Source organism: Lysinibacillus sphaericus, assembly GCF_015844675.1.
Lineage (GTDB): Bacteria > Bacillota > Bacilli > Bacillales_A > Planococcaceae > Lysinibacillus > Lysinibacillus sphaericus_E.
On the sequence record NZ_LDGC01000070.1, the window covers coordinates 1 to 55326 of the forward strand.

Annotated in this window: 73 protein-coding genes and 4 pseudogenes (1 of these 77 only partly in view); 54 read left to right on the top strand and 23 right to left on the bottom strand. The window is 35.0% G+C overall.

The features are described 5' to 3' along the window. The 5 genes from ABE34_RS16845 to ABE34_RS25875 form a co-directional block, all read left to right on the top strand. Nucleotides 1-817, top strand: an 817-nt coding sequence (locus tag ABE34_RS16845) for a Mu transposase domain-containing protein (protein WP_197142901.1), incomplete at its 5' end; no start/stop codon positions are given. 8 nt (nt 818-825) lie between these two features. Next, complete coding sequence (gene istB / locus ABE34_RS16850; RefSeq protein ID WP_197142911.1) at nt 826-1578, top strand: IS21-like element helper ATPase IstB; 753 nt, start codon at nt 826-828, stop codon at nt 1576-1578. Between the two features lie 66 nt (nt 1579-1644). Further along, nucleotides 1645-2127 (top strand): pentapeptide repeat-containing protein, encoded by a 483-nt coding sequence (locus ABE34_RS16855; protein ID WP_197143725.1) that lies wholly within the window; start codon nt 1645-1647, stop codon nt 2125-2127. Between the two features lie 229 nt (nt 2128-2356). Then, the gene (locus ABE34_RS25870; RefSeq protein WP_430982170.1) at nt 2357-2686 is read left to right on the top strand and encodes a putative glycolipid-binding domain-containing protein; all 330 of its coding nucleotides are present in this window, start codon (nt 2357-2359) and stop codon (nt 2684-2686) included. After that, a complete protein-coding gene (locus ABE34_RS25875) occupies nt 2619-2801 on the top strand; it encodes a putative glycolipid-binding domain-containing protein (RefSeq protein ID WP_197143630.1) in 183 nt (60 codons plus the stop codon). The genes ABE34_RS25870 and ABE34_RS25875 overlap by 68 nt, the downstream gene beginning before the upstream one ends. A 426-nt stretch (nt 2802-3227) precedes the next feature. Here the strand turns inward: ABE34_RS25875 and ABE34_RS16875 are convergent, their stop codons facing one another. Further along, entirely contained in the window at nt 3228-4439 is a 1212-nt protein-coding gene (locus ABE34_RS16875; protein ID WP_197143631.1) for a helix-turn-helix domain-containing protein, read from the bottom strand. A gap of 189 nt (nt 4440-4628) precedes the next feature. Here ABE34_RS16875 and ABE34_RS16880 point away from each other — a divergent pair, with 189 nt between their 5' ends. Beyond that, nucleotides 4629-5390, top strand: a complete 762-nt coding sequence (locus ABE34_RS16880) for an alpha/beta fold hydrolase (protein WP_197143632.1) — start codon at nt 4629-4631, stop codon at nt 5388-5390. Between the two features lie 429 nt (nt 5391-5819). Here the strand turns inward: ABE34_RS16880 and ABE34_RS16885 are convergent, their stop codons facing one another. Next, nucleotides 5820-6578 carry an SDR family NAD(P)-dependent oxidoreductase gene (locus tag ABE34_RS16885; RefSeq protein ID WP_197143633.1) on the bottom strand — a complete coding sequence of 253 codons (759 nt, stop codon included), beginning with the start codon at nt 6576-6578 and terminating at the stop codon, nt 5820-5822. A 129-nt stretch (nt 6579-6707) separates the two neighbouring features. Between ABE34_RS16885 and ABE34_RS16890 the strand changes: the two genes are divergently transcribed. Continuing rightward, nucleotides 6708-7592, top strand: a complete 885-nt coding sequence (locus ABE34_RS16890; protein WP_197143634.1) for a LysR family transcriptional regulator — start codon at nt 6708-6710, stop codon at nt 7590-7592. 345 nt (nt 7593-7937) lie between these two features. Here the strand turns inward: ABE34_RS16890 and ABE34_RS16895 are convergent, their stop codons facing one another. Beyond that, on the bottom strand, nt 7938-8138 hold the full coding sequence (locus ABE34_RS16895) for a hypothetical protein (RefSeq protein WP_197143635.1): 201 nt from the start codon (nt 8136-8138) through the stop codon (nt 7938-7940). Nucleotides 8139-8326: 188 nt separating this feature from the next. Here ABE34_RS16895 and ABE34_RS16900 point away from each other — a divergent pair, with 188 nt between their 5' ends. Next, complete coding sequence (locus tag ABE34_RS16900) at nt 8327-8569, top strand: hypothetical protein (protein ID WP_197143636.1); 243 nt, start codon at nt 8327-8329, stop codon at nt 8567-8569. 137 nt (nt 8570-8706) lie between these two features. Here the strand turns inward: ABE34_RS16900 and ABE34_RS16905 are convergent, their stop codons facing one another. From ABE34_RS16905 to ABE34_RS16925, 5 genes are all read right to left on the bottom strand, one after another. After that, entirely contained in the window at nt 8707-9150 is a 444-nt protein-coding gene (locus tag ABE34_RS16905; RefSeq protein WP_197143637.1) for a hypothetical protein, read from the bottom strand. Beyond that, complete coding sequence (locus ABE34_RS16910; protein ID WP_197143638.1) at nt 9147-9449, bottom strand: PadR family transcriptional regulator; 303 nt, start codon at nt 9447-9449, stop codon at nt 9147-9149. The genes ABE34_RS16905 and ABE34_RS16910 overlap by 4 nt, the downstream gene beginning before the upstream one ends. A 312-nt stretch (nt 9450-9761) precedes the next feature. Further along, entirely contained in the window at nt 9762-10208 is a 447-nt protein-coding gene (locus ABE34_RS16915; RefSeq protein ID WP_197143639.1) for a GNAT family N-acetyltransferase, read from the bottom strand. Between the two features lie 163 nt (nt 10209-10371). Further along, on the bottom strand, nt 10372-10560 hold the full coding sequence (locus tag ABE34_RS16920; RefSeq protein WP_197143640.1) for a hypothetical protein: 189 nt from the start codon (nt 10558-10560) through the stop codon (nt 10372-10374). 474 nt (nt 10561-11034) lie between these two features. Continuing rightward, the gene (locus ABE34_RS16925; protein WP_197143641.1) at nt 11035-11652 is read right to left on the bottom strand and encodes a hypothetical protein; all 618 of its coding nucleotides are present in this window, start codon (nt 11650-11652) and stop codon (nt 11035-11037) included. Between the two features lie 842 nt (nt 11653-12494). On the opposite strand from ABE34_RS16925, the gene ABE34_RS16930 reads away from it, so the two are divergent. Together ABE34_RS16930 and ABE34_RS16935 are read left to right on the top strand one after the other, a co-directional pair. Further along, nucleotides 12495-13208: a YukJ family protein gene (locus ABE34_RS16930; RefSeq protein WP_197143642.1), complete on the top strand. Its 714-nt coding sequence runs from the start codon at nt 12495-12497 to the stop codon at nt 13206-13208. Nucleotides 13209-13771: 563 nt separating this feature from the next. Further along, nucleotides 13772-14491, top strand: coding sequence for a peptidoglycan recognition protein family protein (locus tag ABE34_RS16935; RefSeq protein ID WP_197143643.1), 720 nt, complete (start codon nt 13772-13774; stop codon nt 14489-14491). 41 nt (nt 14492-14532) lie between these two features. Here ABE34_RS16935 and ABE34_RS16940 read toward each other — a convergent pair whose 3' ends face one another. Continuing rightward, nucleotides 14533-14790, bottom strand: coding sequence for a hypothetical protein (locus ABE34_RS16940; protein WP_197143644.1), 258 nt, complete (start codon nt 14788-14790; stop codon nt 14533-14535). Between the two features lie 366 nt (nt 14791-15156). Here ABE34_RS16940 and ABE34_RS16945 point away from each other — a divergent pair, with 366 nt between their 5' ends. Next, nucleotides 15157-15462, top strand: a complete 306-nt coding sequence (locus tag ABE34_RS16945; protein ID WP_197143645.1) for a hypothetical protein — start codon at nt 15157-15159, stop codon at nt 15460-15462. 92 nt (nt 15463-15554) lie between these two features. Here the strand turns inward: ABE34_RS16945 and ABE34_RS16950 are convergent, their stop codons facing one another. The 3 genes from ABE34_RS16950 to ABE34_RS16960 form a co-directional block, all read right to left on the bottom strand. After that, entirely contained in the window at nt 15555-16544 is a 990-nt protein-coding gene (locus ABE34_RS16950; protein ID WP_197143646.1) for a C45 family autoproteolytic acyltransferase/hydolase, read from the bottom strand. 366 nt (nt 16545-16910) lie between these two features. Further along, on the bottom strand, nt 16911-17921 hold the full coding sequence (locus ABE34_RS16955) for a hypothetical protein (protein WP_197143647.1): 1011 nt from the start codon (nt 17919-17921) through the stop codon (nt 16911-16913). An 815-nt stretch (nt 17922-18736) separates the two neighbouring features. Beyond that, nucleotides 18737-19432, bottom strand: a complete 696-nt coding sequence (locus tag ABE34_RS16960; RefSeq protein WP_197143648.1) for a hypothetical protein — start codon at nt 19430-19432, stop codon at nt 18737-18739. Nucleotides 19433-19815: 383 nt separating this feature from the next. On the opposite strand from ABE34_RS16960, the gene ABE34_RS25880 reads away from it, so the two are divergent. After that, nucleotides 19816-20265, top strand: a complete 450-nt coding sequence (locus ABE34_RS25880) for a hypothetical protein (protein ID WP_241747211.1) — start codon at nt 19816-19818, stop codon at nt 20263-20265. Between the two features lie 482 nt (nt 20266-20747). Here ABE34_RS25880 and ABE34_RS16970 read toward each other — a convergent pair whose 3' ends face one another. Then, nucleotides 20748-21023, bottom strand: a complete 276-nt coding sequence (locus ABE34_RS16970) for a hypothetical protein (RefSeq protein WP_197143649.1) — start codon at nt 21021-21023, stop codon at nt 20748-20750. Nucleotides 21024-21169: 146 nt separating this feature from the next. Between ABE34_RS16970 and ABE34_RS16975 the strand changes: the two genes are divergently transcribed. Both ABE34_RS16975 and ABE34_RS16980 read left to right on the top strand, forming a co-directional pair. Beyond that, nucleotides 21170-21586 (top strand): hypothetical protein, encoded by a 417-nt coding sequence (locus tag ABE34_RS16975; RefSeq protein WP_197229938.1) that lies wholly within the window; start codon nt 21170-21172, stop codon nt 21584-21586. A gap of 122 nt (nt 21587-21708) precedes the next feature. Then, nucleotides 21709-22188, top strand: a complete 480-nt coding sequence (locus ABE34_RS16980; protein WP_197143651.1) for a PH domain-containing protein — start codon at nt 21709-21711, stop codon at nt 22186-22188. A gap of 217 nt (nt 22189-22405) precedes the next feature. Here the strand turns inward: ABE34_RS16980 and ABE34_RS16985 are convergent, their stop codons facing one another. Together ABE34_RS16985 and ABE34_RS16990 are read right to left on the bottom strand one after the other, a co-directional pair. After that, nucleotides 22406-22840: an Ig-like domain-containing protein gene (locus ABE34_RS16985; protein WP_241747210.1), complete on the bottom strand. Its 435-nt coding sequence runs from the start codon at nt 22838-22840 to the stop codon at nt 22406-22408. Between the two features lie 29 nt (nt 22841-22869). Beyond that, the gene (locus ABE34_RS16990; RefSeq protein WP_197143652.1) at nt 22870-23598 is read right to left on the bottom strand and encodes a hypothetical protein; all 729 of its coding nucleotides are present in this window, start codon (nt 23596-23598) and stop codon (nt 22870-22872) included. A 207-nt stretch (nt 23599-23805) separates the two neighbouring features. Between ABE34_RS16990 and ABE34_RS25685 the strand changes: the two genes are divergently transcribed. Further along, nucleotides 23806-24750 (top strand): tetratricopeptide repeat protein, encoded by a 945-nt coding sequence (locus tag ABE34_RS25685; protein ID WP_197143653.1) that lies wholly within the window; start codon nt 23806-23808, stop codon nt 24748-24750. A 267-nt stretch (nt 24751-25017) separates the two neighbouring features. Here the strand turns inward: ABE34_RS25685 and ABE34_RS17000 are convergent. Together ABE34_RS17000 and ABE34_RS17005 are read right to left on the bottom strand one after the other, a co-directional pair. Next, nucleotides 25018-25209: pseudogene (locus ABE34_RS17000) on the bottom strand (tyrosine-type recombinase/integrase); the annotation flags it as partial. A gap of 306 nt (nt 25210-25515) precedes the next feature. Then, complete coding sequence (locus ABE34_RS17005) at nt 25516-25686, bottom strand: hypothetical protein (RefSeq protein ID WP_197143654.1); 171 nt, start codon at nt 25684-25686, stop codon at nt 25516-25518. 265 nt (nt 25687-25951) lie between these two features. Between ABE34_RS17005 and ABE34_RS17010 the strand changes: the two genes are divergently transcribed. The 3 genes from ABE34_RS17010 to ABE34_RS17020 all read left to right on the top strand — a co-directional run bounded on the left by ABE34_RS17010 (nt 25952) and on the right by ABE34_RS17020 (nt 27043). Beyond that, nucleotides 25952-26149, top strand: a complete 198-nt coding sequence (locus tag ABE34_RS17010) for a hypothetical protein (RefSeq protein WP_197143655.1) — start codon at nt 25952-25954, stop codon at nt 26147-26149. A gap of 290 nt (nt 26150-26439) precedes the next feature. Beyond that, nucleotides 26440-26679, top strand: coding sequence for a hypothetical protein (locus ABE34_RS17015; protein ID WP_197143656.1), 240 nt, complete (start codon nt 26440-26442; stop codon nt 26677-26679). A gap of 67 nt (nt 26680-26746) precedes the next feature. Next, nucleotides 26747-27043 carry a hypothetical protein gene (locus ABE34_RS17020; protein ID WP_197143657.1) on the top strand — a complete coding sequence of 99 codons (297 nt, stop codon included), beginning with the start codon at nt 26747-26749 and terminating at the stop codon, nt 27041-27043. A gap of 29 nt (nt 27044-27072) precedes the next feature. Here ABE34_RS17020 and ABE34_RS17025 read toward each other — a convergent pair whose 3' ends face one another. Beyond that, nucleotides 27073-27270, bottom strand: a complete 198-nt coding sequence (locus tag ABE34_RS17025) for a hypothetical protein (protein ID WP_197143658.1) — start codon at nt 27268-27270, stop codon at nt 27073-27075. Between the two features lie 225 nt (nt 27271-27495). Between ABE34_RS17025 and ABE34_RS17030 the strand changes: the two genes are divergently transcribed. The 9 genes from ABE34_RS17030 (at nt 27496) to ABE34_RS17065 (ending at nt 32123) form a co-directional block, all read left to right on the top strand. Beyond that, the gene (locus ABE34_RS17030) at nt 27496-27672 is read left to right on the top strand and encodes a hypothetical protein (protein WP_197143737.1); all 177 of its coding nucleotides are present in this window, start codon (nt 27496-27498) and stop codon (nt 27670-27672) included. Nucleotides 27673-27678: 6 nt separating this feature from the next. Then, a complete protein-coding gene (locus ABE34_RS17035; RefSeq protein WP_197143659.1) occupies nt 27679-28233 on the top strand; it encodes a site-specific integrase in 555 nt (184 codons plus the stop codon). Between the two features lie 158 nt (nt 28234-28391). Continuing rightward, the gene (locus ABE34_RS17040) at nt 28392-28685 is read left to right on the top strand and encodes a hypothetical protein (protein ID WP_197143660.1); all 294 of its coding nucleotides are present in this window, start codon (nt 28392-28394) and stop codon (nt 28683-28685) included. Next, nucleotides 28686-29102: a sigma-70 family RNA polymerase sigma factor gene (locus ABE34_RS17045; protein ID WP_197143661.1), complete on the top strand. Its 417-nt coding sequence runs from the start codon at nt 28686-28688 to the stop codon at nt 29100-29102. 146 nt (nt 29103-29248) lie between these two features. Then, complete coding sequence (locus tag ABE34_RS17050) at nt 29249-30109, top strand: hypothetical protein (protein ID WP_197143662.1); 861 nt, start codon at nt 29249-29251, stop codon at nt 30107-30109. Nucleotides 30110-30388: 279 nt separating this feature from the next. After that, nucleotides 30389-30595 (top strand): hypothetical protein, encoded by a 207-nt coding sequence (locus ABE34_RS24820; protein ID WP_206700836.1) that lies wholly within the window; start codon nt 30389-30391, stop codon nt 30593-30595. A gap of 296 nt (nt 30596-30891) precedes the next feature. Next, complete coding sequence (locus tag ABE34_RS17055; protein WP_197143663.1) at nt 30892-31143, top strand: hypothetical protein; 252 nt, start codon at nt 30892-30894, stop codon at nt 31141-31143. A 19-nt stretch (nt 31144-31162) separates the two neighbouring features. Further along, nucleotides 31163-31483: an HNH endonuclease gene (locus tag ABE34_RS17060; protein WP_241747208.1), complete on the top strand. Its 321-nt coding sequence runs from the start codon at nt 31163-31165 to the stop codon at nt 31481-31483. A gap of 337 nt (nt 31484-31820) precedes the next feature. Beyond that, on the top strand, nt 31821-32123 hold the full coding sequence (locus ABE34_RS17065; protein WP_197143664.1) for a hypothetical protein: 303 nt from the start codon (nt 31821-31823) through the stop codon (nt 32121-32123). 369 nt (nt 32124-32492) lie between these two features. On the opposite strand, the gene ABE34_RS17070 is transcribed toward ABE34_RS17065, so the two are convergent. Then, on the bottom strand, nt 32493-32906 hold the full coding sequence (locus ABE34_RS17070) for a hypothetical protein (protein ID WP_197143665.1): 414 nt from the start codon (nt 32904-32906) through the stop codon (nt 32493-32495). A gap of 115 nt (nt 32907-33021) precedes the next feature. Here ABE34_RS17070 and ABE34_RS17075 point away from each other — a divergent pair, with 115 nt between their 5' ends. From ABE34_RS17075 to ABE34_RS17140, 14 genes and pseudogenes are all read left to right on the top strand, one after another. Further along, complete coding sequence (locus ABE34_RS17075) at nt 33022-33543, top strand: hypothetical protein (protein WP_197143666.1); 522 nt, start codon at nt 33022-33024, stop codon at nt 33541-33543. Between the two features lie 107 nt (nt 33544-33650). Further along, nucleotides 33651-34285, top strand: a pseudogene (locus ABE34_RS25885) (terminase small subunit); the annotation flags it as partial. Continuing rightward, complete coding sequence (locus ABE34_RS17095) at nt 34272-34484, top strand: hypothetical protein (protein WP_197143669.1); 213 nt, start codon at nt 34272-34274, stop codon at nt 34482-34484. The pseudogene ABE34_RS25885 and the gene ABE34_RS17095, both read left to right, overlap by 14 nt. Continuing rightward, nucleotides 34477-35945: pseudogene (locus tag ABE34_RS17100) on the top strand (DEAD/DEAH box helicase family protein). The gene ABE34_RS17095 and the pseudogene ABE34_RS17100 overlap by 8 nt, the downstream one beginning before the upstream one ends. Next, nucleotides 35938-36114 carry a hypothetical protein gene (locus ABE34_RS25200; protein WP_241747207.1) on the top strand — a complete coding sequence of 59 codons (177 nt, stop codon included), beginning with the start codon at nt 35938-35940 and terminating at the stop codon, nt 36112-36114. The pseudogene ABE34_RS17100 and the gene ABE34_RS25200 overlap by 8 nt, the downstream one beginning before the upstream one ends. 50 nt (nt 36115-36164) lie before the next feature. After that, nucleotides 36165-36467 carry a hypothetical protein gene (locus ABE34_RS25205; protein ID WP_241747206.1) on the top strand — a complete coding sequence of 101 codons (303 nt, stop codon included), beginning with the start codon at nt 36165-36167 and terminating at the stop codon, nt 36465-36467. A gap of 75 nt (nt 36468-36542) precedes the next feature. Continuing rightward, entirely contained in the window at nt 36543-37433 is an 891-nt protein-coding gene (locus tag ABE34_RS25210; protein WP_346655578.1) for a phage portal protein, read from the top strand. Continuing rightward, on the top strand, nt 37430-37615 hold the full coding sequence (locus ABE34_RS17110) for a hypothetical protein (protein ID WP_197143670.1): 186 nt from the start codon (nt 37430-37432) through the stop codon (nt 37613-37615). Before ABE34_RS25210 ends, ABE34_RS17110 begins: the two co-directional genes overlap by 4 nt. Nucleotides 37616-37941: 326 nt before the next feature. Next, on the top strand, nt 37942-38373 hold the full coding sequence (locus ABE34_RS17115) for a BrxA/BrxB family bacilliredoxin (protein WP_197143671.1): 432 nt from the start codon (nt 37942-37944) through the stop codon (nt 38371-38373). Then, nucleotides 38361-39164, top strand: a complete 804-nt coding sequence (locus tag ABE34_RS17120) for a class I SAM-dependent methyltransferase (RefSeq protein WP_197143672.1) — start codon at nt 38361-38363, stop codon at nt 39162-39164. Before ABE34_RS17115 ends, ABE34_RS17120 begins: the two co-directional genes overlap by 13 nt. A 189-nt stretch (nt 39165-39353) precedes the next feature. Beyond that, entirely contained in the window at nt 39354-39908 is a 555-nt protein-coding gene (locus ABE34_RS17125) for a hypothetical protein (RefSeq protein ID WP_197143673.1), read from the top strand. A 79-nt stretch (nt 39909-39987) separates the two neighbouring features. Continuing rightward, nucleotides 39988-40749 (top strand): ANT(4')-I family aminoglycoside nucleotidyltransferase, encoded by a 762-nt coding sequence (locus tag ABE34_RS17130; RefSeq protein WP_197143674.1) that lies wholly within the window; start codon nt 39988-39990, stop codon nt 40747-40749. Nucleotides 40750-41617: 868 nt separating this feature from the next. After that, nucleotides 41618-42277 carry an AroM family protein gene (locus tag ABE34_RS17135; RefSeq protein WP_197143675.1) on the top strand — a complete coding sequence of 220 codons (660 nt, stop codon included), beginning with the start codon at nt 41618-41620 and terminating at the stop codon, nt 42275-42277. 426 nt (nt 42278-42703) lie between these two features. After that, the gene (locus ABE34_RS17140; RefSeq protein ID WP_197143676.1) at nt 42704-43303 is read left to right on the top strand and encodes a YpjP family protein; all 600 of its coding nucleotides are present in this window, start codon (nt 42704-42706) and stop codon (nt 43301-43303) included. A gap of 706 nt (nt 43304-44009) precedes the next feature. Here the strand turns inward: ABE34_RS17140 and ABE34_RS17145 are convergent. After that, nucleotides 44010-44276, bottom strand: a complete 267-nt coding sequence (locus ABE34_RS17145) for a translation initiation factor 2 (protein ID WP_206700752.1) — start codon at nt 44274-44276, stop codon at nt 44010-44012. Nucleotides 44277-44377: 101 nt separating this feature from the next. Here ABE34_RS17145 and ABE34_RS17150 point away from each other — a divergent pair, with 101 nt between their 5' ends. The 3 genes from ABE34_RS17150 to ABE34_RS17160 all read left to right on the top strand — a co-directional run bounded on the left by ABE34_RS17150 (nt 44378) and on the right by ABE34_RS17160 (nt 45216). Continuing rightward, nucleotides 44378-44518, top strand: a complete 141-nt coding sequence (locus ABE34_RS17150) for a hypothetical protein (RefSeq protein WP_197143677.1) — start codon at nt 44378-44380, stop codon at nt 44516-44518. Between the two features lie 149 nt (nt 44519-44667). Then, entirely contained in the window at nt 44668-44841 is a 174-nt protein-coding gene (locus ABE34_RS17155; protein WP_197143738.1) for a hypothetical protein, read from the top strand. A 180-nt stretch (nt 44842-45021) separates the two neighbouring features. Beyond that, nucleotides 45022-45216 (top strand): hypothetical protein, encoded by a 195-nt coding sequence (locus tag ABE34_RS17160; protein WP_197143678.1) that lies wholly within the window; start codon nt 45022-45024, stop codon nt 45214-45216. 285 nt (nt 45217-45501) lie between these two features. Here the strand turns inward: ABE34_RS17160 and ABE34_RS17165 are convergent, their stop codons facing one another. Then, on the bottom strand, nt 45502-46155 hold the full coding sequence (locus tag ABE34_RS17165) for a FusB/FusC family EF-G-binding protein (RefSeq protein WP_197143679.1): 654 nt from the start codon (nt 46153-46155) through the stop codon (nt 45502-45504). Nucleotides 46156-46692: 537 nt separating this feature from the next. Here ABE34_RS17165 and ABE34_RS17170 point away from each other — a divergent pair. The 10 genes and pseudogenes from ABE34_RS17170 to thrS all read left to right on the top strand — a co-directional run bounded on the left by ABE34_RS17170 (nt 46693) and on the right by thrS (nt 54541). Beyond that, nucleotides 46693-47325: a class I SAM-dependent methyltransferase gene (locus ABE34_RS17170; protein ID WP_206700751.1), complete on the top strand. Its 633-nt coding sequence runs from the start codon at nt 46693-46695 to the stop codon at nt 47323-47325. A gap of 12 nt (nt 47326-47337) precedes the next feature. Beyond that, a pseudogene (locus ABE34_RS25215) lies at nt 47338-47682 on the top strand (HD domain-containing protein); the annotation flags it as partial. Nucleotides 47683-47954: 272 nt separating this feature from the next. After that, nucleotides 47955-48353, top strand: coding sequence for a MarR family winged helix-turn-helix transcriptional regulator (locus ABE34_RS17180; RefSeq protein ID WP_197143681.1), 399 nt, complete (start codon nt 47955-47957; stop codon nt 48351-48353). Continuing rightward, nucleotides 48353-48700, top strand: a complete 348-nt coding sequence (locus ABE34_RS17185; RefSeq protein ID WP_197143682.1) for a DUF3147 family protein — start codon at nt 48353-48355, stop codon at nt 48698-48700. The genes ABE34_RS17180 and ABE34_RS17185 overlap by 1 nt, the downstream gene beginning before the upstream one ends. Nucleotides 48701-48711: 11 nt before the next feature. Further along, on the top strand, nt 48712-49194 hold the full coding sequence (locus tag ABE34_RS17190) for a GNAT family N-acetyltransferase (RefSeq protein ID WP_197143683.1): 483 nt from the start codon (nt 48712-48714) through the stop codon (nt 49192-49194). A 126-nt stretch (nt 49195-49320) separates the two neighbouring features. Then, the gene (locus ABE34_RS17195) at nt 49321-49791 is read left to right on the top strand and encodes a hypothetical protein (protein ID WP_197143684.1); all 471 of its coding nucleotides are present in this window, start codon (nt 49321-49323) and stop codon (nt 49789-49791) included. Between the two features lie 193 nt (nt 49792-49984). Further along, nucleotides 49985-50494, top strand: coding sequence for a hypothetical protein (locus ABE34_RS17200; RefSeq protein ID WP_197143685.1), 510 nt, complete (start codon nt 49985-49987; stop codon nt 50492-50494). 224 nt (nt 50495-50718) lie between these two features. Beyond that, nucleotides 50719-51507 (top strand): lipid II flippase Amj family protein, encoded by a 789-nt coding sequence (locus tag ABE34_RS17205; RefSeq protein WP_276569513.1) that lies wholly within the window; start codon nt 50719-50721, stop codon nt 51505-51507. Between the two features lie 63 nt (nt 51508-51570). Further along, nucleotides 51571-51816, top strand: coding sequence for a hypothetical protein (locus ABE34_RS25220; protein ID WP_241747205.1), 246 nt, complete (start codon nt 51571-51573; stop codon nt 51814-51816). A gap of 802 nt (nt 51817-52618) precedes the next feature. After that, a complete protein-coding gene (gene thrS / locus ABE34_RS17215; RefSeq protein ID WP_197143687.1) occupies nt 52619-54541 on the top strand; it encodes a threonine--tRNA ligase in 1923 nt (640 codons plus the stop codon). Nucleotides 54542-54719: 178 nt separating this feature from the next. On the opposite strand, the gene ABE34_RS17220 is transcribed toward thrS, so the two are convergent. Both ABE34_RS17220 and ABE34_RS17225 read right to left on the bottom strand, forming a co-directional pair. Beyond that, nucleotides 54720-55184 carry a hypothetical protein gene (locus ABE34_RS17220; protein WP_197143688.1) on the bottom strand — a complete coding sequence of 155 codons (465 nt, stop codon included), beginning with the start codon at nt 55182-55184 and terminating at the stop codon, nt 54720-54722. 135 nt (nt 55185-55319) lie between these two features. Further along, nucleotides 55320-55326, bottom strand: partial view of an aspartyl-phosphate phosphatase Spo0E family protein gene (locus ABE34_RS17225; RefSeq protein WP_197143731.1) — the end only. Its footprint extends 134 nt past the window's final position; only the last 7 of its 141 coding nucleotides appear in the window; its start codon lies beyond the right edge, outside the window; the stop codon is at nt 55320-55322.

The window sequence follows — 55326 nt, forward strand, 5'->3', positions numbered from 1 at the left end:
TTATGAAACAAGTAATGGTGAACAGGTGGAAATTAATGTAGCTGTGTTAGTGCTGAGCCACTCTCGTATGCGATTCTTTTATATGAGTATTTCCAAATCGCAAGCAGTTTTATTTTCTTTCTTAACCGACACGTTTGAAAAAATGGGTGGTGTACCAGAAGAACTCATCACTGACAATATGAAAACTGTGATGGACGAAGCACGAACAGAACATTTTGTAGGAAAAGTAAATACGAAGTTCGCTCAATTTGCGAGAGATTTTGGATTTAAGGTGAGGCCGTGTGTAGCAGGTCGTCCTCGTACAAAAGGAAAAGTGGAAACAACGATGAAATTACTAGATGAAATCCACGCCTATCAAGGGAAGTTTAATATAGTTGAGTTACAAGCCTATATTGAAAAACTATGTAATCGTATTAATCATGAAATTCATCAAGGGACGAATAAAATTCCGATTTTAGAATGGCAAAAAGAAAGGAATCACTTACTCCAGCTACCAACTGAACGAGTAAGAGATTCCTATCGAATCAACCATACGCTTGTGAAAGTCAATGCATCGAGCATGATTTCCTACAAGTCCAATCAATACTCCGTACCACCGGGGTATCAAGGCAAAAAAGTAGGGCTACAAGTGTACGATAATCAATTATGGATTTATTATAACATGGAATTAATCGCACAACACAAAATAAGTGAAGCAAAACTAAATTATCAAGAGGCGCATTATCGTGAATTAATGGCAAAGGCAATGCCTGAATACCCTGATATTAACGATTTAGCGAAACGGAACTTAGCTGCGATTGGAGAAATGTATAAATGAATTCATTAATGAGTACAAATTACCAGCAACTACAGCAAAACTTAGCGTATTTAAAATTAAAGCAAATGGGCATCCATTTGAATGAAGTCATCGACTTTAGTATTAAAAATGAACTTTCTTTTATTGATACACTTATAAAATTGACAAACTATGAAATTGATGTACGTGAGCATAATATGATTCATGCGATGGTGAAAGTCGCTGCATTTCCACATTTAAAGGAAATAAAGGATTTTAATTTTGATTTTCAACCAAGTATTAATCAACAACAAATACTCGATTTTCAAAGTCTTCGTTTTATCGAAGAAAATGAGAATATTGTATTCCTTGGTCCAAGTGGTGTCGGTAAGACCCATTTGGCCACAGCAATCGGTATTACTGCAGCTAAAAAACGAACAAGTACCTATTTTATAAAGTGCCATGATTTAATTCAGAATCTGAAGAAAGCCCGTTTAGAAAACCGCTTAGAGAGCCGTTTAAAACATTATACGAAATATAAACTACTAATCATTGATGAGATTGGTTATTTACCAATTGATCCAGAGGATGCGAAGCTGTTTTTCCAGCTCATTGATGCCCGATATGAGAAACGTAGCACGATTTTCACAACGAATGTGAACTTCAAATCATGGGATGAAATTTTCCCTGAACCGAAGTTAGCGAATGCGATTTTAGATCGTATTTTACATCACGCAAGCGTTGTCTCAATCGTAGGCGATTCATACCGATTAAAGCATCATTTAACCTCGGAAAACGAGTAATTTTGTACATCCTTAAACGAGCGAAAATGTACATATTGGTGTTGACATTTATATGTATCCAAAGTTCTGTTTCAAAAAGTATCTCTGATTCACTCGAATTTCAATAAAATTGATATGACGGATGTAATCTTTGAAAACTGTGACTTATCTAACTCAACATTTAACGAAGGGATTATCCATCGAGTTACGTTTAAAAACTGCAAACTGTTAGGTGTTGATTTCTCAGAGGCCCATTTAGGAAACGTTTCTTTTGAAGGGTGTATCATGAATTTATGTAACTTTGGCCTAGCAAAATTTAAACAAATTTGTTTCAATCAGTCATCATTACGTAGTACAAGCTTTTACGATTGCCAATTTAAAAAAGTGAAATTTGAACACTGTAATATTGATGAGGTTGATTTTAGCGATACGCCGCTAAATAATGTGGATATTAGTACGTGTAAATTTGAACGATTAAATGTAACGATAAAAAATTTAAGTGGCTGTGTGATTTCCACTGAACAAGCAATTGGCTTTGCTGAATTGCTAGGTTTAAAGGTTAAACGATAGTATTGACTAGTTACTCAATTGAATTTACTTATTCTATATCGTAAGATGCAACTATTGAGAAAAAGAGGTATTTGATCAAGGGCAGAATCTGCCTTATGATGAAGCGTTTATTAAAGATAGGGGAGAAAATTTTGAATCAAAAGGTAGTATGGGAGAATGAAGAACAGTTTGGTTGTGAGTATTTAAGCATTATCAAAGAAGAAAAAACTTTTCAGCGAAAGGGACAATTATATATGTAGAAGGGGATGAATCTAATGCTCATATTGTGGAATACAAAGTTGATTTAGACTCCAATTGGTTTACTAAAAAATTGACAATAATAGTTGATGAACACAACAGTTTAAAATTAACGTCTGATGGAAAGGGAAAATGGTTCGAAAATGATGGACAAGTAATTGATAAGCTAAAAGGTGCAATTGATATTGATATATCTGCAACACCATTTTCAAATTCACTTCCTAACAATAGGATGAATTGGGTCCTTAATCGAAATGGTGTACATATCTATTCCATCTCTCGAGGTAAAAAAAGTTCCCCAATCCTATACATATTTAATTAACAATGGTAAATTGAGATATTTTAAATACCGTTCGTATGATTATGAAACAATTATATGTGTAGACGAACAGGGTTTGGTTATAGACTATCCGAATGTATTTAGAATAATAGGATAATCTCAAAAATATTTATTGGATATACAACAACATTGCACACAGTATTTATGAGACTGCATTTACTGTACCTGCAATGCTTGTAGCTATAGTAGCATAGTTATTTTTGAAAAAAAGCTAAAAATAAAAATGTTGTATTTGTGTATGTAAAACATTTAACTTGTGCATTCATTTGCACTATTATTTAGTTTATTAATACTCTTTATCTAACTATTTCTATAGGCAGTATTTATATAACATAATTTGTGATTATTGATTATATTTAAAAAAACGTAAGTAAAAAACCTAATGTGACAAAGATTCTACATTAGGTTACCATTAGAGACCAGGTTTTTACATGTTGTAAATTAACCTGGTCTCTTCTATTTTAAGACTAAATGTTTAATCTGTAGTAATTAAAAAGAAAAAGTGTTTTACCATTTTTGTATTTTACAAAGATGTATTTACTAAATCTATAGTGTTTTTAATAAAATCTTGATAATGCGTTTTGGGTAATGAATCTATGTTGCTAGCAGCCTTTTTCGCATAAATAAGTGCTTCCTCTATTTTTCCAATTTGCATAAGACAAATTGCCCTATATGAATAAGCCGTGTAAAGAATACATAATTCAAGCGGGTAAGTAGTTGAGCCCGGCATCTTGAACTTTTCAAACGCCTCTAAGGCTTCATTGAGTTGTCCTTTTCCTAGTAAAGCCTTACCTTTTTCAAGATAATAAAAATCACTTCCGATATTCCCCTTTAATACTGTTGCAAATTTATCTAAGTAGAAAAGAGCTTGTTCATAATCTTTTGGTATTTGATTATAATAATGAGCTTGAAGCAACAGTGTATAAGCTAAGGACTTATCATTTTCACTGAATACAGCAAATTGTTCTGACTTTTTTATAAAATAAGCATAATCGTTTTCATCATTATGAAGAAGGGCTTGGAATGCTGCAATCCGGAAAATATTATCCATCTTATAATAGACCATTCTTTTCTTAGCCATAACAATTAATTGATTAAGCTTTTCTTTCCCTGATTTATATTCGCCTATCCCAAAAAGTAAGACCATTTCAACGTAATTCGCCTCTAATTTAACTAGCATATCAATAACTTTTGCTTTTTCATCATACTCTTTTCTTACATTTCTTAACATATTCAGGGCATTAAGATACTCGCCCTTTTTTGCATGGTGTTCTACTACATATAATTTGACAGCTAAACAGTGGCTATAAAGAGATAATCGATCATAGATTGATATAGCCCGATCTATCAACATTTCTCCATTTTTTTCATCGGACTTCATAACTGTTCTTCCGGAAATTTCTAATATCCTAGCAGATTCCAATGAAATGGGGAACTGTTGGTCAAAAATGTTTTGCGTCAAATTAATTATCTGTTCATCATTATTTTTTTCATATTCTTCCTCTAATATATTAAATAAGTTTTTTAGCTCATCAGGAGTAGGGCTCCCTAACAGATATTGAAGATCACAGCCCAACTGGTGCGCTATAAATTTTAAACTGTCCATTGAAGGGTTAGCGCGCCCATTTTCAATCATACTTAACATTCCTTTGGACATTTTATTCCCTGTTAGTTCTACAAGTGTCATACCTTTTTCTATTCTTAATTTTTTAATTCGTTGTCCTAACTCATTCATTTTCCAACATCCTTGAAATTCAGTTTATAAGTTCAATTATATTAAACTTCAGCTTGAAAAGGCAATTATTACATGTTACGATAAAGTTCAATTTGATTGAACTTTCTTGAGTTGAAGTTAATGAAATTAGGAAAGATATTTTTTAGAAGAGAGCTCTCCTTTAAAAAAATTGAAAACGAGGGATGAAAAATGAGTGAATGTATTGAAAATGAATCAGGGCAAAAACTTGATATAGGTGGCATCGAATTATACTATGAATTGTTAGGTGAACATCACGATGGTCCTACACTTGTTTTCGAATCAGGGTATGGAGTTACTTTAGAAAACTGGAATCCGATTAGAGATGAAGTATCAAAGTTCTCAAGAATGTTTATTTATGACAGAGCAGGAATCGGAAAAAGTGAAATGGATGACAGACCTCGGAATAGTAGACAAAGTGTCGATAACTTACGTATATTACTAAAAAAAGCAGGTGTAAAGCCACCGTATGTATTAGTAGGCCATTCAATCGGAGGATTAAATGTAAGATTATTTGCAAGTGAATATCCAGAGGAAGTCGCAGGAGTAGTTCTCTTAGATTCATCTCATGAGGATCAAAATAAAATATTGCCTCCCTTATTTACAAAAGAAGTTCAGGAAGCGTATTATAATCAATTTACTATAGAAGGATCTCTTAAAGAGATTGAAGAAAGTTTTGAGCAAGTTCGTACTTCTAAATCTTTTGGAAATATCCCATTGATTGTCGTTACAGGAGGTTTGCAGCCTTTTCATACAAAGGAATCAATGGCTGCTTGGATGAGACTTCAAGGAGAGCTTGCAAACTTGTCAACAATTAAGCAACATATTATCGTTGAAGACGCTGGGCATGCGATACATTTTGATAAACCAGAAGTTGTTATAGGGACAATAAGAGATATTTTAAGTATTGTAGTAAAGAATGATAATAGATAATGCTTTTCATTTTACTACTCTGCATCTGGAATGGCGATATTAGTGTGATAGTTGAATTCGTAATAGACGATGAAAGTAAATATATCAAATAAACAAGAAGTAGTCAGTAGAACTATTTGAAATGGCCTCGAGTTAGAGGCCTTTTATTATGCATTTAAAAGCATCGATCGTAAAGAATCTATATTTTTGACAGAGAAGAAAATGAACCTATATTTGTCATTTAGGTTGAGAAACATTGGCTAAGAGAAATAACTCATCCTTTAGAGAAGATGAAGGAGTAGCTGAAGAAGTTTCGAATAAGCTTTGCAAATACATAAGAAAGAGGGGGAAAGTATGAAGGTTTACAAATAAGACCAAGATATTCAATCTTGGTCTATGTTCATTCTTCTAATATTTTGAAATGAAAATTTTAAAAATTACTTCCGAATATTAGTGAGCAACTTGTCCGCCATCAGCTACATAAACATAGCCGTTACAGAAGCTTGCTGCGTCTGAAGAAAGGAATACAACGACTTCAGCAATTTCTTCTGGTTTAGCAGCGCGGCCCATTGGAACGTTGGACACAACTTCATTCCAAACTTCAGGGTTATCTTTCCACATTTGAGTCATTGGTGTTTCTGTTAAACCTGGCGCCACAGCGTTTACTCGGATACCGTCTTGAGCGTGATCAATGGCAGCTGCTTTAGTTAAACCATTCACTGCGTGTTTTGCTGTTACGTATGGGGCCATATTTGGATCGGCAATAACACCAGCTACTGAAGCTGTGTTTACAATTGTACCTCCGCCATTAGCAATCATGTATTCAAGTTCATGTTTCACGGCAAAGAATACACCTTTAACGTCAACTGCCATCACTTTATCAAAAGTGTCTTCTTCAATATCAACGAATTTTGTTGGTTTATTTAACACACCTGCATTGTTGAATGCGTGATGTAATCCTCCAAATTTTTCTACTGTCTTTTCAACAAGTAATTTTAATTGCTCTGGGCTTGTTACATCAGTTTTAAAGAAAACTGCTTCTCCGCCTGCTTGTTGAACTAGTTCTACAGTTTCTTGTGCACGGTCATCCACATCGCCAATAGCAACTTTCGCGCCACGACGTGCAAAAGCTAGTGCTGTAGCACGACCAATACCAGTAGCTGCTCCAGTAATTAAGACAACTCGACCTTCAAAATCTTTACCATTCATATTATTGCCTCCCATATTTGTCAGTCTTCTTTACATGTGTAGTATAGCTTTCCTTAAAAAACGTATTCAATATTTTTGAATGCATGAGCTTATTCCTTTATAGTAATAAGGATAAGAAGGTGAGTAATAATGCAAATAACGCAATTAGAATATTTTATAGTAGTAGCGCGCTTGGAACATATGTCGCAAGCCGCTTTAGAATTAGAGGTTTCGCAATCTTCATTAAGTAAAACGATAGCTCGTCTAGAGGATGATATAGGAGTACCGCTCTTTGATCGAAAAGGGAAATCTATTCGTTTGAATGAATATGGACGAATATTTTATGAAAAGGTGGAAAAGGCTTTAAATGATTTACAAGAGGCGAAAACAGAAATTCAAGAACTGGCTAATATTAGAGAAGATAGTGTAGCGATTAATGTAATGAATTCAAAACTATTGCCAAAATTATTTTATGATTTTTATAAAAAGCGCCCGAATGTTAAAATCCGACAGTATTTATTACCGGATAAACTAGCTCTTCAAAAATTAATTTGTGGTGAAATTGATTTAATGATTGTCATCAATCCTATAAAAGATGACAGAATACAATGGGTTCCGTTATTTACAGAAGAAGTCTTTTTAGTTGTCCCGAAAAATCATCCGTTAGCAGCTAATGAAAGTATTTCATTGATTGAGACAAAGGATGAAATGTTTATTTTGTCAGAAACAGGTCAAAATTTCCGTGCAACAGAAAATCAATTATTTGAAAGAGCAGGTTTTACGCCGAATATTGCTTTTGAAGGTGAGGATTTATCGATTATTTTACAATTAGTGAACGAAGGAAAGGGCATCTCTTTTATTTTCAAATATTCATTTTTAGATCAGTATTTAGACAATGTAAAGATATTAAAAATTTCAAATCCTGATTGCTTTCAAACCGTAGGGATTGCATGGAATAAAAAGAGAATAAGTTCATTTGTCGTAAACAGTTTTCGTGACTTTGCTATTTCATTTTTGAAGGATAGTACAATATAAGGCGAAAGAAACCTCCATAATGAGTCTTGGAATACTTTTTCGAGTAAAAGCATGAATGTTTACAGAATGAAGGCGTTCATGTTTTTAAATATGAATTACGACTTGATACCCAAGAATCATAAAGTTCTACATTAGCGATCCCTACGAAATATGGTAGATGAAGCGGAGCACATCAAAAGAGGCTGGGACATAACTAATTTGTCCATTATGAAAAAAGGATAATTTTTAAATTAACAAAGAATATAAATAGAAAACCCGAACTATTACGAAATACGGAATGCCCGTTTCGTAATAGTTCGGGTTTTTCATTGGCTAAAATCCTTTTGTCCCAGCCTCTTAACAAAACTATATGGAACTAGTGAACTTATGAGGTTTTTCAGCTTTAATTGAGGCTACTTCGCCGCATTTTTGACACAGAGTAAAAATAAGTGAAGAACCATTAGAAAAAAATTTGTCGACTGGTTTTAAAGCTGCATAGCCATCAAGTTTACCTTCTGAAAATGAATCGTTACCACAAGCTTTACAAATCAATTTGTTGTTGTCCATAGTACCACCTCAGTATGTAATATGTGTAAATTATAACATAAAAAAGGATGGTATTTTATAGACAATCAGCTATGCAAAAATGCGGAACAGAATAACTTCTTAATAAAGCATCTTTGGTGGTAATAGGATTGTGTGAAACTTATTTAAACGCAAGCCGTAATATATTAATAAAGAAAGGAGGGGGTAACTTGAAAAAATACCTATTATTCACATTGTTTTTCGTGGTAGCATTTTTAGTATTGCAAGTATTGTCAGGGATGCTATTAACAATGTTTTATACGCCCAGCAACCAATGGGTAGAGGCTTCTGCTTTACCATCGCAAGTGATGTTTGGAAATACTAGTTCAATTGCGCCACTTGGTATATCTTTAATCGCGTTGGTCATTGCTTTTGGTAGTGTTAAGCTAATCAAAAATAAGGCTGTTCATTAATTGAAAAAGGACGCGAAAGTGGGGAAAGCTAACTCCAATTATTTATTCGCCATTAGAAAAAAGAAGCGTATTCGGAAAGGTTGAATACGCTTTGTTAATTGACAGTAAGTTTATGCAATAGAGCTTTCTTACGATGTTTAATTAGCTAGCACCAAAAATGTTATTATGCTCAATCCGTATATGCCCATAAATCCAAGACTCATTTTCGATAGTTTAGTGCTAATTGAAAAAGCTTTTTGCAAGCCTTCTTTAAAAAGGTGCACAATGAAAATTGATACTGCTAAGAAAAACGATACGATCGCAATGATCAACGTGATTTGTTCCATTATAATTACCTCCTGTGATGATCTGTATTGTAGAATAATAAACAAATTAATCAAACCGACAAGCAATAAAACATTGCTCATTCGAATACCCAAAATTTCTCGTTCATTTATTTCGATTTTCCACGCATCCACTATACCTCTTAGTAAATCGATCGTCATAAAGAATGTCCAATCTTTTTGTTCTAATAGATCAAGTATTTCATCGCCATATCGTTTTCTCCAACTTTTTGGATACAAATAAATTAACAAGTTCATATAAGGCCAAGCCTTTTTGAGCCAAGTGTAGTTATTGCTTGGATTTCTTTAATTTGGTTGCTTAAATATTCTCTTCCTGCATCTGTTAGCCTGTAAGGTTTTTTGCGATCATCTGATTCAAGCACTTGAATATAACCAGCTTTTTCTAAACGTGCAATTGCTCCATATAAAGTTCCAGCACCTAGCTTAATACTATAATTTGTTTCAATATCCTCCATAATCGCATAGCCATGACAATCTTTTTCTGCAAGGCTAATCAAAATAAACAATGAAGGCTCAGAAAATCTATCCTTTTTCATACAATACCTCCTTTTAATAGTTTGTTACGTTTGGCGATATAACGTATAACGTAATAATAACTTATATTTACAATTAATTCAAATATAAGTTATTAATGGTTTTAAAATGGAAGTGTAGGCGTTGTTTAGTTTGTAATTTCAATAGGGGACTTAAAGTGAATAAACAATCGCAGTTAGTATATTAAATCACCAATAGATACGTTAGATGGATTAATGACTGTATTCATTTTATAGTCACTTTTTCAGTAAGAAACAATTAAACGGCTTGAATCCTTTAAACTTAGGACTCAAGCCGCGAATTAAATTTACTTTTCAAAACACTTTAACTTTCATGAGAGGAAGATGACGGTTAGGAAACACAGTAGATGGGATAGAGCCTATTTTCTTTGCTCCCATTTTTAAATAAAAACCTTCTGCATTAGGTTCACTATCAAGCGTAAACTCGCATATTCCTAACTCTTTTGCTTTATTTAATAAATGGTCCCATATCATTTTCCCGAATCCTTTACCGATATAATCAGGATCTATGAATAATGCATCTAATTTCATTTCATTAATAGTTAAGCTATAAAATGCTATGATCTTGTTGTCACTCTCCATGACGAAAACTGGATTTTCTTCTATGTACTCTTTTGTTACGGTTAAATCCTCTTTACATTGTTGCAGGAAATCTTCTGTATATCCCCAGTAGGCTTTTGATTTATAGGCTAAATTGCTTAATAAATGACAATCTTGAACGTTTGCTTGCCTAATTATCACGATAATCCCTCCGCTAAAATTGTATTTAATACTATTTTGAATATAAATATACATCATATGAGAAAGATAATGTGCAGTAAACTATTTGCATATTGATGGATTCTATTTTTTAAAACTTCCCGATTGTAATTCAATTAAACTGCTGGAAGAAGAAAGAAGGATACTATTTTTCTTTATTTTCTCGAGAAGGTTTTGCAAAAGGCATACGTAAATAAATAAAAGTTAACATCCAAAAAATGCAACCTAATAAAATATGAATTCCACTTTCATGAAGTTTTATTCCGCCATCACTAAGTAATACTCCTGTAAAAAAACCTAAAATAATTGCAGTCAAAACATTGAAGAATTTCAATCGAACCCCACCTTTTGTAAAATTCAGTTTAATTATAACAAATGAAGAGGGAGTTTAAGGGTATTTAATTTTGCGGAGCATGAAAACTTACTACCGCAGTAATGAAAAAAATGGATTTATTAACAATGGCGATACATTGTTAAAAGTTTCGCTATTGATTTATTAACGGATCAGCTTGCTATTTCTTTTCATACTTTTTACTATCCCATGCCCAATTTGCAAAAGCATAGATGATTACAAACAATAAGGAAAAGAAAAAATTTTCAAGTATAGCCCAATTTCCATTTCTGAAATAATCCCAAATCGTAATAAATAAAAACATTATTAAAAAACAAAAGATGTATATGTATTTTCTTGTAAACGGCATTTAATTCACCTCATATGTAAATATTAACATAAAAGAGCACATAGCGTTTTTCCAGAATGGCCACTCATTTAAGAGTGACCTTCTTTGTAATATCCCTAATACACGTGTTAAATTTTGTTCCATATGACCATAAATTGTGCTGCTTCCGATTCGAGCGCAATTAGGTGATCTTCAGTAGAAGGTTCTTCTGAAATTAATCGTCCTTTTTGGACGTTTAAAATTGCAGGTTTTATATCTGGTGAATGCTCAATGGTGAAGTCAGATTGATTTAATAGTGTCAAAGATGAACGGCATTTATTTTTATCTATTCGTTCGTCCTTCCCTTTGAAATATAACTTGATTAAGTGTGGAACACCATCAATCATTAATCCAAGTTCTGGTGATGAGCGAACAGTTAAATATTCGCTATACCAATTTGATTTGCCTGGTTCAAACCATTCGATTTCTTTATTTTTAATAAATTTTAAATGAGCTTTCACTGCTTCTAGGTAATTTTTTTGTTTTGTTTGAGAAGCCTTTTCAGCAAGATCAAGCAAGTAATCGTTACTAAATTTTTTCTCGTGAAATTTTCGGATACCATCCCGTAATGGTTTCCAGTAATCAAAAGCAGGATTGTATTCATCTTGATATTTTATTTGTCTAACCATTGAGGTTTTTCCAGTAACACCTTTGAAAGTAAAGTCCGTAAATTGTGTAAGACCGATAGATACTTTTTTTGAAGACATTCATAACAGCTCCTTTTACAAAATAAACGTCAAACCACTGTATTCACAGCAATTCAAAGCCATTTATCAAAATGATGAAAACCTAAAATATGCATCTGTTTTATTTCTCTGGACAGAAAAAGGGGCGTAACTACAAGCTATATCGCTAAACACCGAACAGTAGCGGCAGTCAAGATGCTATGCAATGGAGATTTTATATGGTGGAATTTATGAAAATAATTGATCATAGAAGATTATAGTAGCGATTGCACGAGTATATGACAGAATTCGTAGTTTAGAAGCATGTTAGTTAGCAAATTGATGACATGGAAGTGGATAGGGTCATTAATGGCCAGTAAAGGGTGATGGAATGAGTGGTATAAGTGATGGATCTAGAGGTTGGCCGAGATAAAATATAGTAAGTGAAATATGGGTTAATCTATATAGCAATAAAAAAGCTGCCTAACAGTTACCTGTTAAACAGCACATGGATATTGTAAATATAAAACAAAAAACAGGAAAAATCAACAAATTTTTCAGCATTTATTTTGCTTCTGTTTATTTGCAAAGCTTGACTGAAAATGAGTAATCTTACCAGTAAAAATGTCAGTCACTGCGTCAACAATGCATAGCAGTCATCGATCTCAAGCGCAATGTAAGCAACGAAGTGGGATGTGAACGTCGAAATTTGGCGTGAATAAATGATTGAAGTTCCATTTTTAGGAATGATAGAATAAGTGATATAGAAAGAATAAAACAAATGAATTTAGTAACGTAACCATAAAATGTCTGAAGCGACTAGGTTCTTCCATATACTAGTGAGCTAAGATTGGAAAAAATCTATTAAATTGGAGGTTAGTTCTATGCCCTTATTCAAGTACGGAGTGTTAAAAGGAAAAGTTGTTGACGTGAGACCTGTGGATTCATTTGACAAAACCCCTCATTACCAAGTGCATGTTCGGGCAACAAAGAAGGACAAAAGCGCGGAGAATTATAGGATTGCGATCAATGTCGCCTCAAAGGTAGAGCCATCAGAAGTCCTGTATTTTGTGAGTGAAGATTTTAACTCGAGTCAAATTACCATTATCCCTAATTTCGAAGAAGGATTTACAGAGGTTACTAGTGAAAATCATGAAATTGCCTTAGATTATATTCGTGGTGGCTTATTTGATCCGTCAAAAATGATTCCTCTCCCTGCAACAGAAAATGGACCAGACAATGACTTAAATGAAAAAGTGAATAAGTATATACAAGAGGCTATGACAAAAAAAGCTACAGTTTACGCTTACGGTGAAAAGTTTAAAAATGAAGATAAGGTAGATAAATATTTTGGCTTTTCTCCAGGCAGAGGTATTCACGATATCCATATGAATCAAGGAAATAGTAGAGATTTTAGGAAAGACGACGGGATATGGCAAGATGGTGGTGTCCTCATTCATTTTGAGGAGGAAAACAGATGGGTTGGTATATTCCTTGCTTTCCAATCTCAGTCTTGGTGTACAGATGACCAAGGACATGCTACGAAGCCAGTTAGTGCATGTAACCATACGAATAGAAAATCAGCGATAGAAATTTGATTGCGAAGAACACTTTAAATAGCCCAGAAACTCAATTTGATTTTGAGCCTGGGCTTTTTATATTTGCACATGTTTATTTTTAATAGTATTTGACAAAGAGCAAATGAAAAGGGGCTATTCCTTTTCTACACGTTACGCCAAATGCTCATACTTTTTATATACTATACGAAAAGAAGTAAACGCAGCATAAGCTAGCGTTATTTTTTATGCCCTCCACAGATAATTGTGGAGGGATTTTATATTGCAAATAATAAAATAAAGTATGGGTTATGTGAGTGATTGAATGGTTACAACGTTTTTTAGAATCATGTAGTTCAAAGTTAATAGATATATTTTAGCGTAAAGTTTTAAGTGTCAGTATAATGGATTAAAAAGACGGAATTTATTTTCAGAATATTTTGTAAATTTTTGTTAGTTGTGCTTGTTTTTACAATTCCTTTAGCACTTCTAGATATTGTTTATTAGATTCTCGATCATTTTAAAATTGACTAATGATGATAAGTGCATAGATCCCTTTATTGATTTTTTCAAAGGCATAATCCAACGAGAGGAGAAATGAGAAAATGACTTATATTATAGAAAAACGCTTAATGTCCGGATTGCCGAACTTAGCTTTAACTGCAGTTAAATATGTTATTGCTCATGAATCTGGCAATTCGAATAATAATGGACCGAATGCTTTGGAAAATGAATTAGCTTTTATGAATCAAAATAAAGCCAATGCCTTTACTTCTCACTGGGTAGGGGGTGGTGGACGGATCGTGCAAGTCGCGCCAGTTAATCGTGTGCAATATGGTTGTGGTCCTAAAGGTAATCCACTTAGCTATGCACAAGTAGAGTTGGCTCGAACAAATGACAAAGAACAATTTAAAAAGGATTATGCTGCTTATATTTGGTTACTAAGAGAACTTGCAAAAGAGGCGGGTTTACCTATTGTACTTGATAGTAGTGGCAATGGTATTAAGTCGCATCGTTGGGTCGCAGATACTTTAGGCGGTACAACTCATAATGATCCATTTCCGTATTTACAAACTATGGGAATCACAGATGAACAATTCAAACTAGATATTAAAAATGGTTTGGATCAACAACAAACAGATAAGGATGATGACATAATGCGATTTACAAACGAAACTACCAAAGCAGCAGTTCGTGATTATATTAAACAATCAGTAGATAAAAAGCTAATTGATAAGTTATGGTTAGATAAATTTGACCAAGGAACTTTGACAGGTGGCGATTTTGAAGGACTAAAAATCATCATTAAACAACGTGGTGGTTAACAGCAAAGCCCAGGTACTCAATGTATTTTGAGCTTGGGCTTTTAAAAAAGGAAATAGACATAATCGTCTATTTCCTGTTCCATAACTTTTAATTTTGCTTTATGTTTAGCTTTTGGAATCGAGTGAAACTGCTCGTATCGACACATTCTACATGAGCAATGGATTTTTCCTTTGCTCAATCTGCCGCGTTCAGGCATGTCTTCACTTTCTCTTAACATAACGTCTTTTAAAATGGTCCATTTCTTTCGAATAATTCGCTCTCTCTGATGGCGAATATAAGCTTTTGAACGATTTTTCATAAATATCAGCTCCCTTGAGAAACCCAAGCTTGCATGGAGGTCAAAGGATGAAACGGCACTCCCTACAAGCTTGGTAGGTAGCTGATATATTGGATTGATTGATTCATAGGTTCATTCCTTTTTAAGAAAAGCCGCAGCGTCTTCACACGCTACAGCTTCGAATTGGTTATGCCCTTTGATGGTGTTCACGACATTATTATATCACACCGCAGGAGGGAAACGTATGTTGAAAGGGCAAAAAAAGGTAACGAAAGAAAACTTATGCTGCGTTTACTTTAAAATTATATACATTGTCCATGGTCAAAAACTTGTTAAAGGTAATTCTCTCTTTTTGTCGAATTGAGTAGATGAAAGGAGATGATTCCTGTGCAAGAAGTAAAAAGTAGTCAAGAAACCATCATTGCAGAAATCAGAGCGTACCAAGAATTTATCGATGAATGGGAACAAGAATTATTGAAGGTACAAGCTGATTTGGATAAATGTAAAGAAAGAGTTTTGCTATTAAATGAATTAAAAGAACGTGTTACACCTGGCTCAAGAACTGAAATCGTAAAGGCAAATATTGATATGGCTGTAGATGAAGTAGTAGAGTTTACTAAAAAAGAGTCTCATTTAAGTGGGAATATTAAAACTTATCAAGAGTTTGTAAATGAATTAAATAAAATGCTCTAATATCAAGCCTTCCACAGATAATTGTGGAGGGCTTTTTTATGTAAGGAGTTTACAATATGGAAGGCATGAATTCATTGTAGTGATGGTCTTAATTAGACATCTTTTAAAACAGCATCTATTAATCGTCGATCTGATTTATATTTTGCTCTGTTTGGTTGACCTTCTGCTCTAAGTATATCTAAAGTATTTAAGTTAGCTATAACAGAGAAAAGAGTACCAAATTGTTGTTCTTTTAGATTTAAACAAACATGACCCTTGGTTTCCGACATAATTGATTGGGCAATGGTAAGATCCATACTATTTACGTTCTGTTTAAGACGGGTATCTAATGTTTCAAAACGCTCTTTTGATTTGCTCCAATTCCAACTTTCGGTTAATGATGTACTTTCGTGATGATTTGTACAATGAATGTAATTATTAGTAGGAAGGCGTACTTGATAACTATTAGGAGTAATCTCTACAACAGCCATATTCCCTTGAGGATCTGCTAACAAATAGTTATTTGCCACCGAACTCGGGAATCTTTTCAACACTTCTAATCCTTCATCTACCGTACAACAATTTTCTAAAATATATTTAACAGCAAAATAAAAATTCAGTCCTGGTTTAATTCCGTCATGAGGAACGGATGAAATCCCTACAAATAATCCGTGTTCGTTTATACCATCAACTTTTCCGATAAAGCAATCTGATTGCCCGAGGTATTTATTTTTATCATCAAAACAAACAAGTGAGGACTCAGTAATATTTTTAAGATCAAAGAGCATATCATAATTTCGGCCAATAAACATTTCTTTACCGTTAAAGGCGGAGAAAATACTACATTGACCTGCCAATTCGAATACGCCAATACTTAAGAGAAACGAGCTAACTTCTTCAAATGAAGAATGACAACCTTCAGCAAATCCTTGTATCTCATTCACAATATGGGGATCAAAATCTGTAAGAATTTGTTTGCACGACTCCCCATATTTTAATTTTTCTTCCGTTACTTTCGGAAACCTAAAACCATTTTTATAAAGAATTTCTGCATAATGCTTTCCTGCCTCATAAGAATTTCCTTTTAATCTCGGATGATACATCGTAATTCCCTCCATTATTATGTGTATGTAAAAAGAATAAACTCTCCAGTAGGGGGAGAGTGTAGCCTGTAATTATTAAATAACTCTAAACACAAAGGCCCAGGCGCTCATAAAAGTATGAATGCCTGGGCCTTTTGTGTTTATTGGTCATACGGTCTGTATTTTTTTACGAAGTGACTCAAGTTCATTTTTTTCTAGCAGCATGCTTTTTAAAACCATTTTAGGTGGTTCTAACTGCCCCAAACGAGCTTTTGATATTTCCAACAGCTCAGCTGCTTCGCATGCAGTTAACAATTTTTCATTTAGAAATTCAGGTATTCTATTTACTCATATGAAGAAGGTGGGGGTTAACCTCCTTCGAGTGACTTATTTTTTATTTACTGGTACAACTACTGTTACTTTTTCTCCAATAAATCTGTTAACTTTTGAAGTACTATCAAATACAAACTTTAATTCTTTGACACCTTCTAAACCTTCTTCACCTAAATCAAAAATAACCTCACCTTTTTGAATGACTTTACCAATAAATTCAGATTCAAAAGAGGAAATCATTACATTTGAATCAATTTGACGCTTTGTATCAGTGATCATTTTAGATGTGCTTGGATGGAAATCAACAGTATCGTCAGATAAATTTTCTCCTGTAATAGAGAGGATAAGTACATTTGTTTCAGCAGCTGTTTCAATTAATTCAGGACTTTGTGCAACTAGTTTAGCTGTCTTCATTTCATCAATTGAAAATTCTACATCTGCACTTTTATATTTTTCATTTGGGCCTTCATATAAATCAGTGATTGTATATGTACCTGCAAAATCATTTTTCACTACATCACCAACATTCGCTTCTGTTAAATTATCAGCTTTATTCGCCTTACTTTCTTCTTTGATTTCAATGGAAGTAGAACCGGTTACAGCTGTATCAAGTGAAGCTGCATACTTAGCAAATTCATTATCTTCCATATCGCCATTCATTTGTAATAAAAACAGTCCACTTTGGTGAGTGTGAGAATAAAACAAAGGACCTGAATTTCCTAATTCATCATAATAACTCTTTGCCTTTTTTAGATTTTCTTCATTATCGAATAAAAATAATCGACCACCCGAATCATCACCAAGTGATGGAATTAAAATTCGTTTGCCTTCTTTTCGGATGTTTCCAAATTCATCTTTTGGTAAATCTGAAACTTCACCTAGTTCTAGACCATCATCTTTAAAATGTTTCATGACGTCATCTACTGTTTTCGCAAGAACTTTTTGTGACTCTTCAGCTTTAGTATTATTCTCTTTTTGTGGTTCTTCCTTAGCTTTGTCCTCTCCACAACCAGCCAATCCTAGGCTTAATACTAATGCTGCACTAAAGATTAATTTTTTCTTCATTTATAAAATCCTCCCTCTATATTACTATTCTAGGTAATATTAGTGAAAAAGTACATGTTAAAAAACAAACAATTGTTATTAATAACCTTATTCTATAATAAGATCTTGCTGTATTATTATTGATTACTTGCTAAATACCAATGGTATGTCTAAAAATAAAAAACAACAATAATTGCGAATAGGGGAGTGAACTATGGTGATGTAGTTTATTGAAATATATTGACGATGGTATGAAATCAAATTCGTGTATGGAATGAATTTTTAATAGGAACGTTCAAATAAAGGAAAACACCTTAATTGTACTCAGCCATAGTGATATCAGCAGAGGTTGGTATGTTTGATTAACTTAATCACTTATGTAACCTCCTTAATATTTATCAAAGGTAATTTCTTTAAATAACTTTAACCACTTAGGGACTTTTTTACCATGATAAAAATTCATATGGATATATTCGTAAGGTGGTATCACGAGGTAACAAAGAGGTAACAACTGCACTTGTCAAAGCGTGATATATTAACAGATGAAGAAACAGGGAATACCAACTAAATAGACGTTTGCGAGAACGTCAACACTTCGAAGTCACATCTAACTAGGTGTGGCTTTTTATTTTGAAATTGGTGTTACAACTATGGTGAGGTAATCGTTGGCAGAAAAATTTATTGGCATTAATGGTATGATCATAGTCCAAATTGATTTGTTCCAGTTGAATCGATTATGGAGATTTGTAGGGTTTACTTATACGAGATTAAAGCCCGTGCTTTACATATTATGACTAATATAATGAAATTGATTGTTGATTAAAAAGTATTTGATTTCAGTTGCATATTAAATCATAAAGGAGAATGATGAAGTGAATTTTGGTTATTACCCAAATTGGACTGTATATACTCAAAATGCTCTTGTTCAAGTACCTGGTGGAGGTGATTTCAAATGATGCCAAGAAGAATGCCAGGAGGAATGCCAGGTGGAAGGCCAGGAGACCCAGGAAGAGTCCCCCCAGGAGGAATCCCGGGAAGAGTCCCAGGAGGAATGCCAGGAGGAATGCCAGGAGGAATGCCAGGAGGAATGCCAGGGGGAATGCCAGGAGGAATGCCAGGAGGAATGCCAGGGGGAATGCCAGGAGGAATGCCAGGGGGAATGCCAGGAGGAATGCCAGGAGGAATGCCAGGAGGAGTCCCAGGAGGAGTCCCAGGAGGAATGCCAGGAGGAATCCCGGGAAGAGTCCCAGGAGGAATCCCAGGAAGAGTTCCAGGAGGAATGCCAGGAGGAATCCCAGGAAGAGTTCCAGGAGGAATGCCAGGAGGAATCCCAGGAAGAGTCCCAGGAGGAATGCCAGGAGGAATCCCAGGAAGAGTCCCAGGAGGAATGCCAGGAGGAATCCCAGGAAGAGTCCCAGGAGGAATCCCAGGAAGAATCCCAGGAAGAGTCCCAAGAGGAATACCGATAGGAATACCAGTTCCAGTCCCAGGAGGAGGAGTCTACCCAGTCCCAGGAAGTGGAGCTCCAACATCACCACCACCTCAATATACGCCTCAAAGGCCTCAAGGGTTTAATTACCTAATAGATCCGGGCGTTATGTCAAATTGCCTTAATCAATATACGTATGTTTGGGCGACCGATGGAAGTGAATTTTGGTATTTTCCAACTACTTTAGGAGCGAACTCTGTAGGGGGGTATTATTATGATGGATATCAGTGGGTATATTTTACCTTAGATACACAGTATATTGCTGCAGCTGTTTGTAGTTAGAAATTCAAACATGAGTTGTCTAATAATAATCAAAGTAAATGAATGTAGTATGAAGTTCTAATAAGAATTATTATGTTTAATGAAGCATCTCAATTGAGGTGCTTTTTATTATGCATTTAACTATAAATTGTGGAGGAATGAACAATGATTAAAGAAGTACGCAACCAAGAACTAATCGCGTTCATCCTTAGCGGTGAATTGATGAAGTTCTATAAATCCAAAGAGTGGATGGATTTACGACTTGATGCATTGAAGCGAGATAATTATGAATGCCAGTCTTGTAAGGCAGCTGGTCGTTATCACATGGCGGAGAATGTTCATCATTTTAAAAATGGGCTTGAGGAGGATTTGAAAGTAAATCAATATAATGAAATAAAGAAAGAATTGAACTTATTAAAAGACTTAATAGCAAATAAAGCTAATTTACATTCTTTATCCGAAGTAGCCTCAACACATAAAGGAGCATGGGAATGGGCTATTAAAGAGGGTATCATCAAAGAAGATGGAAAAAGCACAAATTCTACTGCTGCACTTACCCATGAACATATGGCAACAATGCTCAAACGTTATCATGATAAGTATGTAGCTAAATGAAATACTAAGGCCAAGATAGCTTAATGGCTATCTTGGTTTGTTTTCTGGTCTGTCTTTTTATTGATAGTGAAATTATTCCCAAGTATTACAATTGAAATAACTAAGCCTTTTAATATAGAGCTTAAAACACCAGGTTCCATCAATTGATTCAACGTTATACTGAAGCCGAATATTATGACTACACCCAGAATGGTCTTTATCCATGGATTCATTTTGTTGCCTCTTTTATATGTATTTATATACAGTTTATTGGAGTTAAATGATAAAGTAAATGAAAAAACTTTATAAAAAGTGTGAAAGGAAGACAATTAAAAACAGTAGAATATAAAATAAAATCCATTTTTTAGGTGTGTAACAAGTGTTTAACAAACCAACCCTCGTTACACAAAAAAGTCACCGAAATCACGAAAAAGTCACATTTCCCCCGAAAATACTGAGAATTATCTAAATGCTCATCCAGAATTAAAGGGAATTTATGAATCTTATACTGATATCGAAAGACAATATTTTTGGGATTCTATCAATAACGCTCGTGTACCATTTACTTCGTCTAATTTCGATTCCGACTTTGAAATAACGCCAAGGTTTGCTCCAGTTGTTTGGTTCGTTGCAGCCACATGTGCTAAACTAGTTGCGAAACAACTCCCAAAAGTTACAGTAAAATTTACTTCACATGCAGTTAGTAGAGCAAACGAACGAATGATTACTTCAAAGGCAGTCGCTAATACCATTGTGAATGGTAGAAAATATATGAACAAATACACACGTGCTAGAGCGGTATATGATAAAGAAAAAATATAAATGTTGTTTTTGTTGGAAATTCAAAAGAAGTAGCAACTATTTACAAACCTGATTCTGGAGAAATTGCTTCAAAATTTATTAGTAGTAATTGGAAGTGGTAATTATGGCAAGAATAAACGATAGGTCATTTAGTGCATCGAAAACAAGTTTAGAGATAGAAATATTTGAAGGAGATTCAGTTTCTAGTGATATATTTATTAAATTCTTTTGCGGTGACAATCAATTAGATTTTAAATTTGCGGCTTTGCGAAGCGACCTTATAATGTTACATACATTAATCCTGAATAATTGGGACGAATTACTGGAAGCTGAAGTATGGGACTCGACTGAACCTTCATTTTCTATTTTAGCAAACAAAAGCGAGTTAATTGATGAACAAATATATCAATTCCAATTCTGGATTGATGCTGGTGAGTATACATCACGCAGATCTACTCGTTCCGGTATTGGTGTTACAATTTATCAAGATAGAGAAACTATTGAAGATTTTGCATTGCAGATACAAAGAGAGTTGAATTAGATTTTTTAAAGCCCAGGTACTCAATATTAATTTTGAGCCTGGGCTTTATTCTTTTATAATATTGGTATATTTAGTAATTCAAAGTGTACTTTATAATAATACATAATAGGAGCGATGAAGCTATGGTTAAAGCTTTAAATTGTCCAAACTGTGCTGCAACGTTTGATCCAAAGGAAAATGTTTGCGAGTACTGTGGTAGTTATATCATTACAGCAAAAGCAAAACAAATTACTTATGATTCCAATGAATTTAAACTAGCAAATAAAAAAATCTTCTTCCACGAGATTGAAATGAATACTAATGAATTTCCTATTCGCTCAGGTGTAGCAAATATGTACTACAGTGCAACTAAATCTGATGGAGGCCGTTTGCTATTAACAAACCAACGTCTGATTTTTTGCGCTCACGCTTTTAATATTAATCCTAACTTATATTGGGAACTATATTTGGATGAAGTAGATCAAGTTGAACTTGGTTTAAACCTTCTTATAACACAAAGAATTCATATTTTTGATCAAGAAGAAAACGAAACAATCTTTGTGGTATACGGTGGGAAGCATTGGTTAAATGAATTAGATCATGCATTAAACCGAATTAAATAGAGGAACACAACATGCAAATGACCAGGCGCTCATCTAATTGAGTACCTGGTCATTTTGTGTTTAGTATTCTCTTACTTCAAATGAAGCAATCTTATCATGTACGATATATTCCGTTACTTTTTTATAAGGAGATATTGTTTTAGAAAATTTGAATGTTGGTGTGCCTTGTGCAATTTCAAACTAATTTAAGTAGTTGTTTAAAACGGTATTTGTAACATCATATTCTTTTGTTATGCCGTTTACCAATGTGATACTTTAGAATAGCATTCGATGATTCATTGTTTAAATTTTTAACAATAACTGTAGCAGTCGCAACTAGTTCTGTGTTTTCAACCTTAGCAGTAATGATTGCTTGACCTTCACGAAGAGCAGTTACATTACCATTTGGGTCTACAGTGGCAATTGATTCATCACGTGATGACCATATTACATTTGCACTATTTGGTGTCACAGTGGCAGTTAATTTTTCTGAACTGCCTTCAAACAATTCTAAATGATTCTTATCTAATGTAATAGAATCAGTAGAGCTTGTGTTAATTAACTCTCCATCTATATCTATAGCATTAATTTCAAATCGTACAATTTTGTCAAATCCAACTTTTGATGTTTTATCATCCGCATAAATGAAAACGGAATGTTGCTTATCAGTCAATCCAGTTTTTTTATATACTAATGTCAGGTTTATTTGCCCATTTGTTTTAATGCTTTATCCATTTGACGTTCGTTAGATCTCACAGCAGAACTATCTAATGTATCTACACCACGATATGTATATTTGGTGTTTTGATAGAAATCAAATGAGAAATTGTTAATTGGAGATTGTACTTCACCATAGAATCTATTGATTACATTTGCTCTAAATATATTGCTTAACATATATTCTGCATTGTTTATATCAGCTACATAATTTTTACTTTTGTATTCAGTTATGATGTATTTTTCAAAATCTTTGATTTCAGCTTCTGTAGAAGGGTAATCTTTTGCATAAAGCATAACTGCATCATATTTCTCTGTAGGAGTTCCGTTCATTGTAGCGATTTCTTTCACTTTGTCTTGCCAAGTTACGGCAACAGAAGCTACTTGTTCTGATTTTAAACGAGCTTCTTCTTCTTTTGCTTTCTGTTCAGCTAATGCTTTTTCCTCGGTTTCTTTTTTCTCACGAGTAGTTTTGTCTTCAGGAGCTTCTTCCTTTGGTTTTGTAGCTGTTTCAACTTTTTCCTTGTCCTTAGATTTATCTGTGGATTCCGTATTATTAGTTGGTACCATTATAAAACCGATAATAAAGACAACAATCGATATACCTAGTACGAGACCGCCTTTCATTTTCTTCTTTTTAATTAATCCTATTATTAATAGAATAAGACCAGCAAAAATTCCGAGCATACCTAAAAATACTAAAAAATAACTCATATTAAACATTGCCTCCTTCTATATAACTATAATGGAAACTGTAGGTAAAAGTACATACAAAAAAACAGACAACCGTGATTAGTTATCTCATTCGTCAAGAAGACCTAGCTATATTACTTCCATTAATTCTTAGCTAAAATATGAGCGTTTCTCTATAAATAAAAAGCAACCAAAGCAACAAAAAAGCAACCAAAATTCCGATAGCAAGTGAATATCACTGAAATCGAATCATTAAACAATTATTTATCGAAAGTAAACGAGATAATTTATCAAGCGTCCAATCAAATGCATGGGACTATGATTGTAATTACATACCCAGAATTAGCTAGAGAAGAGGTACAAAGGTTAAATAAGCAATGTATAGCGATAGAAAGTTTTGATTTATTAGATGACATCTTGTTCGATGATAGAAATATTCTATTAAACCAATTAACAAAAATAGACGGTGCAATATATATTGATATTGAGGGAAGATGTCATTCTATAGGGGTAATTCTTGATGGGGAAGCAAGCGAGGATGGTGATAGTTCTAGAGGTGCTCGTTATAATTCTGCTTTAAGATATCGTAATAGAAATAATTTGAAAGATCAATGTGTGATAATCGTAATTTCTGAAGACGGAATGATTAATATCATTGGAAAACAAAAAATCGATAGTAAAAAAGAAATTTACGAATTGAAGATAAAATTAAAAGAAGGAAACTTCGATGAAGTTTTAAAACGAGTTGAAGAATTAATTGGAGATGAAAAGTATAATATAGATTACCTTTTTATTAAAGCCGAAGTATTAGTAAAGAATAATGATTATGGATCCGCTATAGATGTATATAATAAAATCCTCGGTATAGAACCAGATCAAGAAAGAGCTTATAATTTAAGGGGTATATGTTATGCATTAGATAAACAATTCGAAATAGCTTTGGAAGATTTCAATAAAGCTATAAAGTTAAAGCCCTTTAATCCCTCATACTATTATAACAGAGGTCTTGCAAATCATAATATCAATAATTTAGAATTAGCTCTTAATGATTATTTAAAGAGTATTGACATAAGTCCTAGTTATACAAATGTGTATGACAAGTATATTGATGTTTGTATTAAACTGAATAACTTTGATAATACACTTGAAATATTAAATAACGCAATTAAATAAAGTCCTGAGAATTCAGAACTTTACAGACTCAAAGCTTATAAATAAGAAATTCAAAAATAATGATGAGGCTCTAAAAAACCTTGAAAAAGCGGTGGAATTGGGGTGTGATGATTCAAGCGTGCATAATGAGATAGAGAAGTTAAAAGAGGTAAATACAATTTAATAGGATGAGAAATTTCACTATTTTAACAAAAGATTAATATAAACTCTTTTGAAACCTAAGCTTTTTTAAAAATTGAGAGATACTACCTAATTCTCAGTATCTCATTAATTTATCTCCAACAATTCCGCAAACTTTTCATGCATCTTCCCAGATACATTAGCACGCATACCAGAAGTAACATGTAAATAAATCTTAGTAGTTGTCACCGAGTTTTTGTGGCCGACACGGTTCATAATGAAATTCATATCTACATCTGCCTCTGCCAGTAGACTAATATGTGTATGGCGGAGGATGTAGGTGCGGAATTGTTTTTAAATGTCGGTGAGGGCTCCAAGACGTCGGACGGTTTGGTTGAGCATCTTGACGGTAGGGGGGATGCCTTCCTTGTCACCGAACACAAAGTCAGATTTTATCCATTCTCGATCTTCACGCAATTGATAGAGTTGCCTCAATTTTTCTACCACAATATCATTAATATCAATTGTACGGATACTGCCCAATGTTTTTGGTGGAGTGAGATCGAAATCACCTCGTATGCTGTTTTTCGCATATACTGTTTTGTTGATGTTAATAACTTTTTTCTCAAAGTCGATATCTTCATACTATAGGGCAACAGCCTCTCCTGGGCGCATACCTGTGAAGGCGATTGTGTAAATCAAAGTACGATACATGATATTACGGTGCTTGTCCACGTAACTTAAAAATTCCTTCAGTTCATCTGTTTCTAAATAAAGCTTTCCTGTTTCCTCAGTAGTAATTTCTTCTAACGTCATTTTCTTATTTACCACGACGTGTAATTTGACGACGTTTACCAGTGGAAGGGGTACGAGGGCCCTCACCAGTACAACGCCAAGTTGTCTTATTTATTTGAACAAAATGCATTAGTTGTCACCACCTACTTCTAATCGAAGTAAACCACAAGGTCTTCAAGAAATTGTGCCTGAATGGTTCAATGAGCGCAATGAGGATAATAGTGAAATTAGTGAGAGTAAACGTATGCGTGTAGGTTTGAAAAAATGAACACAGAAGGGGTAACGTATGAAAGCTATAACATTCATACAACTATGGGCTTTATTGATTGCATTGAAAGTAAAGAAATTTGAAACAAGATCATGGCAAACGATATATCGAGGTCCAATTGCAATACATGCAAGTAAACGATTGATTACGATGCATGTAGTTATCCTGAAATTCAAGAGATCCTATTTAAGTATGGCTTTTATACAACATCATTAATTCCGACAGGTTGTGTCATTGCAACAGCCGTTTTAACGGACTGTTATAAAGTGACTAAAGACAAGTATGCTACTGCAGAAACAACAGGTGACATAATCAACGAACAGGAATACCCATTTGGAGACTATACAGAAGGACGGTTTGCTTGGAAATTAGATCAAGTACAGTAGATGACTAAACCAATTCCTGCAAAAGGGAAACTTAGTTTGTGGGAGTGGGAGCAACATGATTAATAGATTTTGTTCAACTAGGAGGAGAAATATTTTGAAACAAAGCACGATGCTTATAACTTGAAATTCAAAGAACATGAAGTTTTCGAAGGTAAGTTGGTCGTAGTAGATGAATCAGATACACCATTTTTTTGGCTCGATAAGGAAACTGGAAAGGTCAGCTTCGGAGGCGCTTACTTCCACTTATACAGGGAGCAAATATTGTTAGAAACACTACACGAATTTGTAGAAGCAGCCGTAAATTTAGTAAATGATACAGAAGTTTGTAATCATAAAATGGCTTTCCAACAATGTTTGTAAAAATTTGATGAATTAGAGAAAGATTTTGAAATTAAGTGAAGCTAATTAAAAGATAGGAGTTAGTAAATTGAGGAGTGTAATTTTTGATGTAACACAAGAGTCAGTTCAAAAAGTAGCAGGACAAATTAAAGAAAGCAATCCTGACAGTATGCTAGTTTTAGCGCCAATGTCTGGTAGCTGTTCAGTACATGCACCAAGCAAATCAGGTAAGCGTAAAGGTTATCATCGTATCAAATTAGAGGTGTGGATACCAGAAGGTGCGATTAAAGGTGGAAATGCATTGGACGATTTCGGCTTAGTTAATTTGTTACGTTTACCAAAATCTAGAGTACAACCACATTTAATCCGTGGAGATAATGAATGAACACACTTGAAAGATTTTGTTCAGTAAAGTTATTTATCTTTTTGAGGTTTTACAAAGAATGAAATGAACACAACAGAAAGCCCTATAGCAACAAATATTATTGCAATAGATTTATTTGAAATAAATCTATTATATTCTAGGGAACCAGTTAATCTTGCTAATCCGATTGAAAGCGACAAGCAGCCTAAAACAAATATCATATTTCCAATTTTAGAATGTGTTTTCATTGCATAACAACTCCTAATATATAGGTTAATAACTTATATAAGGATAACATAATTAGTGGATATTTGAAAATATGGATTGATTCAATTACTGCACACTTTGAGGAAATGAAGTAGGGAGAGAACAATTAAATATTAGCCTTTACGGAAAATACCGGAGGCACTAACAGACAGGTAATAACCTGTTTTGTTGGTGCCTCTTTTTTATTCTATTAAAGACGTGAGGACATGAGGACATTACAAACAGAGTTGGTACAAAAGGGATTAAGTAAAAAAGTTGAAGGGCGAGCGTCAAAAAGACGCCAACCTAAAAAGAAGATGAGTCAAAGAGAAATTGAAGAATTAATGGGAGTTAAGCGCAGCACTTACAAAAGAGTAAATGGAGCATTTAGACAGAAAGGATGATAGTAAATGAAAGTTGTTCAGCCGATACGTGATCCAGAAAAGGTAAATGCAATGCTTCAATATTTAAAAAGCATGAATGAAAGAGATTATATGTTGTTCTATATCGGTATAAGTGCTGGTCTTCGAATATCCGACATGTTACAGCTTCGAAAAGAAGATGTTCAATACGCTCATATAGATATTGTGGAAAAAAAGACAAACAAGCCAAAACGCTTCACTTTTCCACCATATATAAGGAAAGATGTTCAACGCTATATACAAGGTTTGAGTGAAGGTGAGTATCTATTTAGAAGTCGACAAGGGGACAATCGACCAATTGATAGATCAACAGCCTATCGTATTTTGCGTAAAGCAGCAGAGAAATGTGGAATTAGAGAAATAGGGACACATACATTACGCAGAACATTTGGTTATCATTTCTATTTAAAGTCAAAAGACATAGTAGCATTACAAGCTTTATTCAATCACTCATCACCAGAAACAACATTGAGATATGTAGGGATCAACCAAGATGTACTGGATAAAGCAATGGACAATTTTAAACCAGATTGGGTGAAATGATTAATCAACTTCTTTTTTATTTTTACAGTACAACATAAAAAAGAGTAGCGTGTACTCATATTGAGAAGTAGGTTGAAGCATTGATAATACAGGGTTTGTGATAAACGTCGAATGCACCAGTCTATTTATTGAAGTGCGGTAGAGGGGCGATAGGCAATATGACTATAGATGAAGCAAGAGAGCAGATAAATAGGTTAGAGGACTATATTGAAATGGTTGAAGGCTATGTTCCAGAAACGTTTGAACAACATGCTATTAAGCTTTATGTCTTGTATGAACATGTAGCAAGGGTAGCTAAAATGTTGAATGAATTAGGTTTTCGTATTGGTAAACGAAAAGTAATTGGAACGGACGTATCAGACATTTTAAGGGCCAAGCCAACCGATGAATTACACGAACTGGCAGTGAAGCTATTTAAACAAAATAAGAGAATGGTTAAGGGGCGAGTATAAATGGAAATCATGAAGAACTATGCGGATTTATTACGCATTATAGATATTGTAAAAGCTGAAATTGAAATGCTTGAGGTTGATAAGGAATATTGGATTGGCAAGAATGAGCATTTACCATTTTCCTCAATAGGTGCAGCAAAGTATGGGCTTGATGTAGCTTCACAACGAACAGATCGTTTGAATGGACGCATTGCTTCGCTTGAAGAAAAGTTAGAACACTATCAAGCAATTGAAAAAGAGATTCGTGAAAACGTAGAAAAGCTTGAAGGATTAGAATACAAAATAGCTAAGCTGCGGTTTATCGATGGTATGACATATCAAGAGATTGCTGATAAGTTAGGATACTCTTATGGCTATATTCGTAAGGTAGTTTCACAAGGTAACAAAGAGGTAACAACGACACTTGTCAAAGCGTGATATATTTACAGATGAAGAAACAGGCAATGACAACTAAATAAGATGAATGGTTTTCTTCACGAGCAAAATGTTGATATGTTTCATATTTCTAATAGTGACATATGATTCCTTTCACATTATGATTAATGTGGAGGGAGTTGAGAAATATGAAGGATTTTAAAAGTAAGTTTCCAGAATTTCATGACGCAGCAGATGAATTAGATTTAGTCGTTTTAGATGGTCATTTTGGTGAAGAAGCAAAAAGATTAGTAGAAATTAGGGATGATTATGATGTTGTAGATTACTTATATAAGATACTAACGGATTGGCATGAGGATAAAAATCAATTTCAAAAAGACAAAGTATATCAATATATGTTTATTATTTTTAATTTGTTTTTAAAAGCTATAGAAGAAAATTCTAAAGAATCGGTAGAACTTATTAGTAATTTTAAACTAGGACGTAAAGACAATACTGCAATGGAGTTCATGACTGCATATAGTGAGTATGCTAAAGTTTTTAATGATATTAAATTGTTATATAAAGAAATGAACGCTGATCCTAATAATATTTCTAAGAAATTAAGATATACAAAATCTATGTCTGTAGCATATGCAAATGGTGTAGAGTATATTAGTAAAACATTAAATCTTCTCATTTGTTTGGAAATGATTATTAACAAAAAGAAATATAATTTTTACAATATAAATAAAATGAAATTATACGAAAAAATTAGTATTTTAAATAAAAATAATCAATATGATTTATTATTGGAAATGATAGATAGAAATTTGCGAAATGCAGAGGCACATACGACTATTAACTACGTATTAAAAACAGATAGTTATAAAATTAAATCTAGAGCGAATGGAAAAATTGTAGAAGAAAATGTTCCTCTTTCGAATATGTTTGAAAAATATATTTTGGTTGGATGTTATGTTCAGGCTTTCGAATTTGCAGGGTATCTAACAACAATTGGTTTAAATGACCGAGAGAAATTCATAGAACTATATAATAAATTTTTTTAGCAATTATTATATGGAAGTCATGCCTAACTAGGTGTGGCTTTTTATTATGCCTTGAGGGAGTGGCTTATACGTGCTTTTCTCAAACATGTTCCATCAAAGCACTGTGAAAAAATAATATTACTTCAAAGTCTACATTCAATGAGTGTGGGCTTTTTATTATGGTTTTTATTAGACATATAATACCTATGGCATTATGATTGATTTGGATGAATTTACCTAAATTTTAAATTAATCGATAAAGGTGCAGATTCATTAAATCAAAAAAAGAAGGTATGCTAAATGTTTAAAAGTCGACCGAAACTAGGCTATATAGTTAACCTAGTGGTTACAGTTGTTTGTATTATGATTCTTCCAATGTATATTCTAAAAAGCCATCCGTTTTACGGATTCATTTTGGGATTAATCCTTGCCACGATAATTAATTCTCTTTTAGGGGCAAAATGGATGCCTGAACGAAAATTATTTAATCAAAAAAGTAGTGATTAAATAGTCATCGCTGTGCAATAAAAGGGCAAGATTGAAATATTAAAGATTAGTCATGTTCATATGAGCATGGCTTTTTATTATGCCTTGAAGACTGTATCAAACAGCCATAACAAATAATAATGGACTAGTTTACGGGTGAGTATGTATCTCAGGAACATTAGATACCGATGAAGACCAGCATGCACTAGTAACCGATAGGGCCGAGTTTGATACAGTCTTGAAGATATAAAGTCGAAAGCTAAACAGACTTTAAAAGCTAATGAGCAAAGCATTACGAACTGTGGAGGGTAAAGTATATGTCAATAACAAAACAAAACATAATTAAAACTTTTAACGGTGCACGTGAATATAAAGCTCCATTTGTATTTGTAGGTATTGATGCAAAAGGAGTCAGAGAGGTAATCACAGTGCCAGCTATTTCATTCGATGCGAAAGAACAGTTCTACATCAATGCAAACAGCGATGATTTAGTTCACGTAATGAATAGTAAGGTGAGTGTGTTTGGATTAACATACGGTAATGCAGATGCGGTACATGAACTAGTCTAGTTGTGGGGGGAACAATGAAATGATTAAGACTGAACGCAAACAAGAACTAATCAAGCACATTAATAATAATGAGTGGATGAGATTTTATAAGAGCCGTGAGTGGATGTCTTTACGCAAAGAAGCATTAAAGCGGGACAACTATGAATGTCAGTTATGTAAAGCAGCTGGTCGCTATCACAAAGCTGAAAATGTTCATCATATGAAAGAAGTCAAGACGAACCCACATTTGTCATTGACTCTAAGAAACTTACAATGCCTATGCATTAAGTGTCATAACGATGTACATGATCGTCTAGAGTCAACGAGGGCGCCTAAGTTTACCAATGAAGAGAGGTGGTAGGAGTTTTATGAAGAGATTAAGAATTTCGTTGAAACTGCAAGATCTCTAATCATGCCTTTAGCAGATAGTGATTTATATACACTAACAGGAATAGTAGATAAATTAACAGAAACCTTGGAATTTGAACATGAAAAAAGGCTGTCAGAAAATTTTAAAGAAGCATCGACTTAAAACTTAAATAAACATCCTTCGGGGTGTTTATATTTTGCCCTGAAAAGTGAGTATCGAGCAGTTTTCCTCTTAACTGCTAGGGCAACTATACTTGTTTTGAGAGCAAAAAATTGATACATATATTTCACTTTCTGATTTATGATTGGCTAGTTGGGAGGTGAATGATATGGATTGGGATTTTGAGTTGTTATCTAATACACACACTAACGAAATTAAGCGTTTGGTGAATGAATATTCACTATATATTGGGCATCAAAGAGTGGGTATAAAAATTTATATTGATGTAGATGGTTATTATCAAATGCGAACTAGTCACTTTTATCGAGGAAAAGATAAAGCTGGAGTTTATATTACATCAGCAGCTAACTTCGAAACGGAAAAAGATGCATTAAGAAATGCCAAAAACCAATTACTTTCTTTTTATGATGGAGAAGGTGAATGGAAGGAAAATGATTCCTATCATTTATAATTTTTTAAAGAGTTCTCTATGGAGAGCTCTTTTTATTTTTTAATCAAAAAACTAACATAATAAGGTGATGAATATATTTCGATGATAGGGTATATTTTGTGAAAAACGGATACATTGTTTCATCTATTAGGTTTATACGAATTAATGAAAAGGCAACCGCTTCATGTGACGTAACTAATCGAAATTTGAGCGGCTGCCTTATTTTTATGGACGATTTATGACAAGAGTATCTTCCAAATATTAAAGGATTTCAGGGCTTCCGCTATAGATGGTGATAGCTATTTGCAGACCCACATTTAATTTTTGTTTCTTGTTACTTACTCAAGATAAAATAAAGCCCTCATTATAATAAGCTTTTTATTTTACTATTTATTGATAAAATATTTTTCCTCCACCTTCACACCTGTTTTGATCTCCAGCACTACAAAGAGCGACAAGATGATAATAACCAGATTCAGGAGCTGACACATTACCACCATCTAGTCCTAAACTTGGGATTGACTTGTAACCAGTCGTAATTTGTTTAGTGCCTTTATAAATAGCTACATTAGTGTGAAAAATACCAGGAGATTCATTTGACCAAGAATACCAAATTGTTTCCCCTTTGCTGAAATAAACAGTATTGGTAGATGAACTTTTGTCTTTGTTATAAAACAAAAATGTATGGGCACATCTGGTTTCTGATGCACTACAAATACTGTAGGCATCTGCTTGTTTTAAATTAACATTAAAGAAAGCAAATGCTAGCAAAAATACTAATACGGACTTTAATAGGAATTTCATTTCATATCCTCCTTTGTAAAATATTGGGTTACATATTATTAAATTCGATATGAAATATATAAATCCTTTTTTTTGGGCAAAATAATTAATAAATTAAAATAGGAGGAAATTTGAATTGAGAAAAATATATGTATTACTTTTTGTTTTTTTGTTTATTGGGAGCAGTAACCTTGTTCATGCAGAAGATAAAGCAACTAAACCAGGAAGTTCGTATGATGTTAAGAAACTTTATTTAGACAACGGTTTTACTGAGGTAAATGAAGCAATAAAAAAAACCGAAGATTTATTAAAAAAAAATTTAGAGCTTCCAACTCGTGTTCCATCAATTACTTTTACACATATTGTGGGAAGTTTTAGCAGTAAATCAGGAGTACCCAATTTAGAAATTTCTTATTTAGATGAGAATTCACCACGTACCCGTTTTAAAATATTGGTTTCCAAAACGCCACCTTCTTCAAATATTTCTAAAAAAATACGTTTAGAAGATGGAAATGAATTACTTTATTATAATCACAGTGATTTTGATGTGTTCGTAGTTGAAAAGAAAGAACTTGGATACACTTTTATGATTGATAAAGAGAGCAGTAAAAAAATTACTATGGATGGTGTAGTTAAAATTGTTAACTCTATGGAATAAGCGGGGAAATTCTTATTTATAAAAAGTGTTAACTTTTTAATTTAGCTGATAACAGTACAAATGTGGAGGTGGTGTTAATGAAGGATGGCTAAACCAATCGTGAAAAAGCTTATGGCTATTATCGTAAGCATAAAGGTAAAGTCACGTTCAAAGCAATTGCTGCCAAATTTGGTGTTAGTGAAAGCACACTGAGACGTTGGCGAAAAGAAGATGGTTGGGACGATGGTATACCCAAAAAGAAAATATCTACTCGTAGCAGCCCCAAGAAGCGGTCACAAAAAACAGTAGGATATGAATTAATACCAAGCAACGGTCTGAATGATAGACAGTTGCTTTTTTGTATGTATTATGTGCGGTGCTGGAATGCTACGAAAGCCTATCAGAAGGCCTACGAGTGCGATTATCGAACCGCTCATGCGAACGCTCACCGGCTGATGGCATAAAAACTGAGATTGAACGCCTGAAAAAAGATCTCACGGATGGGATAATGTTATCTGCAGAAGCGGTACTACAAAAATATATCGATATAGCATTTGCGGATATTAGTGATTTCATCCGCTTCGAAAGTATCGAATCAACAGTCGAGGAAATTGAACGAAAGTTTGATGATGATGGAAAGCTAGAGAAAGAGGTCACTCGAATTGTCCCATACACGTACACTGCATTTTATTTAAAAAAATCAGATGAGGTCGATGGAACGATTATCAGTGAATTGTCAAAAGGTAAAGATGGCAGCACTTAATATGCTCTCTAAATATTATGATTTACTTAATGAAAATCAGCAAAAACGATTACAGTATGAACTGGCTAAGTTGAACATCAATAAGACAAAAGTTGAAATTGAAAATATCAAGGGTGGGAATAAAAATCAAAGTGCCGAAGATTGGGTGGTTGCTCTTGGTAAGGTTGCTGAAAAACGCAAGGTGAAAGCCCATGAGTAACATGCCTTACAATGTACTAATTGACCTTATAGGTGTTTACTGGGATGATCCAGTGGCTTTTGCAGAGGACATATTAGAGTTTTACCCTGACGAGTGGCAACGAAATGTCTTAAACGATTTAGCACATAATCCTTTTGTAAGTGTCCGCTCCGGTCAAGGGGTTGGAAAGACGGGTCTTGAAGCGGTAACGGTCATTTGGTACCTTTGCTGTCGTCCGAATCCAAAGGTGATATGTACCGCTCCAACTAGATAACAACTAAATGATGTCTTATGGGCTGAAATAGCAAAATGGCTTGAGGGTACACTGGTTTAAAATTTCCTTAAATGGACCAAAACTAAGGTCTACATGATGGGTAATGAGGAACGTTGGTTTGCAACTGCTCGGACAGCTACTAAGCCTGAAAATATGCAAGGTTTCCACGAGGATTACATGCTGTTTGTGGTTGATGAAGCGTCAGGCGTAGCGGATAACATTATGGAGGCTATTCTTGGTACGCTTTCAGGTGCTGAAAACAAATTATTGATGTGTGGTAACCCGACTCGAACGAGAGGGGCTTTTTATGATTCTCATCATCGTGACAGGGCTGATTACAAAACACATAAAGTATCGAGCTATGATTCTTCCAGAGCAAGTAAAGATAACATTGAGCCCTTATTCGTAAGTATGGCCAGGACAGTGATGTTGTTCGTGTTCGTGTTCGTGTTCGTGTCTTCGGTGAGTTTCCAAAGTCTGAACCTGATACATTTATTCATCTTGAAAAAGTAGAAGCGGCAGCAATGAGGGAAGTCTATAGGATAAGGTACGCAAATGAAGAAGATGACGAAAATAGCGAGTGGAGGTATGTTATTCCTGAATCCGCTCCACTTGAAATAGGTGTAGACGTTGCTAGGTTTGGGGATGATGAAACGGTTATTGTGCTTCGTATTGGTAACTATGTTCCTGTTATTAAAACATATTTGAAACAGGATACAATGCCAACAGCTGGTAAGGCCATAAAGCTTGCTAAAGAACTAATGCTCCAATATGGGCGACCATCTTGTGTTATCAAAGTCGATGATGATGGTGTCGGTGGTGGTGTGACTCACCGATTGCGCGAGGTTGTGAGAGAACAAGGTTTACGCATCACTGTCAGTGACTGTCATAACGGTGGAAAAGCAATTGAAGCGGAGCATTATGATAATTGGGGTACAGAGGCGTGGGCAACTTTACGTGATTTACTTCACGATGGTGACATTCAAATTCCAAATGATGATGATTTAGTCGGCCAGTTATCTACACGAAAGTATGAAGTAACTTCGAAAGGTAAGATCCGACTTGAAAGCAAGAAAGAAATGAAAAAGCGCGGTTTACGATCACCTGACCGAGCAGATGCTCTTGTATTAGCATTTGCTAAGACAGGTCAAGAACCAATGAACGACGATGTTGCTGCATTATTGAGAGGAGGGAGAGTATATGGCTAAATGGTTGAACAAAGCAGTAGGTGAAATGTCAAAGCTACGTGATAACATAATGGGCCGCTTCGGAATATTTTCTGGATCCGTTGGAAGCGGCAATAAGTTAGACAGTAGCCGAGTTGATTACGAAATGGCTAAAAAACTATATTACAACACGACGACGATTACAAGTTAGGTGCGGGGTTTGATAAGTCCATTATCAACAATACAGTAAGTTTTATGGGTGTGCCGGAATTTAAAATTGTAGATAAGGATGCTCAAGAAATATTAGAAGCTTTCTTTAAAGATAACATTTCAAACATACAACGAACTGAACGAGATTCTTTACGTGATGGTGATTGTTTCGTTTGGATTACTCGAGAGGAGGAAGCAGATGCAGCACTATATCCAGAACAACCTACTCGACTGGTTTATAACATTATCCCTCCTGGTCAGGTCAAGGATATTATACGCCATCCCTTGACTGGTGCGATAAATGAATACCAACTTGTTTCTTCTCATGAGTGGGAAGACGAACAAGGGAATTAGGAAAAAGCAACTATCACACAACGTATCCGGAAGGGGGAACGTATTATCGAAGTAGATGGAGATGCTCCTCCTGGCGTGAAATCTAAAACAATCCCGCTTCCTTGGGACTTCATTCCGATAATTCACTTCAAGAATGAGGGAGACGAAGGATTGTTCGGCCAGTCGGATATAGAACCAATTGAACCGTTTTTAAAGGCTTATCATGATGTTATGTTACATGCTATGCAAGGTTCGAAAATGCACAGCACACCTCGTCTGAAGCTAAAAATTAAGGAAGTTACAACTTTTTTAAAGAATAACTTCGGTATTACGGACCCAGCTAAATTTGCTAAAGGTGGCGGTACTATAAATTTAGATGGACATGAAATGCTCTTACTGGCTCCAGATGATGAAGCTGAGTTTATAGAAGTTAAATCAGAAATCGGTGATGCTAAAGAGCTACTTAAATTCCTTTTCTACTGTATTGTTGATACATCCGAAACACCTGAGTTTGTTTTCGGTGTGCATACACCGTCTAGTCTGTCTTCCGTTAAAGAACAAATGCCAATCCTTATCCGCTCCATTGAGCGTAAACGTGAGCATTTTGCCGACAGTTGGAAGCGGCTGGCACGAATTGTCTTAGCAATGACTGCACAATCGGAAAACATTGCTTTTGAGACCTATGCAACTGAATTGAAGTGGACGAATATTGACCCTCGTACATCAAAAGAAATCAGTGAGGAATTGCTCAATGTTGTAAATGCATTGAAAGCGGCACTTGAAGCTAATGTTATTTCTGATGAATCAGCAGTTAACTATCTATCTAAATTTGTTGACACAATGTACAAATATGAGGAAGAAGAAGGTGAAGGAGAAAAGGAACGTATTCTCAAATCGTTGATTGCCAAGACTAAAATGCCTGATTCTGCCGAGTTTGAAAAAGAGTTGCTGGAAATAATTAAACAGATTGGTAATGATGCAGCATGAATGAGTTCGAAAAGCTAAAACTTGAATCGAGAAAATTAATCATAGAGCGCGTGCTAAAGCAAGATGCTGAGGTACGTGCTATTGTCTTGCGCTCGTTAGATAGATTGATTGAGAAAATTAAACAACTGGAAACGGAAGGCCGTTATCATGCTATACCTGAAATAATTGACAGTAATCATTGAAATTAATTTACGACAATTAAAATTGTGGAATCCATTATTAAACAGGAAGACTAGATTACTAAATTAAAATAACGGAACTGTCTTTTTTAAGTTACGAGTAAAAAAGTAACTCGTTTGAAAAATAAAAAATTGAGTGACCCTTTATTCATTTTTAAGAAAATATCCTCTTAAAGCATTTATTAACGATTTTAAAAAGCAACCAAAGCAACAAAAAAGCTACCAAAATTCCGAATGCAAGTGAATAACGGTGAAATCGAATCATTATACAATGACGTAAAACCTTGCTATAATAACCTTTGCGAATACATATGAAAGAGGGTAAAAGCATGAACGCTTACGATGAATATATGAAACAGGTAGTGAAGCCAATGCGCGAGGAGTTAGTCGAGGCTGGATTTACGGAGCTTACGACGGCTGATGCGGTAAATGAATTTATGGCGGAGGCGAAGGGGACTTCGTTAGTTGTGATTAACTCGGTTTGTGGATGTGCGGCTGGGTTGGCACGTCCAGCTGCTCGTGAGGCAGTGGAGGCGGTGAAGCCGGATCATCTTGTGACTGTTTTTGCGGGTCAGGATCCGGAAGCGACTGTTGCGATGCGTGGCTATTTTGAGGATGTGCCACCAAGTTCACCGTCGATGGCGATTTTAAAGGATGGGCAATTGGCCTACTTTATTCCACGTGAACAGATTGAAGGGTTCCCTGTGGAGCAAATCGTTTCACATTTAACAGGTGTTTTAGAGCAAACATGCGAGAAGTAAAGACTATTGTTACGACAGCGGGCAGACCAGACGATTTATCGTTGGCGCTCGCTGCTTTTGCGTGTGAACAATTAGATGCTCCGCTTGAGCCAAGAAAAAAGCGTTCTGTTCGGAAAATTTCACAAGAATTGCATGCAAATGTAATCGTTGCTGGGAAAAATCGTTTTGAGTATTATGCTTTTGGTGCAGATGAGCCGTTTTTCTTCCATCCAAATTCAGCAGCTTTTCGCTTAAAGCGTGTTGCTCGTGGGGAAGTGGAGCCGTTTTTAGAAGCGGCACAGCTTGAAAAAGGAGATTCAGTGCTCGATTGTACATTGGGACTAGCGGCTGATGCTATGCTGGCGGCTTATACAGTTGGCGAGGCGGGACAAGTTGTTGGGCTCGAAGCGAATCCGAATGTAGCTTTTATAGTTGAGCAAGGGATGCAATCCTACGATACGACTGAGCTTCCATTAACTGCATGTATGCGCCATATAGAAGTGGTGCAGGCTGAGGCGGTTAGTTATTTGAAAACATTGCCCGACAATACGTTTGATGTCGTCTATATGGATCCGATGTTTGAAGAAATTATTGAAGAAGCCAATAATTTTGAAGCACTACGCATAGCTGGGGAACATGTGACATTAACAGATGAATGGGTAATGGAAGCGTATCGCGTGGCGAGAAAACGGGTAGTGTTAAAGGCTCATTTTCGCTCAGAATGGTTTGCTAAATATCATTTTCAACAATTAACAAGAATGACTGCGAAGTTTCATTATGGTGTTTTAGATGTTGATGGAAGTAAATATTGAGTGTTTTCAAGAGGCTTGTTCATTGTTGTGAACGGGCCTCTATTTTTATTTGAAATTCAAAATATGGTAAAATATAGTGGTGTTAGATTGTATGTTTCTGGGGTTGGCAAGTATAAGGATTGAGAACATAGAGCTATAAAGAATTTACGAATCTCTTTGCGTTAAAAATCAAATTTGAGGGGGATGTGTATGAATCAAATAGAAGGGGAAATCGAGCTATTTTTGAAAAATCCATCAGCGGAAGAAGAAAGCTTTTGGGAAAGTGAAGCATTAGTATGGGTGGATTGGAAAGATTTTGACGAATCTATCGTGGAATATTTTAACGAATACTTACTTGAGGAAGATAAAATAAATGTTGAACTAGTTGAAATTGATAAGCCAAGGTGTGTTGATATTTTCTTAATAAAAGATAAAGTGAAGAAAGCAATCCCGTATGATGAAGAAAGAACGGATAGGGATACAACTTTGAAAGCTGTGCAGGACTTTATTGCTCCGAAATATCAAATCCGCTGGTACATGGATTCACTTGGCGGAGATACGTTGGCCTTTTGTGTGCTACCAACTGAAAAGTGGTTGCGGTTAGAGAAAGATTATGGGGAAGAAAAAGTTACCTATTATTTTGCACCTCTATCACATGACTCGGTTATGTTTGAAATGGATATAGACGAAATGTCGGATTTGCTGGAAAAAAGAATGCAGAATGTTAATTTAGGAAAGGGGGATATTGCACATGACGGCAGATAAAATTCCTCGTTAAGCTCGTGGTCCTCCACGGCCAATTATATTGCTCAATTAAATAATTCATTCTCAAGGAGAGATAAATATGATTGGTCCGAAAAAAATAACGAGAGAAGAAAGAATGGAAATTGCTTATTCAATTGCTAACCAAGTTATAGAAAGATATGGTTCGAAGGTGCAAGCAATTGGGATTTACGGTTCATTAGCCCGAAAAAAAGATGGACCATTTTCAGATATAGAAATTAAATGTATTTTAAACGCTCTAGACGAAGACTTTTGCTATGAATGGACAGCCGGAGATTGGAAGGTAGAAGTGAACTTTGAAAGCGCAAAACATATAATTGAAGAAGCGACTACAGTTGACGAAAGATGGCCATTGACCCATGGACAATTTATTGACATTTTACCTATTTATGACCCAAATGATTTTTTTACTGAACTAAAAATAAAAGCTAGCTCAATTGATACCTCGATATTTAAAGAAGCGATCTGTCGAACTTTAGTAGAAGAAATGTATGAGTATATTGGTAAAATGAGAAATATTGAATTGCAGGGTCCTCGAACATTTTTACCGATTTTGGCAATGGAAATTGCCACAGCAGGTGCAATGATTTTAGGATTACACAATAAACAATTTTTCACAACTTCTGCTCAAGTATTACCTGAAGCATTGTCGTTTGCAGATAAGCCCGAGGGATTTGAGGTTCTATGTGAGCTGGTGATGTCCGGTAATCTCTCAGACCCAAAACAAATTATTGTGATTTGTGAAAACTATTGGGATTCTTTACTAGAGTGGTACGCTCAACATGGGTATCAAATTGAATGTTCGAAGGTTATACCTTGGTAACTTGAAATGAAATCTTTACTTTTTAAAAACTATGTGCTATAATATGAATCGTGCTATTTTAGGTGGCATATTTACGTAATCTGGAATTCTACTTTTTGTTTTTGAAGATACTTATTCACACTGGCGCATGCTATAGGGCTGCAAGGACGCAAAAGAAGGTTGGGTTTGCGTTGCTTAAGTTAGAAAGCACACAGTGGAATTTTACCGCGGTGATGAAACTTTTACGTTTCGATATAATATTCCCCAGATGATTGGGTTGAGACTTTACAATTTACGAAACATGTTACCTATTAAATACTAAAGGGGTGGCTTCGCAGTAGCGAGGCTGCCCCTTGCCTAATTTATTGGGAAGGTCGAATATTTCTCGGTCTACGGATAGAAAAGGCCAAAATCATGGATAGAATCGACGAGCAAATATATTGAAGAGCCTTCAGAAAGTAGATAGACTATGTCTACTCTTTTTTATGTAATGAATTCCCAAATGTCATATCTATTGTAGTTCTTTTTGATTATTTCTTTAAATAATAGTTCCAATAAATTTGAACTTGTGTAACAATGTTTATTAATATTTTTGATCAAGATATACTTGTAGTTTGTTTTTGATATAGGTATAGTGCAAACGTAACGACGGAATTGTTATCATTAGATTTATTCGTAATGTGTTAATTTCACGCATTTAAATTCAGAATTTTTTTTATTTTCGCATAAAGATGCTGCCTATTTGAGGTAGAAAATTGTGGAGGAATAGCTATGGTGTTAAAGCAGACATTATTGATGTTATTCGATCATTTAAAATTGGAACAACTTTTTGAGGATACGGCTAAGTTTTCCGAGAAAGGAATGTAACCTTGTAAAGGGGTGAATACAAATGAATAAAGTTGGTTTTTTGACGATCGGACAATCACCTCGTTCAGATATTATACCGACATTTACAGAAATATTTAATAAAGATATTAAAATTGTGGAAAGAGGAGCGTTGGATTCCTTAAACGAGGCGGAATTATTAACAGTTTTAGCGAGAAATGAAAAGAACACAACTATCTCTCGATTACGGGATGGCAGATCCATAATAATTGATAGAAGAAAACTACTCCCGTTGTTACAAATGGAATTATCAAAGTTAGAACAAGAGGTGGATATGGTCATCGTATTAAGCACAGATGATTTTTCGAATTTTACATGTGAAAAGCCTATTTTTTATCCGAATCGAATCATCACACAAATGATTAGTGCAATGGCCAATCAACCGAAGCTTGGTTTAATTATTCCGCTAGAAGAACAGAGTAGAGCTATGCGTAAAAAGTGGAACGATATTTCAGATGATATCACGATTGCTGTTGCTTCACCATTTGATTATGGCAACTTTGAAGAGGCAGCTCGTTATCTTCGTGATTACCGAGTAGATCTGATTGTGTTGGATTGCATGGGATACAATGAAGAGCATAGAGAGGTTGTACGGAAAGAGAGTGGTATTTTAACAATATTACCGCGTACATTAGTAGCGGGAATCGTGCTGGAATACTTATAAAGTAAGAATAAGAAGGAATGTTTCGACAGCCTGTAATATCTAGTACTCTTAAATAGGTCTTAACAAAGTAGAAAAGTCCGCTAGCTCGCGGACTTTCTTCGTAAAAGTAATTTTATTAGTCCGTGAAGCATAAAGATGATAAATAACCTAACATTATTAAAAGACCAATACCCATTGCGATATCCATGTTTTTGTACCTCCTTTTAAAAAAACGACACATTTATCCTGCATGCTGCGAGTAAATGCCCGATTAGTATGGGGCAACAGGACGATGGTCATACAAGCGTTTTCCCAGGATGTGAAGTTTTTACTTTATACATAAATATTGTACAATGAATTATAAAATTATGAAACCTTTTATAGGGCTTATGCGTATATATTAGTAATAGAATTACCAATTTGTACATAAAGAGAAGGTGTAAATTAATGAAGAAATGGATTCAAAAAAGTATCGTTATTATGGTTGCGTTTTTAACATTTGGATTAATTACGCCAACACATGAGATATGGGAAGCATTTGATCATAATCCATCAAATCGTGCTTCTATCGGATCAGCACCTGGGACAAGTACTGCAGAAGCGGCTGCTCTTCCGATAGAACAAACAGAAATACAGGAAGACCCGATTGACTATAATGCATTGCTCGTTGATGCGGCGAAAGAGCAATCCTATATGAAATTCGGCACAAAAATTGGCCCGAAAATTAGCAATGAGTTTGACGCTATTATCTTCCCTAAAATGGAAGAAGCCATTGCGATGACAGTAGAAGGCTTAGACGATGAATCGTTAGCATCCTTAACAATTTCAGAAAAGCCAAGTGGTAACTATGGCGAAAAAATTTTTAATATTACTAGCAATGAAACAGGTATGGATTTAATACGCTTCCATGTCCGCACAGAAAAAAGACCACAGGACGGCTACTATTACAACTTCCACTACCACAGTGCTGAGGATGACTTTTTGGCACACAATAATTTAGGGGATATTTATTGGGAGAAAAACACACCTCCGAAATGGTTGTCCTAAAAATCAAGAAACACTCGTTTAAAATACGAGTGTTTTTTGTTGATATATCAACGTTTATACTGATTTTCTGAGTTGATATATCTCCATGTTATATGGGGAGGGGAGAGAGAAAAAAAGCAGTACCCCAAAATGTACCCCAATTTCATCATTTTTTGATTTCCTTAGATTCTTCAAATGAACTCAAATTGATAATTTCATCCATCAGATTAGATGCGTGTACGTCATCTTTTTCAAATGAATGTGTATACACTTTATAAATCGTTTCAGGAGTATCACCAACTAAATCACGTGAATATATATTTCTGTTAAGCAAGCAGCCTAAGTATTATCAATCACCAAGCAATTAAGGAACCAGCTGTATATGGAACATTCTTACAACCACAAAAAGCGAGGCGCATTGATCAGCCTAGGCTCCTTTGGTGGTAAGTACGGAAACAAGGCTTTCAGAGCAATTACAGATAAGCGAAATAAACGTTCGGTATAGACAGTTTCAACTAAACCGTTAAAAGAAGCTCACTTTGCGGTTTATCTATAGGACTTAATTGAGCTATGTGTTTTAGCAGGGTGTCCATTGGATGGAAGCCAAAGTATATAAAAATTGCTGAAAAGCGATTAAGTAAAGTACAGCTGGAACTAATTCATGAATTAGGTTGTTGACCATTTTGAGGATTGTGTCTGATAAATTTTGTGTAATAGGGAAAGTGGTTCATTTTCTGGAGTATTTAAGTTTATTTAGTTCCTTTGTTAAATATTGAACTTGCTTTTCTAATTCATCTATTTTATTTGAATAGCTATGATTGTTGGTATTTGATTGTTGGGATTTAGCTTCCTCTAAAGCCATCATTGCTGCAATAGTAGATAAACCGTCACCTAATGTAGTAATTAGTCCACCAATTACAGCAAGCTTAGCAGCATCATTTTCGCCATTCGATAAAAGGTCATTAATATTAAAACTATCTTTGCGTTTACTCAAATGTTAACCTCCCTAAACTAATCAGTACTATATCTTATTATGTATCCTATTTTATAATTCGTGTGTAAACCCAAATGTTCGGTAACAAAAAGGGGAGAATAATGGAAGTTACTTTTTTAGTCGGAATGAATGTACAAGTTGCTCAAGTAAAAGAGGCGTTTACACTTGAGCAATTAGGAATTGATAAAAATCTAACAGGCGAAGAACTCCAAGAGGCTGTTGCTGAGAGTTATAACGAATGAGCTTGGGAACAGCTATACGGTGGTTTTGATTTTATAGGTTAATGAACAAAAAAAGCCGCAGCGTCGTCACACGCTACAACTCGAATTGGTTTATGCCCATCTAGGCTAGTCAGATAAGTAATTATAACACAACTTAGGAGGGAAAACCTATGTTAAAAGGGCAAACAGCAGTAACTAAAGAAAATTTGTTACAGTGGATTGAAGATTATAGCTGGATGACTGAGTCAATCGAAGAAGTTAGGCAACCAGTAACAAAGGTTGATAACAACAGCTACATTGTGGCTAAAAGAGCTATGTATGGCATTGAAGCAACATTACTATAGGCGAGTGGTGGTACGAGTGATCCAGTATTTATTGAGGTACGACGTAGAGTGTATTCAGATCAAATCTGGTTTTATGTTTTGATAGTGTGGGTGCCTTAGTTTCGTTGCTCAAATTAAGTATTGAATGTATTATTGCTCATTATTTTGGTAAAATAAGGTGTACATAAGGGAGGTATTCTATTGTTTAAAAATGTTTCAAAACCCCAATTAACACTATATTTTTCTACGGCTCTTCTCAGCTTTTTACAAGCAATAAATCTCTGGGGGGAAAGAAAAGCTGCATCACTTTTCTTTTTAACTTCTAGTATATTATTTTTACTTTTTTCAATTATTGGTCTGATGCTTTTTAGGAAACAGCAAAGATCAAGCAACTAAAGATTCCAAAAGGTGTTATTGTAATTTGTTAAAAGAAACACAGTCCTAGTCACACGCTTCGACGTGTTTTACTAGCCCTTTTCTCACTCACATATTAAGTCAATGAAAGAGCGTTCACCAGCATAAGTTATAAATACATATCCGACAGGGGTAGGGGAAATGAAAGAAGTACAGGTAATGGAATTAGGATAGATAAAGATGTGCCAAATATCCAGGTATAAGATCAGCTTCGATAGTAATAAAGACCATCAAAAAAGCCTTCCCCATAACGGAGAAGGCTTAATTTTATTTTTGAGTAATGCGCTCGAAAAACGCTTTTGTTTTTTCTATATCCGTGACATGTCGATTGCATGTTTGGCTATCGGCACAAATGTAATTACTATAATTCGTGAACGTTCCAACGATTTGCCCTTTTACAGACGTTGTAAATAGGCCAACTTCAGAATGGCGGTTACATAGTGCACATATTCCTTTAATTGTATTGTTAGAGAAAGTTCCTTTAATCGCTTTTAGCTGTTCATCTTGTTCTAGTAGGACGTATTTTCGATGTGTACCGGGATCATCCCAAGCTAAATAACAAATCTGCTGAAAGTCCATTTCTTCAAGCTTCGGTAGCTTGAGCTTTTTTTCCTTTTTAAATAGGCTCTTCAGTGTGCTTGCAGTGACTGCTTTGAATGGGATAACGTACGGTTTTAATTGCTCTAAATACGCTTCGCCATACGCGCGATCTGTTACATTAAAAAGCTGTTCAATTAGCTGTGTTTCCGTAGTGGATAGCGCTAATTTTGCTGTAATTTCGCTTTCAACAATACCATGTACGGCTAAAATAACGTTTTTATCCTTTGTCGTTGCAAGTGTTTGTATAATTTTATTCATTTGTTGCTCAAGTAAATGATAGTTTGCGACCGTTAAGAACGGCTGAATTGTTTGTTTTTCCATTTGAATTCACTCCTAAATAGTAGGCTTTTAATTAAGGTTACTGGCCTAAAGAGATCCTTCAATTTATGTTATTTGCGTTAACTTTTCTAGACCTCTTTGACCTGTACAGTGTTTGGTCTAGAGCAAGCATTACAAAAGAATGCGTCCATTTCGATTCCTCCTTGAAATGAAATTCACCATTATTATAACATTTTTTAGGAATTATATAAAGTTAGAAAATTTAATTTATTCAATGAGAAAAAATGGTATAATAGTTTAATATTTGTTCATTGCTAATAGTTGTGGATGACATTTTGAAAGATGTATGTCGAGTTTATAAGTTGTTTGGAGTGGAGATTGGACAGATGCCCAGTTAAACGGAAAACACCCGCACAATAAGGTGATGAACTTGAATTTGAAAGGGGGAGTTTTTATGACACAGGTTAAAAATCATGAAAATTTATATGTATGGAGAGGGATTGTTAGTAACTAACATGGGATGTTTAGTGCTAATAGACCTTCCAAATTCTTGAATATTGTAATTTTAGGAGGACTATTATGCTGAGTCAACAAGGATTTAATTTATGGGCTGGTGGTTACGATAAAACGGTTCAGCTAAGTGAAGAAAGCAACCAATATCCGTTTGCAGGATATAAAGAGGTATTAAATGCGATTTTTAATGAGGTCATGCACATTCCAAAGTCCACTGTATTAGACATTGGATTTGGCACAGGGGTGTTAACGGCAAAGCTATATGACAATGGGCATATGATCAATGGATTCGATTTTTCCTCAAAAATGATCGGAATTGCCAAAGAAAAAATGCCTGATGCAAACTTAATGGAGTGGGATTTGTCAGAAGGGCTGCCAACAGCACTTCTTCATCAAAAATATGACGCTATTATAAGCACCTATGCGTTGCATCAATTTACCGATGAAATGAAGGTGCAATACATTAAAGAATTATTGCAACATCTAACACCTGAAGGCAAAATTTTTATCGGCGATATCGCGTTTCATACAAGAGCGCACCTGGAAAAATGCCGTGAAGAAAGTATTGGCTATTGGGATGATGATGAAATTTACTTTGTCCATGAGGAAATGAGCTCCTTATTAAAAGGAGTATGCCGCTTAGAATTTTACCCGATTTCGCATTGTGGTGGAGTTTTTGTTCTTTCAAATTTTGCGTAGGAAGATGCTTAAATGATTATTTCTGATTATATATATGGTGAATTCGAGATAGAGGATGTGTTAGAGGAACTTATTTTGAGTAAACCGGTACAAAGGTTAAAGGGTATTCATCAAGGTGGGGCAAGTTTTCTTGTAAATAGCCGATGGAATGTAACGCGTTATGAACATTCAGTTGGTGTCATGCTGTTAATTAAACAGCTAGGAGGCTCTTTAGAGGAGCGGATTGCAGGATTATTACACGATGTATCACATACAGCTTTTTCGCATGTCATTGATTTTGTCCTTGAAAATAAAGCGGAAAATTATCATGAAGAGATATTTATGGTTGTGATTAGGAAATCAGAAATTCCTACTATTGATATTCATCAAAAGAATAAAACTCGACTTATCGATCCTTCGCGGTATATTCGTGAAGATTCTTTGAGTTTCTCGGTAAATCACGAAAAAGTTTCGATAAAATATATAAAACTCTCGATAAATTCACAATATTCGTCGATAAGTCTAGTGTTCTTCTCGATAAAACGACTGAAAGGGCTGACTATAGTCAGCCCTTTATTTAAATACTCCTTTTATTATATCGGAAACTACGATATAATCGTTTGTATCGATATAATAAAGGAGTAAATTTAATGATTAAAGATATAAATAACTATTTTACATCGATTTATTACCATCTACATTCAACGCATGAAGATTCAATTTCTCATCAGAGCGTGCGTATTTTACAGATGATTCAAAAGGAAGATGAAGTAACAGTGCGTGATATTGCAGAGTTACTGAATATTTCTCATAATACAGCATCTGAGCACATCAAAAAGCTGGAGCGTAATGGTTGGGTGAAAAAGGAGCGGGACATCGATGATCAGCGTAAAGTACATATTCATTTAACAACTGAAGGGCTTCTTGTTTTAAAGAAAAACACAGAATTAGATGATCAGAAACTGCAACATGCACTAAATCAGCTTTCGGGAGAAGACCAACAATTGATTTTACAGGCATTTCGTTTATTAAGCGAGGTGGCTAAATAATGTACACATTTGTAAAAATTTTATGCTCGGCAGCCGTTATTGGTATTGTGACGGAAATTGCTAGAAGGTTTCCTAGCTATGGTGGCATTATCGCAGCGCTGCCACTTGTCAGTATTTTAAGTATCATTTGGCTTACTGTGCAAAGTGAATCGAGTGAGCACATTCAGCGATTTACGGTTGGTGTAATCGTTGGACTACCAGCTACAATGGTGATGCTATTTGTTATTTATATGGCAATGAAATCATCGATCCATATCGTTTTTGCCATTGGACTAGGTGTCGTTTCGTGGGCAGTATTTCTAGGTGTGCAAAAAGCCATAGCTAGTATGTTTAATTTTTCTATATAGGAGAATGATAAATGACAATAATTTCTATTCAACAATTACCCAAACTTGATGTTTTGCAATTTTTTAAAGAGCATTGGGGAAGTACAGAAATGGTCATTTCCAGTGGGATTTATGACTCTAGTAAATTAGAGGGGTTCGTCTATGTAGATGAACAAAAGATGATTTTAGGTCTTGTAACGTATCATATTCGTGAAGAAGAATGTGAAATTATTTCCCTTGATAGTATTGTGGAAGGAAAGGGAATAGGTTCATTGTTAGTACAAGCAGTTGAACAAAATGCTTTCGAACAAGGCTGTACGATCATTACTCTTATAACGACAAATGATAATTTGGACGCTTTGAAATTTTATCAAAAAAGAGGTTATCACTTAGTCGAAATTATACAAAACGCAGTTGAGCAAGCAAGAGTCTATAAACCGGATATTCCTTTCATTGGTAATGATGGGATTCCAATACGTGATGAAATACGTTTAGCAAAGCAATCTGGTTTATAATGAGCCAGGTTGTTTTTATTTGGGATTAACATTCAGCGAAGAGAAATCCTTACTATATATTTTCAAGGTTTCATCTCCTACGTTTTCTCGCTATACTTGATAGGTAGCAAGAAAGTGAGGAAAGACATGAAAAAATTACTATTTGTTTTATTGTTTAGTGTTCTAGTAGTGGGGGCTGCCTTCATCATTTATTTAAAAAGCAATCCACCACTTGTCATGAACAGCTATACGAATCCGGCAGATGATTCAACTATAAAAATCGTAGAAATAGAAAATAAAGGACTGCATGAGATAGAGCTTCAACAAATTTTCGTCAATGATAAAGTGCCTGAAAGTGCCGAGCTTGTCGTGAGTAAGTCTGAACCGTTTGAAGCAGAAACGAAGCTGGTAGGTAATCCGAATATTACCTATCATAAATTAAGGCAAGTAACTATTTTTCCAAGTCAATACATAGATCGCCAGGCTATTGGCAAGCAGCCTCAGCATTATGCAGTAAAGGTTGAAGCGCCTTCTATTAAAAAAATAACGATTAAGTACAAGTATTTAAAAATACCATTTACTTTAACAGCCGAGTTACAAGAGAAAAAAGTGAAGTGAAACTATCATCAGTGGGGTTTTCTTACCCACTGATTTTTTTGTCTTCACCAATGGCTAAGACTGTATATACTCGTTATTTGTCTTATCCTTTATGCCTATGTCATTTCATAAGATTGTTTGGTGAAAAAATACTGTGACTCCTAAAACATGGTAATCTAATAGTAATGGCTATTGCGATGTCGGGAGGGACTAAATGGGAGTTATAATCGTTAACATAGTACTTGTTATCTGTATTTTCACTGTGACTTTAGTGGTTATTCAGAAGCATTCGAAGGAGGATGTTAAATTAGAAGTAACAGCTGTATGTGAAGGGGTAAATGAATTAGGTCAAGCTATAATGAAAATATATTTTACATTTTCAATTGGCAAACTAGCACATCGTAAAAAAGAAATAATAGGCAGTATTGATTGGTCACAGGGATGGATGCCTGTTTGCTATAATTTAAAGGAAAATGGGTTCTATCAGGAGCAACGATTACTCCGTGCTGCAAATGAGACAACCTATACAACCTTTGAAATAAACGCTACAAATGATATTGATCATCTGGGTCGGGGTGAGGGATATGTTGTGTTAGTGCTAGAGGATCCAATTGCTACTGATAAGTCTAGAGCAGGTGTGATTCTCGCTGTTACAGCTAATATGGTGACCTATCAGCTATCGGATTCAACTAGCTGGAATAATGACTTTGCCGTAAATCAATAAAATATAGAGTAAGCTATTCGTTAGGAGGAAAAGCCTGATGAATAGCTTTTTTGTTTGGTAGGAAATAACGGAACCTATTAATGCGAATTTCGTAGAATATTTAAGGGCAGGAGTGTCGCGGTTGTTTTCATTACGATATGAGTTCAACCTTGGATCCAACGATGTCTAATCAATAATCGAAAAGAAGGTACAAGACTTTGGATATTTTAACAAATAAATTGATCATGATTGCTTTATTTATACTCATCATTCATTCGATAGAAACACTTGCGTATGCAGTTCGATTATCAGGTGCACGTGTGAAATTACTAGCCTCCGCACTATCCTTGTTCAATGTAATGGTTATGGTGTCAAGGTTGGCAAATATGATGCAGCAGCCATTTACCGGAAGTTTGGCTGACACAGCACCAAAAGAAAACACATTAGTGTTTGTGGAGCAGCAATTCCGAGTACTTATCGGAGCCGCTTCTATAGGTACATTAGTAGGTATTTTACTATTGCCGACTTTTATAGCGATATTTTCAAGAGCCATTATTCATTTATCTGAGGAAAAAGGCTCCATTCCAGCATTATTTAAAAAAGGGTTTAGTATAGAGTATTTTAAACGTGGAATTAAACATATCCATTTGCCAAGCTTTTCATACTTAAAAGGGATTAACTGGCGTGATATCCCCCTTAAATTATTTATCGTGAACGTCGTGATAACGGCCATCTATACAATTGGTGTCCTGTCAGCACTTTACGCCTCTTTATTAGTTCCAGAAAGAGCTACAACTGCTGTGATGGCATCAGGACTTATTAATGGGGTAGCAACGATGTTACTAATTATATTTATTGACCCTAAAATTTCTGTTCTTGCGGACGATGTTATTAATCAAAGAGGTAGCTATTTAAGTCTGAAACAAGTATCTGTGATGATGATGGGCTCAAGGCTACTAGGTACATTTTTAGCCCAGCTTTTATTTATTCCCGGGGCAAAATATATTGCCTGGTTTACACAATTTATGACATAAGGAGGATTACACGGTTCGTCACTATTGAAGCCGAGAAACAGTTTTCAAGAAGGATAGTTTGAAGTGGATAACTTTCTAGGGAAGGGAAATCGATATTTAATGAAAAAGTTATGTTTCCTAATTTTGATGATGTTTGTGTTAGTTGCTTGTAGTACGAATCAACAAGAGGAGGTACATTATATAGCGAAAAGTGAGCACTGGAAGGCGATATATCATAGTAATTCAGAAGAGGGCTTACGAATTTTCTATCTGGGGGAAGAGAAAGACTTAGGTGATTTACAAATAACGATAGAAGGTACAAAAGAATAAACCACTATAAATGACGCTCGAATAAATACGGATAAACAGTGGATCTTAACGAAAAAAGAAAGTGCGAAAATGTTTAAAAAAGAGGCTGCCCCAATTATTCGAATTCAGTGGCAATCTTACAATGAGACTTTAGAGTAAGAAGTGGATGATTTACTTTGCATAGGGAATGAGATAAAGGGCATTAAGTAAGGCTTTTTGATACATACTTTTGCTCGAGCAAAATACAAGTGGAATGTGTAAGTTGAATATATAGCGTCAAAATTGTTTTGTGAAAAAATTTCAAATATTGACAAGAAATGAAACATTCGTTATAGTAAGTAACAATTTCACAAAGCAATAAAATTGGCGATGAGAAGGACATGAGTTTTGATAAGCGATTTTACAGAGAGGGAGGCACGGGCTGAAAGCTTCCTAATGCAGCTAGCGAAACTTACTACCTTTGAGCAGTGCTTGGAAACTTGCACCGTACTTGCAACGTTACTGCATAACAATGAGCCACTAGAGCATCTAGTGGGAATTTGGGTGGAACCACGGGTAATCAACACATGCTCGTCCCTTTATGGGGCGCGAGCATGTGTTTTTTTTATTTGTCACTTCTTTCAGTAGAGGACTCCCACCTTTATAGGTTAAAGATGAGTGCGGTATTAAGTCACTTTTCAGCGTCTGTCCAAACATCAGCTGAAAGAAGTTACAGCCTCCGGCGGATGTCACGGAATCGGAAATGAGTTCTTTGTGCTAGCACAAAGCCGATTCCGGTCGTAATTATGCCGAGGCATAATTTATAATAAAGGAGTAGAAAAACATGTCAAATCAAGTTATTAACATTCAATTTCCAGATGGTAAACAACAAGTATTTTCAAAAGGTGCTACATTAACCGACATTGCACAAGTGATTAGTCCCGCTTTACGCAAAAAGGCAATCGTAGGGAGTATGAATGGAACCATCATTGATTTGACGCGCCCGATAGTGGAGGATTCACAAATTTCCCTGTACGATGCTAGCACAAAAGAAGGAATTCAGGTGATTCGTCATTCAACAGCCCATTTATTAGCGCAAGCAATTAAGCGTTTATACCCGGATGCTAAATTTGGGGTCGGCCCAGTTATAGAAAATGGGTTTTACTATGATATCGACATTGCGCATTCCTTTGCGCCTAGTGATTTACAACAAATTGAAAAAATGATGAAGCATATTGTTCAAGAAAATATACAAATACAGCGTAAAGAAGTAACGAGAGCAGAGGCGCAACAGCTATTTGCTCATGATGCGCTAAAGCTAGAGTTATTACAGGATATTCCTGAGGATGAAGTAGTGACGGTTTATGAGCAAGGAGACTTTTATGATCTTTGTCGTGGACCTCATGTACCTTCCACAGGAAAATTACAACACTTTAAATTAATGAATGTGTCAGGTGCTTACTGGCGAGGAGATAGCAATAATCAAATGCTTCAGCGTATATACGGTGTAGCATTTTCCTCAAAAAAAGAGCTTGAGGAGCATTTTGTTTTCCTAGAAGAGGCGGAGAAGCGCAATCACCGAAAGCTAGGAAAAGAACTAGAGTTATTTATGTTTTCAGAGGAAGCACCAGGGATGCCGTTTTATTTAGCAAATGGTCAAATTATTCGCAACGAATTAGAGTCTTATTTACGTCAATTACAAGCAAAATTTGATTACCAAGAAGTACGGACACCATCGATGATGAACCAGCGTTTATGGGAGCAGTCAGGACATTGGGATCACTATAAAGAAAATATGTACTCTACTCATGTAGACGACCAAAGCTTTGCATTAAAACCTATGAATTGCCCTGGACATATGCTGATTTTTAAAAATGATTACCATTCATATAGAGATTTACCGATTCGTATGGCTGAATTTGGCCAAGTTCATCGACATGAATTTAGTGGCGCCTTAAATGGTCTTTTACGAGTTCGTACTTTTTGCCAGGATGATGCACATATTTTTGTTACGCCACAGCAAATTGAAGAAGAAATTACGCTTGCACTAAAGATTATTGATGAGGTTTACCAGGTTTTTGGCTTCCAATACGATATTGAATTATCAACACGTCCCGCTGATTATATGGGTGAACTTGAACTTTGGAATCAAGCCGAAGCGGCGTTAGAAAACGTACTAACGAATCTAGGCTTTCCTTTTACAATAAATGAAGGTGACGGAGCGTTTTATGGACCAAAAATTGATATTCATATTAAAGATGCCATTCATCGCAGTCATCAATGTGCAACAGTGCAGCTCGATTTCCAACTACCTGAGAAATTCGACTTAACGTATGTTAATGAACAGAATGAAAAAGTAAGGCCTGTCGTTATTCATCGAGCGGTATTCGGTTCTATTGATCGCTTTTTAGGCATATTGATTGAGCATTTTGGAGGGGCATTCCCAACATGGCTTGCACCTCAACAAGTAAAAGTTATTGGGGTGGCAGATAAGCATCGAGCATATGTTCAGCAAGTTGTTGATGCTTTAAAAAATGAACAAATCCGTGTAAGCATTGACGATCGACAAGAAAAGCTAGGTAAAAAAATTCGAGAAGCGCAAATGAATAAAATACCTTATATTGTAGTACTTGGTGATCAAGAAATGGATACTCAACATGTCACTGTTCGTAAATACGGCCAGCAAGCTTTAATTGAAAAAACATTGCAGCAGTTTATCGAGGAAATAAAGCAAGAAATACAGCAAAAAGCTTTAACTATAAAATGAATCCTATAAAACAATATAGCTCGACTCTAGGGAAGCCACTCCCAAGAGTCGAGCTATAACAGCGATGGAATAAATGGTAATTTCAGAATTTGCTTAAAAATGTTAATTTTTTCTTTGAATTTGCTACTATTAATCAATTTTCAAGCATACAATAAATTAAACAACAGACGAAATACAATTATTTAATGGTATTACTTTGATAATTACTGTTTCCTAAAAGGATAGTTTGTGTCTCAGCGTCAATGACCAGGTATTTATGATAAGTCTCCTGATCCAATTGCTTAAAGGATGCTAAAAAATATACTTGTCGATTGGGATGAATAAAAGTATGTTGAGAGAGGTCTGTTTTTTTACGTATAAAATTTGTTTTTAGATTAAATGTTTCCTCAGCCTTCGATACGTCCTTAAAGGCTATTCTTTGACGAATGTTCAAGGTAGCATTGTTATATTCCTCATAGATTGTCCTATTTAATATATGATAAAAATCATTCTCAGTACGAAATGCTTGATATTGATTATTTGGGTATTTATAAGATGTAGTTCTAGAAGGTATGCAAAGAACCGATGTTGTGTTTTCTACTGAATCTTGAGGTTGCTGTAGTAAAAAGCTTGAAACGACCAGTGATAAAATAAATACCTGCATTATTTGGCCTCCTTTTTCCTGTCATAAAAAAGATAGCCCATTTCTATGTTATTTATACGTATTTTAACAACAGCAATAGGTTTTATAACCAAAAATGAATACAGGGTAAAACTAGACGACTCATCGAAAATAGTTTTAGCTG

What these genes read in the sequence shown, in the direction of transcription:
- istB (WP_197142911.1), top strand. Translation starts at nt 826, where the DNA reads ATGAGTACAAATTACCAGCAACTACAGCAAAACTTAGCGTATTTAAAA.
- ABE34_RS25875 (WP_197143630.1), top strand. Translation starts at nt 2,619, where the DNA reads ATGGTGTACATATCTATTCCATCTCTCGAGGTAAAAAAAGTTCCCCAA.
- ABE34_RS16875 (WP_197143631.1), bottom strand. Translation starts at nt 4,439, where the DNA reads ATGAATGAGTTAGGACAACGAATTAAAAAATTAAGAATAGAAAAAGGT.
- ABE34_RS16880 (WP_197143632.1), top strand. Translation starts at nt 4,629, where the DNA reads ATGAGTGAATGTATTGAAAATGAATCAGGGCAAAAACTTGATATAGGT.
- ABE34_RS16885 (WP_197143633.1), bottom strand. Translation starts at nt 6,578, where the DNA reads ATGAATGGTAAAGATTTTGAAGGTCGAGTTGTCTTAATTACTGGAGCA.
- ABE34_RS16890 (WP_197143634.1), top strand. Translation starts at nt 6,708, where the DNA reads ATGCAAATAACGCAATTAGAATATTTTATAGTAGTAGCGCGCTTGGAA.
- ABE34_RS16895 (WP_197143635.1), bottom strand. Translation starts at nt 8,138, where the DNA reads ATGGACAACAACAAATTGATTTGTAAAGCTTGTGGTAACGATTCATTT.
- ABE34_RS16905 (WP_197143637.1), bottom strand. Translation starts at nt 9,150, where the DNA reads ATGAACTTGTTAATTTATTTGTATCCAAAAAGTTGGAGAAAACGATAT.
- ABE34_RS16910 (WP_197143638.1), bottom strand. Translation starts at nt 9,449, where the DNA reads ATGAAAAAGGATAGATTTTCTGAGCCTTCATTGTTTATTTTGATTAGC.
- ABE34_RS16925 (WP_197143641.1), bottom strand. Translation starts at nt 11,652, where the DNA reads ATGTCTTCAAAAAAAGTATCTATCGGTCTTACACAATTTACGGACTTT.
- ABE34_RS16930 (WP_197143642.1), top strand. Translation starts at nt 12,495, where the DNA reads ATGCCCTTATTCAAGTACGGAGTGTTAAAAGGAAAAGTTGTTGACGTG.
- ABE34_RS16935 (WP_197143643.1), top strand. Translation starts at nt 13,772, where the DNA reads ATGACTTATATTATAGAAAAACGCTTAATGTCCGGATTGCCGAACTTA.
- ABE34_RS16940 (WP_197143644.1), bottom strand. Translation starts at nt 14,790, where the DNA reads ATGAAAAATCGTTCAAAAGCTTATATTCGCCATCAGAGAGAGCGAATT.
- ABE34_RS16950 (WP_197143646.1), bottom strand. Translation starts at nt 16,544, where the DNA reads ATGTATCATCCGAGATTAAAAGGAAATTCTTATGAGGCAGGAAAGCAT.
- ABE34_RS16955 (WP_197143647.1), bottom strand. Translation starts at nt 17,921, where the DNA reads ATGAAGAAAAAATTAATCTTTAGTGCAGCATTAGTATTAAGCCTAGGA.
- ABE34_RS16960 (WP_197143648.1), bottom strand. Translation starts at nt 19,432, where the DNA reads ATGTTGGAGCTCCACTTCCTGGGACTGGGTAGACTCCTCCTCCTGGGA.
- ABE34_RS25880 (WP_241747211.1), top strand. Translation starts at nt 19,816, where the DNA reads ATGATTAAAGAAGTACGCAACCAAGAACTAATCGCGTTCATCCTTAGC.
- ABE34_RS16975 (WP_197229938.1), top strand. Translation starts at nt 21,170, where the DNA reads ATGGCAAGAATAAACGATAGGTCATTTAGTGCATCGAAAACAAGTTTA.
- ABE34_RS16980 (WP_197143651.1), top strand. Translation starts at nt 21,709, where the DNA reads ATGGTTAAAGCTTTAAATTGTCCAAACTGTGCTGCAACGTTTGATCCA.
- ABE34_RS16990 (WP_197143652.1), bottom strand. Translation starts at nt 23,598, where the DNA reads ATGAGTTATTTTTTAGTATTTTTAGGTATGCTCGGAATTTTTGCTGGT.
- ABE34_RS17005 (WP_197143654.1), bottom strand. Translation starts at nt 25,686, where the DNA reads ATGACGTTAGAAGAAATTACTACTGAGGAAACAGGAAAGCTTTATTTA.
- ABE34_RS17010 (WP_197143655.1), top strand. Translation starts at nt 25,952, where the DNA reads ATGAAAGCTATAACATTCATACAACTATGGGCTTTATTGATTGCATTG.
- ABE34_RS17025 (WP_197143658.1), bottom strand. Translation starts at nt 27,270, where the DNA reads ATGAAAACACATTCTAAAATTGGAAATATGATATTTGTTTTAGGCTGC.
- ABE34_RS17030 (WP_197143737.1), top strand. Translation starts at nt 27,496, where the DNA reads ATGAGGACATTACAAACAGAGTTGGTACAAAAGGGATTAAGTAAAAAA.
- ABE34_RS17035 (WP_197143659.1), top strand. Translation starts at nt 27,679, where the DNA reads ATGAAAGTTGTTCAGCCGATACGTGATCCAGAAAAGGTAAATGCAATG.
- ABE34_RS17040 (WP_197143660.1), top strand. Translation starts at nt 28,392, where the DNA reads ATGACTATAGATGAAGCAAGAGAGCAGATAAATAGGTTAGAGGACTAT.
- ABE34_RS17045 (WP_197143661.1), top strand. Translation starts at nt 28,686, where the DNA reads ATGGAAATCATGAAGAACTATGCGGATTTATTACGCATTATAGATATT.
- ABE34_RS17050 (WP_197143662.1), top strand. Translation starts at nt 29,249, where the DNA reads ATGAAGGATTTTAAAAGTAAGTTTCCAGAATTTCATGACGCAGCAGAT.
- ABE34_RS24820 (WP_206700836.1), top strand. Translation starts at nt 30,389, where the DNA reads ATGTTTAAAAGTCGACCGAAACTAGGCTATATAGTTAACCTAGTGGTT.
- ABE34_RS17055 (WP_197143663.1), top strand. Translation starts at nt 30,892, where the DNA reads ATGTCAATAACAAAACAAAACATAATTAAAACTTTTAACGGTGCACGT.
- ABE34_RS17060 (WP_241747208.1), top strand. Translation starts at nt 31,163, where the DNA reads ATGATTAAGACTGAACGCAAACAAGAACTAATCAAGCACATTAATAAT.
- ABE34_RS17065 (WP_197143664.1), top strand. Translation starts at nt 31,821, where the DNA reads ATGGATTGGGATTTTGAGTTGTTATCTAATACACACACTAACGAAATT.
- ABE34_RS17070 (WP_197143665.1), bottom strand. Translation starts at nt 32,906, where the DNA reads ATGAAATTCCTATTAAAGTCCGTATTAGTATTTTTGCTAGCATTTGCT.
- ABE34_RS17095 (WP_197143669.1), top strand. Translation starts at nt 34,272, where the DNA reads ATGGCAGCACTTAATATGCTCTCTAAATATTATGATTTACTTAATGAA.
- ABE34_RS25200 (WP_241747207.1), top strand. Translation starts at nt 35,938, where the DNA reads ATGGCTAAATGGTTGAACAAAGCAGTAGGTGAAATGTCAAAGCTACGT.
- ABE34_RS17110 (WP_197143670.1), top strand. Translation starts at nt 37,430, where the DNA reads ATGAATGAGTTCGAAAAGCTAAAACTTGAATCGAGAAAATTAATCATA.
- ABE34_RS17115 (WP_197143671.1), top strand. Translation starts at nt 37,942, where the DNA reads ATGAACGCTTACGATGAATATATGAAACAGGTAGTGAAGCCAATGCGC.
- ABE34_RS17120 (WP_197143672.1), top strand. Translation starts at nt 38,361, where the DNA reads ATGCGAGAAGTAAAGACTATTGTTACGACAGCGGGCAGACCAGACGAT.
- ABE34_RS17125 (WP_197143673.1), top strand. Translation starts at nt 39,354, where the DNA reads ATGAATCAAATAGAAGGGGAAATCGAGCTATTTTTGAAAAATCCATCA.
- ABE34_RS17130 (WP_197143674.1), top strand. Translation starts at nt 39,988, where the DNA reads ATGATTGGTCCGAAAAAAATAACGAGAGAAGAAAGAATGGAAATTGCT.
- ABE34_RS17135 (WP_197143675.1), top strand. Translation starts at nt 41,618, where the DNA reads ATGAATAAAGTTGGTTTTTTGACGATCGGACAATCACCTCGTTCAGAT.
- ABE34_RS17140 (WP_197143676.1), top strand. Translation starts at nt 42,704, where the DNA reads ATGAAGAAATGGATTCAAAAAAGTATCGTTATTATGGTTGCGTTTTTA.
- ABE34_RS17150 (WP_197143677.1), top strand. Translation starts at nt 44,378, where the DNA reads ATGGAAGTTACTTTTTTAGTCGGAATGAATGTACAAGTTGCTCAAGTA.
- ABE34_RS17155 (WP_197143738.1), top strand. Translation starts at nt 44,668, where the DNA reads ATGTTAAAAGGGCAAACAGCAGTAACTAAAGAAAATTTGTTACAGTGG.
- ABE34_RS17165 (WP_197143679.1), bottom strand. Translation starts at nt 46,155, where the DNA reads ATGGAAAAACAAACAATTCAGCCGTTCTTAACGGTCGCAAACTATCAT.
- ABE34_RS17170 (WP_206700751.1), top strand. Translation starts at nt 46,693, where the DNA reads ATGCTGAGTCAACAAGGATTTAATTTATGGGCTGGTGGTTACGATAAA.
- ABE34_RS17180 (WP_197143681.1), top strand. Translation starts at nt 47,955, where the DNA reads ATGATTAAAGATATAAATAACTATTTTACATCGATTTATTACCATCTA.
- ABE34_RS17185 (WP_197143682.1), top strand. Translation starts at nt 48,353, where the DNA reads ATGTACACATTTGTAAAAATTTTATGCTCGGCAGCCGTTATTGGTATT.
- ABE34_RS17190 (WP_197143683.1), top strand. Translation starts at nt 48,712, where the DNA reads ATGACAATAATTTCTATTCAACAATTACCCAAACTTGATGTTTTGCAA.
- ABE34_RS17195 (WP_197143684.1), top strand. Translation starts at nt 49,321, where the DNA reads ATGAAAAAATTACTATTTGTTTTATTGTTTAGTGTTCTAGTAGTGGGG.
- ABE34_RS17200 (WP_197143685.1), top strand. Translation starts at nt 49,985, where the DNA reads ATGGGAGTTATAATCGTTAACATAGTACTTGTTATCTGTATTTTCACT.
- ABE34_RS17205 (WP_276569513.1), top strand. Translation starts at nt 50,719, where the DNA reads ATGATTGCTTTATTTATACTCATCATTCATTCGATAGAAACACTTGCG.
- thrS (WP_197143687.1), top strand. Translation starts at nt 52,619, where the DNA reads ATGTCAAATCAAGTTATTAACATTCAATTTCCAGATGGTAAACAACAA.
- ABE34_RS17220 (WP_197143688.1), bottom strand. Translation starts at nt 55,184, where the DNA reads ATGCAGGTATTTATTTTATCACTGGTCGTTTCAAGCTTTTTACTACAG.